General features: G+C 64.7%; 63 protein-coding genes, 1 other RNA gene, 1 pseudogene and 1 riboswitch (2 of these 66 cut by a window edge). Of the genes and pseudogenes, 40 read left to right on the top strand and 25 right to left on the bottom strand.

The features are described from left to right. Positions 1 to 27: the 5' end (the start) of an MBL fold metallo-hydrolase gene (locus J7I84_RS09205; RefSeq protein WP_214943733.1), read on the bottom strand. The gene continues 630 nt to the left of window position 1, outside the view; only the first 27 of its 657 coding nucleotides appear in the window; its start codon is at positions 25 to 27; its stop codon lies beyond the left edge, outside the window. A gap of 104 nt (positions 28 to 131) precedes the next feature. On the opposite strand from J7I84_RS09205, the gene J7I84_RS09200 reads away from it, so the two are divergent. Further along, a complete protein-coding gene (locus J7I84_RS09200; protein ID WP_214943731.1) occupies positions 132 to 593 on the top strand; it encodes a Fur family transcriptional regulator in 462 nt (153 codons plus the stop codon). On the opposite strand, the gene J7I84_RS09195 is transcribed toward J7I84_RS09200, so the two are convergent. The 5 genes from J7I84_RS09195 to J7I84_RS09175 all read right to left on the bottom strand — a co-directional run bounded on the left by J7I84_RS09195 (position 571) and on the right by J7I84_RS09175 (position 5,804). Next, positions 571 to 1,455: a metal ABC transporter permease gene (locus J7I84_RS09195; RefSeq protein ID WP_214943729.1), complete on the bottom strand. Its 885-nt coding sequence runs from the start codon at positions 1,453 to 1,455 to the stop codon at positions 571 to 573. The two genes, J7I84_RS09200 and J7I84_RS09195, sit on opposite strands and share 23 nt — an antisense overlap. Beyond that, positions 1,455 to 2,270 carry a metal ABC transporter ATP-binding protein gene (locus J7I84_RS09190; RefSeq protein ID WP_214943727.1) on the bottom strand — a complete coding sequence of 272 codons (816 nt, stop codon included), beginning with the start codon at positions 2,268 to 2,270 and terminating at the stop codon, positions 1,455 to 1,457. The genes J7I84_RS09195 and J7I84_RS09190 overlap by 1 nt, the downstream gene beginning before the upstream one ends. Beyond that, on the bottom strand, positions 2,267 to 3,253 hold the full coding sequence (locus tag J7I84_RS09185; protein WP_214943887.1) for a metal ABC transporter solute-binding protein, Zn/Mn family: 987 nt from the start codon (positions 3,251 to 3,253) through the stop codon (positions 2,267 to 2,269). Before J7I84_RS09185 ends, J7I84_RS09190 begins: the two co-directional genes overlap by 4 nt. 149 nt (positions 3,254 to 3,402) lie before the next feature. Further along, complete coding sequence (locus tag J7I84_RS09180; protein WP_214943725.1) at positions 3,403 to 4,473, bottom strand: hemolysin family protein; 1,071 nt, start codon at positions 4,471 to 4,473, stop codon at positions 3,403 to 3,405. After that, positions 4,470 to 5,804, bottom strand: coding sequence for a hemolysin family protein (locus J7I84_RS09175; protein ID WP_214943723.1), 1,335 nt, complete (start codon positions 5,802 to 5,804; stop codon positions 4,470 to 4,472). The genes J7I84_RS09180 and J7I84_RS09175 overlap by 4 nt, the downstream gene beginning before the upstream one ends. A gap of 557 nt (positions 5,805 to 6,361) precedes the next feature. On the opposite strand from J7I84_RS09175, the gene J7I84_RS09170 reads away from it, so the two are divergent. The 5 genes from J7I84_RS09170 (at position 6,362) to J7I84_RS22055 (ending at position 12,659) form a co-directional block, all read left to right on the top strand. Beyond that, positions 6,362 to 10,180: a multifunctional oxoglutarate decarboxylase/oxoglutarate dehydrogenase thiamine pyrophosphate-binding subunit/dihydrolipoyllysine-residue succinyltransferase subunit gene (locus tag J7I84_RS09170; RefSeq protein ID WP_214943721.1), complete on the top strand. Its 3,819-nt coding sequence runs from the start codon at positions 6,362 to 6,364 to the stop codon at positions 10,178 to 10,180. A 156-nt stretch (positions 10,181 to 10,336) separates the two neighbouring features. Further along, positions 10,337 to 10,936 (top strand): GDSL-type esterase/lipase family protein, encoded by a 600-nt coding sequence (locus tag J7I84_RS09165; RefSeq protein WP_141160025.1) that lies wholly within the window; start codon positions 10,337 to 10,339, stop codon positions 10,934 to 10,936. Positions 10,937 to 11,018: 82 nt separating this feature from the next. Next, on the top strand, positions 11,019 to 11,852 hold the full coding sequence (locus J7I84_RS09160) for a DUF4097 family beta strand repeat-containing protein (protein WP_214943719.1): 834 nt from the start codon (positions 11,019 to 11,021) through the stop codon (positions 11,850 to 11,852). Beyond that, positions 11,852 to 12,466 carry a PadR family transcriptional regulator gene (locus tag J7I84_RS09155; protein ID WP_214943717.1) on the top strand — a complete coding sequence of 205 codons (615 nt, stop codon included), beginning with the start codon at positions 11,852 to 11,854 and terminating at the stop codon, positions 12,464 to 12,466. The genes J7I84_RS09160 and J7I84_RS09155 overlap by 1 nt, the downstream gene beginning before the upstream one ends. Before the next feature lie 118 nt (positions 12,467 to 12,584). Then, complete coding sequence (locus J7I84_RS22055; protein ID WP_369299106.1) at positions 12,585 to 12,659, top strand: 50S ribosomal protein bL37; 75 nt, start codon at positions 12,585 to 12,587, stop codon at positions 12,657 to 12,659. 104 nt (positions 12,660 to 12,763) lie between these two features. Here the strand turns inward: J7I84_RS22055 and rsrA are convergent, their stop codons facing one another. Both rsrA and J7I84_RS09145 read right to left on the bottom strand, forming a co-directional pair. Then, positions 12,764 to 13,024, bottom strand: a complete 261-nt coding sequence (gene rsrA / locus J7I84_RS09150; protein ID WP_214943714.1) for a mycothiol system anti-sigma-R factor — start codon at positions 13,022 to 13,024, stop codon at positions 12,764 to 12,766. After that, a complete protein-coding gene (locus J7I84_RS09145; protein ID WP_251046385.1) occupies positions 13,021 to 13,821 on the bottom strand; it encodes a sigma-70 family RNA polymerase sigma factor in 801 nt (266 codons plus the stop codon). The genes rsrA and J7I84_RS09145 overlap by 4 nt, the downstream gene beginning before the upstream one ends. A 237-nt stretch (positions 13,822 to 14,058) precedes the next feature. On the opposite strand from J7I84_RS09145, the gene J7I84_RS09140 reads away from it, so the two are divergent. From J7I84_RS09140 to J7I84_RS09105, 8 genes are all read left to right on the top strand, one after another. After that, positions 14,059 to 14,640 (top strand): DoxX family protein, encoded by a 582-nt coding sequence (locus J7I84_RS09140; protein ID WP_214943712.1) that lies wholly within the window; start codon positions 14,059 to 14,061, stop codon positions 14,638 to 14,640. A 6-nt stretch (positions 14,641 to 14,646) separates the two neighbouring features. Then, entirely contained in the window at positions 14,647 to 16,035 is a 1,389-nt protein-coding gene (gene aroA, locus J7I84_RS09135; RefSeq protein ID WP_214943710.1) for a 3-phosphoshikimate 1-carboxyvinyltransferase, read from the top strand. Continuing rightward, a complete protein-coding gene (locus J7I84_RS09130; RefSeq protein ID WP_214943708.1) occupies positions 16,019 to 17,134 on the top strand; it encodes a ribosome small subunit-dependent GTPase A in 1,116 nt (371 codons plus the stop codon). The genes aroA and J7I84_RS09130 overlap by 17 nt, the downstream gene beginning before the upstream one ends. A gap of 44 nt (positions 17,135 to 17,178) precedes the next feature. Next, a complete protein-coding gene (gene hisN / locus J7I84_RS09125) occupies positions 17,179 to 17,991 on the top strand; it encodes a histidinol-phosphatase (RefSeq protein WP_214943706.1) in 813 nt (270 codons plus the stop codon). Between the two features lie 164 nt (positions 17,992 to 18,155). Further along, positions 18,156 to 18,269, top strand: a riboswitch (SAM riboswitch). Positions 18,270 to 18,305: 36 nt separating this feature from the next. Then, on the top strand, positions 18,306 to 19,715 hold the full coding sequence (locus J7I84_RS09120; protein ID WP_214943704.1) for an aminotransferase class V-fold PLP-dependent enzyme: 1,410 nt from the start codon (positions 18,306 to 18,308) through the stop codon (positions 19,713 to 19,715). 122 nt (positions 19,716 to 19,837) lie between these two features. After that, complete coding sequence (locus tag J7I84_RS09115) at positions 19,838 to 20,596, top strand: class I SAM-dependent methyltransferase (protein ID WP_214943702.1); 759 nt, start codon at positions 19,838 to 19,840, stop codon at positions 20,594 to 20,596. 43 nt (positions 20,597 to 20,639) lie between these two features. Beyond that, on the top strand, positions 20,640 to 21,350 hold the full coding sequence (locus J7I84_RS09110) for a metal-dependent transcriptional regulator (RefSeq protein WP_214943699.1): 711 nt from the start codon (positions 20,640 to 20,642) through the stop codon (positions 21,348 to 21,350). 48 nt (positions 21,351 to 21,398) lie between these two features. Beyond that, positions 21,399 to 21,776 (top strand): hypothetical protein, encoded by a 378-nt coding sequence (locus J7I84_RS09105; RefSeq protein ID WP_214943696.1) that lies wholly within the window; start codon positions 21,399 to 21,401, stop codon positions 21,774 to 21,776. Between the two features lie 3 nt (positions 21,777 to 21,779). Here J7I84_RS09105 and J7I84_RS09100 read toward each other — a convergent pair whose 3' ends face one another. Continuing rightward, complete coding sequence (locus J7I84_RS09100; protein ID WP_214943693.1) at positions 21,780 to 22,763, bottom strand: S1C family serine protease; 984 nt, start codon at positions 22,761 to 22,763, stop codon at positions 21,780 to 21,782. A 235-nt stretch (positions 22,764 to 22,998) separates the two neighbouring features. Between J7I84_RS09100 and J7I84_RS09095 the strand changes: the two genes are divergently transcribed. Further along, positions 22,999 to 23,463 carry a pyridoxamine 5'-phosphate oxidase family protein gene (locus J7I84_RS09095; protein WP_214943690.1) on the top strand — a complete coding sequence of 155 codons (465 nt, stop codon included), beginning with the start codon at positions 22,999 to 23,001 and terminating at the stop codon, positions 23,461 to 23,463. Positions 23,464 to 23,497: 34 nt separating this feature from the next. Here the strand turns inward: J7I84_RS09095 and J7I84_RS09090 are convergent, their stop codons facing one another. Continuing rightward, on the bottom strand, positions 23,498 to 24,553 hold the full coding sequence (locus J7I84_RS09090; protein ID WP_214943687.1) for a zinc-dependent alcohol dehydrogenase family protein: 1,056 nt from the start codon (positions 24,551 to 24,553) through the stop codon (positions 23,498 to 23,500). A gap of 188 nt (positions 24,554 to 24,741) precedes the next feature. Between J7I84_RS09090 and J7I84_RS09085 the strand changes: the two genes are divergently transcribed. Both J7I84_RS09085 and J7I84_RS09080 read left to right on the top strand, forming a co-directional pair. Further along, positions 24,742 to 25,212 (top strand): pyridoxamine 5'-phosphate oxidase family protein, encoded by a 471-nt coding sequence (locus J7I84_RS09085; protein ID WP_214943684.1) that lies wholly within the window; start codon positions 24,742 to 24,744, stop codon positions 25,210 to 25,212. A 49-nt stretch (positions 25,213 to 25,261) separates the two neighbouring features. Continuing rightward, complete coding sequence (locus J7I84_RS09080) at positions 25,262 to 26,281, top strand: zinc-dependent alcohol dehydrogenase family protein (protein WP_214943682.1); 1,020 nt, start codon at positions 25,262 to 25,264, stop codon at positions 26,279 to 26,281. A 60-nt stretch (positions 26,282 to 26,341) separates the two neighbouring features. Here J7I84_RS09080 and J7I84_RS09075 read toward each other — a convergent pair whose 3' ends face one another. The 15 genes and pseudogenes from J7I84_RS09075 to J7I84_RS09005 form a co-directional block, all read right to left on the bottom strand. After that, positions 26,342 to 27,367, bottom strand: a complete 1,026-nt coding sequence (locus J7I84_RS09075) for an ATP-dependent 6-phosphofructokinase (protein WP_214943679.1) — start codon at positions 27,365 to 27,367, stop codon at positions 26,342 to 26,344. Further along, entirely contained in the window at positions 27,364 to 30,549 is a 3,186-nt protein-coding gene (locus J7I84_RS09070; RefSeq protein WP_214943677.1) for an HAD-IA family hydrolase, read from the bottom strand. The genes J7I84_RS09075 and J7I84_RS09070 overlap by 4 nt, the downstream gene beginning before the upstream one ends. 57 nt (positions 30,550 to 30,606) lie before the next feature. Then, a pseudogene (locus J7I84_RS09065) lies at positions 30,607 to 31,069 on the bottom strand (pyridoxamine 5'-phosphate oxidase family protein). Positions 31,070 to 31,206: 137 nt separating this feature from the next. After that, positions 31,207 to 31,575, bottom strand: a transfer-messenger RNA (tmRNA) gene (gene ssrA / locus J7I84_RS09060). Positions 31,576 to 31,648: 73 nt separating this feature from the next. Further along, complete coding sequence (gene smpB / locus J7I84_RS09055; RefSeq protein ID WP_214943674.1) at positions 31,649 to 32,122, bottom strand: SsrA-binding protein SmpB; 474 nt, start codon at positions 32,120 to 32,122, stop codon at positions 31,649 to 31,651. 84 nt (positions 32,123 to 32,206) lie between these two features. Continuing rightward, positions 32,207 to 33,637, bottom strand: coding sequence for a M23 family metallopeptidase (locus J7I84_RS09050; protein ID WP_214943671.1), 1,431 nt, complete (start codon positions 33,635 to 33,637; stop codon positions 32,207 to 32,209). A 27-nt stretch (positions 33,638 to 33,664) separates the two neighbouring features. Beyond that, the gene (ftsX, locus tag J7I84_RS09045; protein WP_214943668.1) at positions 33,665 to 34,579 is read right to left on the bottom strand and encodes a permease-like cell division protein FtsX; all 915 of its coding nucleotides are present in this window, start codon (positions 34,577 to 34,579) and stop codon (positions 33,665 to 33,667) included. Continuing rightward, positions 34,576 to 35,364, bottom strand: coding sequence for a cell division ATP-binding protein FtsE (gene ftsE, locus J7I84_RS09040; protein WP_214943665.1), 789 nt, complete (start codon positions 35,362 to 35,364; stop codon positions 34,576 to 34,578). Before ftsE ends, ftsX begins: the two co-directional genes overlap by 4 nt. Before the next feature lie 187 nt (positions 35,365 to 35,551). Then, positions 35,552 to 36,667 (bottom strand): peptide chain release factor 2, encoded by a 1,116-nt coding sequence (gene prfB, locus J7I84_RS09035; RefSeq protein ID WP_214943662.1) that lies wholly within the window; start codon positions 36,665 to 36,667, stop codon positions 35,552 to 35,554. 58 nt (positions 36,668 to 36,725) lie between these two features. Then, positions 36,726 to 37,172: a pilus assembly protein TadG-related protein gene (locus J7I84_RS09030; RefSeq protein WP_251046333.1), complete on the bottom strand. Its 447-nt coding sequence runs from the start codon at positions 37,170 to 37,172 to the stop codon at positions 36,726 to 36,728. Further along, the gene (locus J7I84_RS09025) at positions 37,169 to 37,555 is read right to left on the bottom strand and encodes a hypothetical protein (protein ID WP_214943659.1); all 387 of its coding nucleotides are present in this window, start codon (positions 37,553 to 37,555) and stop codon (positions 37,169 to 37,171) included. Before J7I84_RS09025 ends, J7I84_RS09030 begins: the two co-directional genes overlap by 4 nt. Positions 37,556 to 37,814: 259 nt before the next feature. Beyond that, the gene (locus tag J7I84_RS09020) at positions 37,815 to 38,231 is read right to left on the bottom strand and encodes a TadE family protein (protein WP_214943657.1); all 417 of its coding nucleotides are present in this window, start codon (positions 38,229 to 38,231) and stop codon (positions 37,815 to 37,817) included. A gap of 117 nt (positions 38,232 to 38,348) precedes the next feature. Beyond that, complete coding sequence (locus tag J7I84_RS09015) at positions 38,349 to 39,791, bottom strand: recombinase family protein (RefSeq protein WP_214943654.1); 1,443 nt, start codon at positions 39,789 to 39,791, stop codon at positions 38,349 to 38,351. A 39-nt stretch (positions 39,792 to 39,830) separates the two neighbouring features. After that, positions 39,831 to 40,250: an ImmA/IrrE family metallo-endopeptidase gene (locus J7I84_RS09010; protein ID WP_214943651.1), complete on the bottom strand. Its 420-nt coding sequence runs from the start codon at positions 40,248 to 40,250 to the stop codon at positions 39,831 to 39,833. After that, entirely contained in the window at positions 40,225 to 40,854 is a 630-nt protein-coding gene (locus J7I84_RS09005; RefSeq protein ID WP_214943648.1) for a hypothetical protein, read from the bottom strand. The genes J7I84_RS09010 and J7I84_RS09005 overlap by 26 nt, the downstream gene beginning before the upstream one ends. A 227-nt stretch (positions 40,855 to 41,081) precedes the next feature. On the opposite strand from J7I84_RS09005, the gene J7I84_RS09000 reads away from it, so the two are divergent. The 23 genes from J7I84_RS09000 to J7I84_RS08890 all read left to right on the top strand — a co-directional run. After that, a complete protein-coding gene (locus J7I84_RS09000; RefSeq protein WP_214943645.1) occupies positions 41,082 to 41,363 on the top strand; it encodes a helix-turn-helix transcriptional regulator in 282 nt (93 codons plus the stop codon). 149 nt (positions 41,364 to 41,512) lie between these two features. Continuing rightward, positions 41,513 to 41,737 (top strand): hypothetical protein, encoded by a 225-nt coding sequence (locus J7I84_RS08995; protein WP_214943641.1) that lies wholly within the window; start codon positions 41,513 to 41,515, stop codon positions 41,735 to 41,737. Further along, complete coding sequence (locus tag J7I84_RS08990) at positions 41,734 to 42,498, top strand: hypothetical protein (protein ID WP_214943639.1); 765 nt, start codon at positions 41,734 to 41,736, stop codon at positions 42,496 to 42,498. The genes J7I84_RS08995 and J7I84_RS08990 overlap by 4 nt, the downstream gene beginning before the upstream one ends. Then, a complete protein-coding gene (locus J7I84_RS08985; protein ID WP_214943636.1) occupies positions 42,495 to 42,728 on the top strand; it encodes a hypothetical protein in 234 nt (77 codons plus the stop codon). Before J7I84_RS08990 ends, J7I84_RS08985 begins: the two co-directional genes overlap by 4 nt. A gap of 189 nt (positions 42,729 to 42,917) precedes the next feature. Continuing rightward, positions 42,918 to 43,277, top strand: a complete 360-nt coding sequence (locus J7I84_RS08980; protein ID WP_214943633.1) for a hypothetical protein — start codon at positions 42,918 to 42,920, stop codon at positions 43,275 to 43,277. Further along, positions 43,274 to 44,668: a ParB/RepB/Spo0J family partition protein gene (locus tag J7I84_RS08975; RefSeq protein WP_214943630.1), complete on the top strand. Its 1,395-nt coding sequence runs from the start codon at positions 43,274 to 43,276 to the stop codon at positions 44,666 to 44,668. The genes J7I84_RS08980 and J7I84_RS08975 overlap by 4 nt, the downstream gene beginning before the upstream one ends. After that, positions 44,661 to 45,050: a hypothetical protein gene (locus tag J7I84_RS08970; protein ID WP_214943627.1), complete on the top strand. Its 390-nt coding sequence runs from the start codon at positions 44,661 to 44,663 to the stop codon at positions 45,048 to 45,050. Before J7I84_RS08975 ends, J7I84_RS08970 begins: the two co-directional genes overlap by 8 nt. 132 nt (positions 45,051 to 45,182) lie before the next feature. Next, complete coding sequence (locus J7I84_RS08965) at positions 45,183 to 46,019, top strand: hypothetical protein (protein ID WP_214943624.1); 837 nt, start codon at positions 45,183 to 45,185, stop codon at positions 46,017 to 46,019. A 271-nt stretch (positions 46,020 to 46,290) separates the two neighbouring features. Beyond that, positions 46,291 to 47,160: a hypothetical protein gene (locus tag J7I84_RS08960; protein WP_214943621.1), complete on the top strand. Its 870-nt coding sequence runs from the start codon at positions 46,291 to 46,293 to the stop codon at positions 47,158 to 47,160. Beyond that, entirely contained in the window at positions 47,157 to 47,663 is a 507-nt protein-coding gene (locus tag J7I84_RS08955; RefSeq protein WP_214943618.1) for a hypothetical protein, read from the top strand. Before J7I84_RS08960 ends, J7I84_RS08955 begins: the two co-directional genes overlap by 4 nt. Then, positions 47,660 to 48,097: a hypothetical protein gene (locus J7I84_RS08950; RefSeq protein ID WP_214943615.1), complete on the top strand. Its 438-nt coding sequence runs from the start codon at positions 47,660 to 47,662 to the stop codon at positions 48,095 to 48,097. Before J7I84_RS08955 ends, J7I84_RS08950 begins: the two co-directional genes overlap by 4 nt. A 135-nt stretch (positions 48,098 to 48,232) precedes the next feature. Next, positions 48,233 to 49,219, top strand: coding sequence for an HNH endonuclease (locus J7I84_RS08945; RefSeq protein ID WP_214943612.1), 987 nt, complete (start codon positions 48,233 to 48,235; stop codon positions 49,217 to 49,219). Between the two features lie 35 nt (positions 49,220 to 49,254). Continuing rightward, complete coding sequence (locus J7I84_RS08940) at positions 49,255 to 49,554, top strand: VRR-NUC domain-containing protein (protein WP_214943609.1); 300 nt, start codon at positions 49,255 to 49,257, stop codon at positions 49,552 to 49,554. Continuing rightward, positions 49,551 to 50,363 (top strand): hypothetical protein, encoded by an 813-nt coding sequence (locus tag J7I84_RS08935; RefSeq protein ID WP_214943606.1) that lies wholly within the window; start codon positions 49,551 to 49,553, stop codon positions 50,361 to 50,363. The genes J7I84_RS08940 and J7I84_RS08935 overlap by 4 nt, the downstream gene beginning before the upstream one ends. After that, the gene (locus J7I84_RS08930; protein ID WP_214943603.1) at positions 50,363 to 50,668 is read left to right on the top strand and encodes a hypothetical protein; all 306 of its coding nucleotides are present in this window, start codon (positions 50,363 to 50,365) and stop codon (positions 50,666 to 50,668) included. Before J7I84_RS08935 ends, J7I84_RS08930 begins: the two co-directional genes overlap by 1 nt. 19 nt (positions 50,669 to 50,687) lie before the next feature. Then, on the top strand, positions 50,688 to 50,876 hold the full coding sequence (locus tag J7I84_RS08925; protein WP_214943600.1) for a hypothetical protein: 189 nt from the start codon (positions 50,688 to 50,690) through the stop codon (positions 50,874 to 50,876). Between the two features lie 351 nt (positions 50,877 to 51,227). Further along, on the top strand, positions 51,228 to 51,440 hold the full coding sequence (locus J7I84_RS08920) for an HNH endonuclease (RefSeq protein ID WP_214943598.1): 213 nt from the start codon (positions 51,228 to 51,230) through the stop codon (positions 51,438 to 51,440). A 76-nt stretch (positions 51,441 to 51,516) separates the two neighbouring features. Then, positions 51,517 to 51,807 carry a type II toxin-antitoxin system VapB family antitoxin gene (locus J7I84_RS08915; protein WP_214943595.1) on the top strand — a complete coding sequence of 97 codons (291 nt, stop codon included), beginning with the start codon at positions 51,517 to 51,519 and terminating at the stop codon, positions 51,805 to 51,807. Between the two features lie 65 nt (positions 51,808 to 51,872). Beyond that, positions 51,873 to 52,115, top strand: a complete 243-nt coding sequence (locus J7I84_RS08910) for a hypothetical protein (protein ID WP_214943592.1) — start codon at positions 51,873 to 51,875, stop codon at positions 52,113 to 52,115. Next, a complete protein-coding gene (locus J7I84_RS08905) occupies positions 52,105 to 52,626 on the top strand; it encodes a transposase (protein ID WP_214943589.1) in 522 nt (173 codons plus the stop codon). Before J7I84_RS08910 ends, J7I84_RS08905 begins: the two co-directional genes overlap by 11 nt. A 3-nt stretch (positions 52,627 to 52,629) precedes the next feature. Beyond that, positions 52,630 to 54,228: a hypothetical protein gene (locus J7I84_RS08900; RefSeq protein ID WP_214943586.1), complete on the top strand. Its 1,599-nt coding sequence runs from the start codon at positions 52,630 to 52,632 to the stop codon at positions 54,226 to 54,228. Between the two features lie 15 nt (positions 54,229 to 54,243). Beyond that, complete coding sequence (locus J7I84_RS08895; protein ID WP_214943583.1) at positions 54,244 to 54,480, top strand: hypothetical protein; 237 nt, start codon at positions 54,244 to 54,246, stop codon at positions 54,478 to 54,480. A gap of 10 nt (positions 54,481 to 54,490) precedes the next feature. Next, a protein-coding gene (locus J7I84_RS08890; RefSeq protein WP_214943579.1) for a phage portal protein crosses the window boundary here: on the top strand, positions 54,491 to 54,708 show its 5' end (the start). The gene runs 1,723 nt beyond the window's last position; only the first 218 of its 1,941 coding nucleotides appear in the window; it begins with the start codon at positions 54,491 to 54,493; the stop codon falls past the right edge of the window.

Below are 54,708 nucleotides of genomic sequence, written 5' to 3'. Positions count from 1 at the left end.
GGCGTGGGTGTATTTGGTCAGCTTCATAAGCGCCAGCCTAGGGTCGGTTCCGGAACGCTGTCCACGAAGCCCGTCTACCAAACGCCGGCTGGTAATCTTGATGTCTGCCCCCCACGGAAGTGAGTTCGTCCATGCCGATCGGCGTCAAGGCTGATTCCGCCGCCCCGTCCCCGGCAGGAGGCGGCAAGGAACAGCGGGTTACCAAGCAACGCAAAGCCGTCAGTGCTGCGCTGGACCGCCTGGACGACTTTGTCAGCACGCAGGAGCTCTACCGGATTCTGCTGGACCAGGGCGTCTCCGTTTCGCTTGCCACCGCCTACCGGATCCTGCAGTCGCTCGCCGATGAGGGCCTGGTTGACGTGCTGCGCAATGGCGACGGTGAGGCGGTGTACCGGCGCTGCGCGGTGACCGGCCACCACCACCACCTGCTCTGCAGGAACTGCGGAAGGGCCGTGGAAGTGGAAGCCCCCGCCGTGGAGACGTGGGCCGTTCGCACGGCTGCAGATCATGGGTTCACGGAAGTTGACCATACGGTTGAAATTTTCGGGCTGTGCCCGGACTGCACTGCCCTTAAGGCCGCCGGGAAGCTGTAAGGAGCCGCCCGTTGACGCCCCGGGCCACGCGCACGGACCCAATCGCACGGCACACCACGTAGATCAGGAACGACAACGTGGTGACATAGGGGCTGATGGGAATCCGTCCGCCCAGCGCCAGCAGGATTCCACCCACCGTTGCCGTCATGGCGAAGACAACGCTGAGGACCACTGCCGCTACCGGCGAGGAAGTAACCCGCAGCGCTGCGGCCGCCGGGGTGATGAGCAGGGCGAGGACCAGCAGGGCGCCCACCACCTGGATGGACAAGGCCACACTGACGCCCAGGAGGATCATGAACACGAGGGCCAGGCTGCGGACGGGCACTCCCCGCGCCTCCGCGAGGTCGGGGTCCACACTGGCGAAGTTCAAGGGCCGCCAGATGGCCAGCAGGACGAGCATCACGACGGCGGCAGTCCCGGCGAGTGCCTGGAGTTGGACCGTGTCCACGGAAACAATCTGCCCGGTCAGCAGTCCGAACTTGTTTGCTGCGCGCCCCTGGTACAGGGACAGGAACAGGATGCCAAGTCCCAGCCCGAAGGGCATGATGACCCCGATGATGGAGTTCTTGTCCCTGGCGCGAACCCCCATCAGGCCCAGCAGCAGCGCAGCCGCAACCGATCCAGCCAGCGAGCCAAGGACCACATCCGCCCCTATGAGCAGCGCAAAAGCAGCCCCCGCAAAGGAGAGCTCGGAGATGCCGTGGACAGCGAACGCAAGGTCGCGCTTCATGACAAAGGTGCCCACGAGGCCGCCAAGGAGCCCCAGGATGGCGCCCGCCCAGATGGAGTTCTGGACCAGGACCAGCAGTTCGCCGTAATTGTCGAAATTGAAGATGGCACCCAGGAGACTGTCGGCGTCCACTACGCCACCTCCCCTGCCATCGTGTCCGCCTCCGCGTGGTGGTGGGTGGTGGCGTCCGGCAAGCCGACCACCACCAGCCGGCCATTGGCGCGGATCACTTCCACATGGCTTCCGTACAGGTCCGAAAGCACATCCGTGGTCATGACCTTGTCCGGCGGCCCCACCCGGAATCGGCCACCGGCCAGGTAGAGGACACGGTCCACGTATTCGATGATCGGATTGATTTCGTGGGTCACGAAGACGACGGCACTGTTTTGCTCACGGCTGCGCTTGCTGATGAGGGCGCTCACTGCCTGTTGGTGGTGCAGGTCCAGGGAGAGCAACGGCTCGTCACAAAGCAGGACCTGGGGATCGGCCGCCAGGGCCTGTGCCACCCGGAGCCGCTGTTGCTCGCCGCCGGAGAGCTGGCCTACCGGGACGTTGGCGTAGTCGGAGGCTCCCACGAGCTCCAGGAGCTGGTCCACCCTCCGGTTTGTCCTGGCCGACCGGAGCCGGACTCCCCAGCGATGGCCGTCCACTCCCAGTCCCACCAGGTCCCGGGCCCGCATTGGCGTATCCGGTGCAAAGGATTTCTGCTGGGGAATGTACCCGATCAGGCTGCTCCCGCGTTCCACGGGCCGTCCGCCCAGGGATGCCTCGCCTGCGTGCAGTTTCTGCAGGCCCAGCAGGACTTTCAGGAAGCTGGTCTTGCCGCTGCCGTTTGGGCCCAGCACAGCGAAGAACTCGCCGGGCCTGATGTCCAGGTCCAGGTCCTCCCAGAGCGTGCGCTGGCCGAACTTGAGGGATGCCCCTTTGAGGCTGATCACGGATTTCACCGGCTTGCCTCCAGAACCTTGCCGATGTTGCTCACATTGTCCGTCATCCACTGGAGGTAGTTCTTGCCTTCGGGCAGGGTCTCGGTGAAGTCCACTACCGGCACTCCTGCGGACTCGGCCGCCTTCTTCAGCGCTTCGGTCTGGGGTCCTTCCGTCTGGGCGTTATAGGCCAGCAGGCGCACCGTCCTGGAACGCACCAGGTCGGTGGCTTCCTTCAGGACAGCAGGGGGAACGTCAGCGCCCTCCTCGATGGCTGCGGTGTACTGCCCGGGCGTCGCGTTCACCAGCCCGGCATCCTCCAGCAGGTACAGCGGCACCGGTTCCGTGACCGCCACCCGGCCCCCGCCCCCGGCGGCCTTCATGCTGTCCAGCCGACCGTGCAGGGACGACAAGGCGGACTTGAAGGATTCGGCGTTCGCGGAGAACGTGGCTGCAGAGCCCGGGTCCAGGGCGCCAAGCTTGCCTGCTATGCCGTCAGCCATGCGCTCCATCGCCGGCAGGCTGTACCAGACGTGCTCATTGAGGTCCCCATGGTCGTGCCCATCCTGCACGCCCGCCGTGTCCGGGGCGGTTGACGGCGCAGCAGGGCCGGTTCCTTCCCGATGGGCAAGGCCGGACACTTCGACGGCGTTCAACACCGAAGCGCTGTCAAGGTTACTGCTTTCCACCAGGGTGTGGACGAAGCCGTCGTACCCGCCACCGTTTTCGATGACGAGCTGCGCCTTGGAGACAGCCAGCCGGTCCTGGGCCGTCGCCTCGTAGGAGTGCGGATCCTGGCCTGCGTTATTGATGATGGCGGTGACTTTGACCTTGTCCCCGCCGATGGTCCTGGCGATGTCACCATAGACGTTCGTTGATGCCACCACCTTGATTCCCTGTGCCAGGTCCGCGGTTTGGGACGGCTGGGAGCTGCAGGCACTAAGCAGGAGGCCAAAGCCCGCGAGGGCGGCAAGGAAAGAGCTGGCAGCGGCTGGACGGCGCACGAAAAACCTCAGTTCACGCATGATGGAGGGCAACATGGCCAGCCTATACCTAAATGCGAATCATTCCTATTTAGGCAAGGAGATGTGGCCTCCGGGAACCTGCTGCGGGAGGCGCCCGCCATCGGCCAGGGGCGCCTCCTCCGCGGTTGTCAGCTCCCGTTCGGCTGGCCCAGCCGGCGGATGCCGGTGGCCTGCGTTGCGTCCCGGATCTCGCCGACGAGTTGTTCGATCACGTCCTCGAGGAAAAGGACCCCACGCGTGTTGCCGTCCGGGCCGATCACGCGCGCAAGGTGGGATCCCGTGCGCTGCATGACGGACATGGCCTTTTCGATCTCGTCGCCCAGCGCCAGGTTGGCCAGTGACCGGATCCGGCTCTCGGCGATGGGCAGCTCATAGGCGGACTCCGGAATGGACAGCACGTCCTTCACATGGAGGTAGCCGTAGAGCATGTCCTCGTCATCGAGCATGGGGAACCTGGAAAAACCCGTACGGCTGACAGCCTTCTCGAACTCCACCGGGGTGGTGGATGCTCCCAGCATGACCAGGTTTCCGAGCGGCACCATGATGTCCTCCGCCGTGTACTCGGAGAACTCCAGCGCACCGGTGATGAGCCCGGCGTCGTCGTCCACCAGCCCGTGGCGGGTGGACTCCTGGACGATCGACTGCACTTCCTCCAGGGTGAAGGAAGAGGTCACCTCGTCCTTGGGCTCGACCCGCATCAGTTTGAGGATGTGGTTGGCCGACCAGTTAAGCACCGAAATCACGGGATGGACCAGCCGCGAGATGAACAGCAGCGGAGGGGCCAGGAACATTGCTGCCTTATCCGCCACGGACACCGAAATGTTCTTGGGGACCATCTCGCCGAACGTGACGTGCAGGAAGGTCACCACCAGCAGCGCCACCGCGAAGGCGGCCACGCCGGCCGCTTCCGCGGGCAGTCCCACCATTTCGAGGGGGACGGCCAGCAGGTGGTGGATCGCCGGTTCGGCCACCAGCAGGATCAGCAGGGAACAGACAGTGATGCCCAACTGTGCACAGGCCAGCATCAGGGAAACGTTCTCCATGGCGCGCAAGGTGGTCTGGGCGCGCTTCGAGCCGGCGTCCGCCAGGGGTTCAATCTGGCTGCGGCGGGCGGACATGATGGCGAATTCCGCCGCCACAAAAAAGGCGTTGCCCAGCAGGAGGAAGCCCAGCCAGAGAATTCCGGCCCAGTCACTCATGGCTTACTCCTGTTATTGGCGTCCTGCGCAGCCGGTTCCGACGCCGGGTGGAAACAGATGCGGTCGATCCTGCGGCCGTCCATCCGGGTAACGCTGAGTGTTCCGCCGTTCACCGGAACGGTGTCACCGACGGCCGCGATCCTGCCGAGCTTGCTCATGACGTAGCCGCCCACGGTCTCATAGGCTGCTTCGTCCGGAACGCCCAGGCCGGGAATGTGCTCGGACAACTCATCGGGCCGGAGGAGGCCAGGGAAGTACCAATCGCCGGAGGCACTTTGCAGGAGGCCCGGGCGGACCCTGTCGTGCTCGTCCGCCACCTCGCCCACAATCTCCTCCACCAGGTCCTCCAGGGTGGCAATGCCTGCGGTTCCGCCGTATTCATCAAGCACAACGGCCAGCTGAAGGTTTCCCTCCCGGAGCTCGGCCAGCAGGGCATCCAGGTGGATGGTTTCGGGCACGCGCAGCACCTCGGTCATGATGGCGCCGGCTTCGAGGTTCTGCCGGCGGTCCCACGGGACGGCAACGGCCTTCTTGACGTGCACAAGGCCGCGGATGTCATCGGCCGATTCACCAATGACCGGGAACCGGGAGTACCCGGTCCTGCGCGCGGCATCCAGGACGTCGGAAACCGGCTGGTCGGCGTCGATGGTCTCCAGCCGGATGCGGGGCGTCATGACGTCCGCCGCTGTCCGGGTGGAGAAGTTCAGGGTGCGGGCAACGAAGTTGGCCGTCCCGGCGTCAAGCGTTCCCATCGCAGCGGACCTGCGGACCAGCGAGGCAAGCTCTGCCGGCGTCCGCGCACCGGAAATCTCCTCTTTGGCCTCCAGGCCAAAGACGTGCAGGACCTTGTTGGAGAATCCGTTGAGGACCAGGATGGCGGGCTTGAAGATCGTGGTGAAAACCAGCTGTGGGCCGGCCAGCGTCCGGCCCACGGGAAACGCCAGCGCGATGGCCATGTTTTTCGGCACCAGCTCGCCCAGGAGCATGGACAGCAGCGTTGCAACCACCATCGCCAGGATGAGGGAGACGGATTCCACCGCCACGTCGGGAAGCCCGACGGCGCCCAGCGGCGCCTTGAGGAGGCGGCCCACCGAGGGCTCCATGACATAACCAGTAAGCAAGGTGGTCAACGTGATGCCGAGCTGGCAGCTGGACAGCTGGGTGGACAGTGACTTCAGGCAGGTGAGCAAGGGCACCGCGCCGGTGTCGCCGTCGTCGATTGCGCGCTGGACGGTGGACTGGTCCAGGGCGATGAGGGAGAATTCGACGGCCACGAAGAATCCCGTGCCGGCGATCAGCAGCAGGCCTGCTGCAAGGAGGAGCCACTCCATTCAGCAGCCCGCCCGGAGTTCTGAAAATTCCCGAAGCAAGGTCAGCCGCGGAGTGGGAAAACTGTTTCGTCCCGGCGGAGGATGGTCGGCGGATGCCGATGCCTGGTCCGTGCGGGTTGCGGCAAGCTGGGCCGTTGGCTGGTGATGGGCGCGTTGTCGGGGTTTGCCGGCTCTGGGGGCGGACTGCGCGGCGCTGCTCTTCGAGCTCCGCTGACAGCGCCCAGGCCGGCACCTAGATTTACTGTCCATAAGAATTTCAGTCTACAGGAGCCGCCCCTGCCGGACGCCCGGCAGGGAGGCCGGGAGCCCCTCTTTTGCCTGCCCCGGCGCCCCTGCACTTTCCGCCCGGCTGCCCCCGGCGGACGAGCGACGGCCGCCGTATTTGGCCCCCCGTTCGTCACTTCATGATTTGAGTCACCCTTATTGGCAGTTAACGCAGGATGCTCACTAGACTTGCAAAGGTCTGGGTTCAGAGGACGCAGAGACTGGTTCGAACGTAGTGCTGAAGCACCGGGGGGCCAAAGAGAAATCAAACTCATGGAAGAGGCGTATTTCAAGTGCCAGAGCAGCCAAGCCACCGTCTACCAGAGGAATTTGGCGGAAACGAGTGGCTCGTTGATGAACTGTACGAGCAGTACCAGCAGGACAAAAACGCCGTGGATGCCAAGTGGTGGCCGCTGTTTGAATCCTTCGACTCGGGTAACAGTTCTTCTTCCAACTCTTCTTCCAATGGAAATTCGGCACACGCTGCCCACCCGCCTACCCGGGAACTTCCTGTTGTGAAGGCGGCTCCCGCCGCTCCGGCACCGTCGCCGGCAGCAGCTCCGGCCGCCCCCGCGGCACCAGCTCCGGCCGCCCAGGCGCCGGCACCGGCGCCCGTCAAGAAAGCCCCGGCCACGGAGGCGCGCGACGGCGGCAAGAAAACCGAAGCCGGCACCGGCTCGCAGCCCATCCCGGCGCAGCTGCCCAAGAACGTGAAGGCGCCCACCGCACCCGAGGAAGACGTAGTCTCCGTCCTCCGCGGGCCGGCAAAAGCCATCGCCACCAACATGGTCACCAGCCTGCAGGTGCCCACCGCCACCAGCGTGCGTGCCATTCCGGCCAAGCTGCTCATCGACAACCGCGTGGTCATCAACTCAAACCTGGCCCGCGCACGCGGCGGCAAGGTTTCCTTTACGCACCTCATCGGCTACGCCGTGATCCGCGCGCTGTCCCAGTTCCCGTCCATGAACGTGTACTACGACGAGGTGGACGGCAAGCCTGTCGCCGTCCAGCCGGCCCACGTCAACTTCGGCATCGCCATCGACATGCCCAAGCCCGACGGCACCCGCCTGCTGATGGTCCCGAACATCAAGAAGGCCGAGACCCTCAACTTCGCCGAGTTCTGGCACACCTACGAGGACCTGATCAAGCGGGCCCGCAACGGCAAGCTCACCGCCGAGGACCACCAGGGCACCACCGTGTCCCTGACCAACCCCGGCGGCATCGGCACCGTGCACTCGGTACCGCGCCTCTCCAAGGGCCAGGCAGCCATCATCGGCGTCGGCGCCCTTGACTACCCCGCAGAGTTCCAGGGCGCGAGCGAAAAGATCATCGCCCAGAACGCCATCAGCAAGGTTCTCACCCTGACCTCGACGTACGACCACCGCGTCATCCAGGGCGCAGGCAGCGGCGAGTTCCTCAAGCTGGTACACCAACTGCTGCTGGGTGCCCAGAACTTCTACGACGAGATCTTCGAAGCCCTGCGCATCCCGTATGAGCCCGTCCGCTGGAGCCCGGACCTCCAGGTGGATCCGGCCGACGAGATCAACAAGGTGGCCCGGATCCAGCAGCTGATCCACTCCTTCCGCGTGCGGGGCCATCTCATGGCCGACACCGACCCGCTTGAGTACGTCCAGCGCAAGCACCCTGACCTTGATGTCCTCACCTACGGCCTGACCCTCTGGGACCTGGACCGTGAATGGCCCACGGGCGGCTTCGGCGGCAAGCCGATGTTGAAGTTCCGCGACATCCTTGGCGTCCTGCGCGACGCATACTGCCGCACCACCGGCATTGAGTACATGCACATCCAGGAGCCCGCCGAGCGCAAGTGGTTCCAGGACCAGCTGGAGCATGCCTACTCCAAGCCCAGCCGTGAGGAACAACTCCGGATCGTCTCCAAGCTGAACGCGGCCGAGGCCTTCGAGACGTTCCTGCAGACGAAGTTCGTGGGCCAGAAGCGCTTCTCCCTGGAAGGCGGCGAGTCGCTGATCCCGCTGCTGGACGCCATCATGTCCGACGCAGCCGACGACGGCCTGGACGAGGTTGCCATCGGCATGGCCCACCGCGGCCGTCTCAACGTCCTGACGAACATCGCCGGCAAGACCTACGCCCAGGTGTTCCGCGAATTCGAGGGCACGCAGGATCCGCGCTCCGTACAGGGCTCCGGAGACGTCAAGTACCACCTGGGCACCGAAGGCACCTTCACCTCGGACAACGGCAAGGAGACCAAGGTCTACCTCGCCGCCAACCCGTCCCACCTGGAAGCCGTGGACTCCGTCCTTGAAGGCATTGTCCGGGCCAAGCAGGACCGCCTGGACCAGGGCGAATCGTTCCCTGTGCTGCCCATCATGGTTCATGGTGACGCTGCCTTCGCCGGCCAGGGCGTTGTGGCGGAAACGCTCAACCTGTCCCAGCTCCGGGGCTACCGCACCGGTGGAACCATCCACATCGTGGTCAACAACCAGGTGGGCTTCACCACCGCCCCGTCATCGTCGCGGTCATCCACGTACTCCACGGACGTTGCCAAGATGATCCAGGCGCCGGTGTTCCATGTGAACGGCGACGACCCCGAGGCTGTTGTCCGCATCGGCCAGCTCGCCTACGAGTTCCGCCAGCGCTTCCACAAGGACGTTGTCATCGACATGGTGTGCTACCGCCGCCGGGGCCACAACGAGGGCGACGACCCCTCGATGACCCAGCCGCTCATGTACAACCTGATCGAAGCCAAGCGCTCCGTCCGCAAGCTGTACACCGAGTCGCTCATCGGCCGCGGCGACATCACCGAGGAAGAAGCCGAGCAGCTGCTCCGCGACTACCAGGAACGGCTGGAGCGGGTTTTTGCCGAGACCCATGCCGCCCAGACCTCCCCTATTCCGATCGTCACCGCCGACTCCGCTGCCGTATCCGACATCGAACGGCCCAAGGCCCAGCAATCCGATTCCAGCGTCAGCGCACCGGCCTCCACGGCCATCAGCGCCGAGACCCTGGCGCGGATCGGCAAGGCCCACGTCGAGATCCCCGACGGCTTCACGGTCCACCCCAAGCTGAAGCAGCTGCTGGAGAAGCGCGAACAGATGTCCCGCGAGGGCGGCATCGACTGGGGCTTCGGCGAGATCGCTGCCTTTGGTTCGCTCATCATGGAAGGCGTCCCTGTACGCCTCGCCGGCCAGGACTCGCGCCGCGGCACCTTCGTGCAGCGCCACGCCGTCTTCCACGACCGCGCCAACGGCAAGGAATGGCTGCCCCTGGGCAACCTTTCGGACAACCAGGCCAAGCTGTGGATCTACGACTCCCTGCTGTCGGAATACGCCGCCATGGGCTTCGAGTACGGCTACTCGGTGGAACGCCCGGATGCCTTGGTCCTTTGGGAGGCCCAGTTCGGTGACTTCGTCAACGGCGCGCAGACCATCATCGATGAGTTCATTTCGTCAGCCGAGCAGAAATGGGGCCAGCGCTCCTCGCTGGTCCTGATGCTCCCGCACGGCTACGAGGGGCAGGGCCCGGACCATTCCTCGGCAAGGATCGAGCGCTTCCTGCAGCTCTGCGCGGAAGACAACATGATCGTGGCCAACCCCACCACGGCTGCCTCGCACTTCCACCTGCTGCGCCGCCAGGCTTACAGCCGCCCGCGCAAGCCACTGATCATCTTCACGCCCAAGCAGCTCCTGCGCCTGAAGGCTGCCGCTTCGTCCGTCGAAGACTTCACCAACGGCACGTTCCGCCCCGTCATCGGTGACCATGAACAGCTGCCGGCCACCGGCGTCGAACGCGTGCTCCTGGTCTCCGGCCGCCTGTACTACGATCTCCTGTCCACCCGCCAGAAGACCGGCGACAAGACCACTGCCATCGTCCGGGTGGAGCAGCTCTACCCGCTGCCGAATGCAGAGATCCAGGCAGAGCTCGCCAAGTACCCCAACGCCGAAGTGGTCTGGGCGCAGGACGAGCCTGCCAACCAGGGACCGTGGCCGTTCGTCGGCCTGCACCTGCCGGAGGCCCTTGACCGCCGCGTCCGCCTGGTGTCACGGCCGGCATCCGCCTCCACGGCGGCCGGTTCCATGAAGCGGCACGCTGCGGAGCAGGATGTTCTCCTAAAGCAGGCATTTGCACGGAAGTAAGCAGTAAGGCTGCCCGGCCGGAGTCGAAATACCAGACTCCGGCCGGGCAGTTCTGTTTAATGGATTGAGAGCGCCTCCCCGAGCTTCCGCAGCCGCGGCGGCGACGATGGCAGCGGCCGTATCGAAGTAAACCCGTACCGAAGTAAAGAGGAACGCGTGGAAGACAGGAAGCTGCGGATCGCAGCTGTAGGAGACGAACTGCTGGCCGGACTCGGCGACCCCCGGGCGCTCGGCTGGCTGGGCCGCGTTCTGGCCCGCACTCCCCAGGACGGCATGCTGCTGGAAAGCTACGCCCTCCCCTGCCCGCAGGAAGGTACCGAAGGCCTTGCTGCACGCTGGCTGGATGAAGCCGGGCGGCGGTTCAGTCCGCAGGCTGAGAACCGGTTGGTCATCGGCCTTTCGGGTCGTGACATCGAGTTTGGCCTCTCCACGGCACGGAGCCGGTTGAATCTGGCCAACATCCTGGACTCGGCATCCCAGAACCGGATCGAGGTATTCGTTGTGGGGCCGCCCCCCACACTCGACCCGGCCCAGAACCGCCGGCTGGACGAATTGAATACGGCCTTCGCGGATGTGACCACGCGCCGCAAGCACCTTTACGTCGACACGTTCTCGCCCCTGTTGAACCACGAACAGTGGCGCCAGGACCTCGCGGCAAACGGCGGCACTCCCGGCCAGGCCGGGTATGGACTCATGGCATGGCTGGTGCTGCACCGCGGCTGGTTCCAGTGGCTGGGCATGGACGCACCGCAATAATCTCTTCGAGATATATCTTGACCTTGCCTTCCACCGTCGATAGATTGGGACTCTAACGCGATATATCGCCTTTGGAGGAAACATGGCAGGGGAAAACTGGACTGTTGCCGGGCCGCAGACCATCGAGGTGGACGGCGTAACGTCCCTTAAGCTGGGCATGGTCCGGGGCAGGTTTGACGTCGTCACGCATGCCGAACCAGTGGTTCGCCTGGAGTTCTCCGAGGTGCACGGCGACCCCGTGGCAGTGTCCCTGAACGGCGGCAGGCTTGAGGTCCGGCACCAACTGCACGGCGCCCAGGGGTGGTTCAAAAACCTCATGGAAACCGTCAACCACAACAGCGATAACTCCGCCGTCATCACCGTCGCCGTTCCCCAAGGAGTGGAGGTGGAGGCCGGGACCGTGAGCGGCGACGGACTTGTTTCCGGTACCTCCGCCCACATTCGGCTCAACACCGTGTCCGGCTCCGTCATGGCGGACAGTACCTCCGGCCAGCTTCAGGTCAACACTGTCAGCGGCAGCGTGGCCGTCAGGAACCACCGGGGCGTCCTCACTGCCAAAAGCATCTCCGGTGAGGTGACCGCGTCCGGCAGCTTCACCAACGTGCGGACCAATACCGTCAGCGGCCACCTAAGCTTCGACCTGCTCGATTTCACCCTGGATTTCGGCTCCAATTCCGTTTCCGGAGACCTGACCATCAGGGTGCCGGCTGATGTGGGCGTCGACATCGTGGCCAAGTCCGCCGGCGGAGCGGTGATTCTGTATGGCCATCAGTGCCTCCTCACCAACGGCAAGGTGGAGACTATTGCAGGGCCCGATGGGCAACTGATGCTCGTCCGCACCAACTCGGTGTCCGGCAAGACCTCTATCTTCCACGCTCCGGCGCCCGGCGACTCCCGTGGAGAAGCGGAACGCTGATGCCTCCCGTCTTCGCACACGGTGCGCTGCGCCTTTACCTCCTCTCCCTGCTCGAAAGCGGCCCCAAGCACGGCTACGAGCTCATCAAGGCGCTTAAGGACCGGTTCGGCGGGACCTACTCACCCAGCGCCGGAACCATCTATCCCCGGCTGGGCAAACTCGAAGAGGACGGCCTGGTGGCTACTGAGCCGGCGGGCAGGCGTACCAATTACCGCATCACCGCCGCCGGCCTTGCAGAACTGAACCGCCGGCGGGAGGATCTGGCGGGCGTCGAGAATGACATCGCTGCCTCCGTGCAACGGCTCACCGGAACCCTCAGGGAGGACATCCGCAGCAGTATGCGGGGCCTCCGCGGCGACCTTGCTGCAGCGGCCGAAGCGGCGCGGGCCGCGGCTGCGGCGGCAACCGCCTTGCCGGCAAACAGCCAGCCGCATTCGCCCAAGGGGCAGCCGCTCAAGGAAGCGGAACTGCTGCTGCAAGATTTCCGCGATGGTCTCCGCGCGGATCTGCGGCGCCAGGCCCTGCACCAGCCCATCAGCCCGGTGACACTGGAAACCGTCAGGACAGTGCTGGAAGAGGCCCGTGCGGCCATCCGGGGCACCCTGCAGCCTTAGTGCCCCGCCCCTGCAGCGCTGCCGCAGGTCATCCGCCGTTTCCCGGTTCGCGGGGCGCCAGATCATGTGGGAGACTGGAGGGCAGCTCTTTTGAGTACCAACAGTAAGGAGGCCAGCTATGAGCAAGCGTGCACGCAAGCGTCGTGACCGTAAGCGTGGCGGCGCGAACCACGGGAAGCGCCCCAACACCTAGGCAAATGCCAGGGACTACGGTTCAAGCAAAGGACCCCGCAAGCCAGTCGGCTTCCGGGGTCCTTTGCTGTCTGCGGTCTTGATGGGCGCAGGGGCGGCCCGTACCTAAGCCTCTACCGGACGGATGGCGTGGATCCGGTCCAGGATGGCGTTCTTCAGGTTGTCCGGCGCGGCCTCCGTGCAGGAGCGCTTGACCATGTTGCGGATGACGCACTCGAGGTCGTACTGCTCCGTGCATTCAGGGCAGTCATCAAGGTGGTCCTTGATTTCGGTGATGTCCTCGCGGGTCAGTGCCCCGTCAAGGTACTCGTAGATGCGTTGCATCCGTGTATCGTCGCAGTCGCCCAATCCCTGGCAGTCGCTCATTTCCTGTTCTCCTGTGCTTTGCTTCCTGCCGCATCCGACGCGTCGGCGGCTGTTTTGAATCCCCGCTCGGCGGCGTATTCCGCGAGCATGTCCCGCAACATCCGCCGGCCGCGGTGGAGCCGGGACATCACGGTGCCGATGGGCGTGTTCATGATGTCTGAAATTTCCTTGTAGGCGAAGCCCTCCACGTCAGCGAAGTAGACCGCCAGGCGGAACTCCTCCGGAATGTCCTGAAGAGCCCGCTTGACGTCGGAATCCGGAAGGTGGTCCAGGGCTTCTGCCTCTGCCGAACGCAATCCGCTCGACGTGTGCGACTCAGCCCGGGCCAGCTGCCAGTCCTCAATGCTGTCGGAGTTGGACTGCAGCGGCTCACGCTGCCGCTTGCGGTACAGGTTGATGTACGTGTTGGTCAGGATCCGGTAGAGCCACGCCTTGAGGTTTGTGCCTGGCTTGTACTGGTGAAAAGCCGAAAAAGCCTTGGTATAGGCCTCCTGCACCAGGTCCTCCGCGTCCGAGGGGTTCCGTGCCATACGCATCGCCGCGGAATAGAGCTGATCCACGTACTGCATGGCGTCCCGCTCAAAGCGAAGGCGGCGTTGCTCCACGCTCTCCGTGGCAACGTCCAGGGTGCTGTCCTCGGCGGCCGGCGAACCGGCAGCTGCCTGTCCGGCAGGCAAGGGCACAGTGCCTGGCCTGCCGTTCACTTCGCCGGGGGACGCCTCATACATGGCCGCAACGGCCGGATCCAGGGTGCTCATTGCCTTCAAGTCTACTGTCAGGCTCCCCGCCGCGGGCATGCCGTACTCCGGCGGCTCGGTGGCCAGCGCGTCCACTGCCACCGGTCCCGCCTTTCTGGTTTCGTCCAACACCTTCCGCAAGGCCCAACTCCGCTCCGTATCGGGTGAATGATCGTCAGGGCCCATGCTGCGGACCCGACAGCCATAACCGTCTCCCGCGGGCAAATATTCCCCAAAAGTGCAAGACTAGGACCGACTCTGCCGCTCGCCGCGGCCCGTCCATCCAGGAGGAAATCCATGTCCTTTGTCCGCACGCTCGCCAGGCCCATGCTTGCTTCCAGTTTCATTCTTGCCGGATTGGATAAGCTCAAGAACTCCGACGACACCGCACAGCAGCTCTCCCCGCTGCTGCGCAAGGCCGCGGCCTCGCTCCCCTTCCAGGCGAACGAGAAGGCCCTGGCCCGCGTCATGGGTGGAGCCCAGGTGGGGGCGGGCGTCCTGTTCGGCCTGGGCAAGTTCTCCAGGCTCTCGGCCGGCCTGCTCACGGTGGTCTCCCTCCTGAACACCTTCGTCGAGTGGCGCAGCGCGGACATCAGCAGCAAGGAAGGGCGGCAAAGCCGCAGAAGCCAGCTGCTCAAGAACCTCTCCCTGAGTGGTGGCGTCCTGCTCGCGTCCGTGGACACCGCGGGCAAGCCCGGCCTTGCCTGGCGGGCCGGTCACCTCGCCGCCGACGCCCGCCGAAACGCTTCGCACCTGGCCGCCGACGCCCGCCGAAACGCTTCGCACCTGGCCGCCGACGCCCGCAGGACCACCACCACGAAGCTGAACAAGGCGGACAAAGCCGTACGCCGCGCCGTCGAGCACGCCTCGGGAGCCTAAGCACGCATGACCGCAGCAGCTGCCACCCGGGACGCATCCGGAACACCCGTCCAGCACTGGGCCGCACCTTTTGCGTCCCGGCCAGTCAATGCCACCGTGACGGTGCCCGGGTCAAAGTCCCTGACCAACAGGTACCTGGTCCTCGCGGCCCTCGCGGACGGCCCGTCCCGGCTGCGGGCGCCCCTGCACTCCAGGGACTCCGCCCTGATGATCGATGCGCTCAGGCAGCTCGGCGCCACCATCACCGAGGTGCCGGGTGACGGCACCTTTGGGCCCGACCTGGAGGTTGTTCCGCTCCCGGCGGCAGCGGCAGCGTCCGGCACCACCATCGACTGCGGACTTGCCGGTACCGTCATGCGCTTCGTTCCGCCCGTCGCGGCACTCCGCAGCGGAGCGTCCGTCTTCGACGGTGACCCGCACGCCCGGAAGCGCCCCATGGGGACCATCATCGAAGCCCTCAAGGCCCTGGGTGTGACCGTTTCCGCTGAAGACGGCACCGCGCCGTCGTCGCTCCCGTTCGTGGTGGAAGGCACTGGCGCAGTCCGGGGCGGCCACCTGGTGATCGACGCCAGCGCCTCTTCCCAGTTCGTCTCCGCCCTCCTCCTGGTGGGGGCAAGGTTCGACGAGGGCCTGCACCTGGAGCACGTGGGAAAGCCGGTGCCAAGCCTGGACCACATCAACATGACCGTGGCTGCCCTGCGCGGCGCCGGCGTCTCAGTGGACGACTCGGTCCCCAACCACTGGGTGGTGGCGCCGGGACCCATCCGCGCCTTCGACCAAAGGATTGAACAGGATCTCTCCAACGCAGGACCCTTCCTGGCGGCCGCCTTGGCCTCGCAAGGTACCGTCCGAATCCCCAACTGGCCGGCGGAAACCCAGCAGGTAGGGGATCTCTGGCGCGGGATCCTCACCCAAATGGGCGCCACGGTCACCCTGGCCGACGGTGTCCTGACCGTTACCGGGGGCCCGGAGATCAAGGGCGGTGACTTTGCTGACACCAGTGAACTGGCTCCTACAGTCGCGGCGCTTTGCGCCCTTGCAGCGGAGCCTTCCCGACTCAGCGGGATCGCCCACCTCAGGGGGCACGAGACTGACCGGCTCGCGGCCCTGGTCGCGGAAATCAACCGGCTCGGCGGCGACGCCGAGGAAACCGCCGACGGCCTGGTGATCCGGCCCGCCCGGCTGCATGCCGGCGTCGTCCGCAGCTACGCCGACCACCGCATGGCCACTGCCGGGGCAATCCTGGGCCTTGCTGTGGACGGCGTCCAGGTGGAGGACATCGCCACCACCGCCAAGACCATGCCTGATTTTCCGCAGCTCTGGGAAAAGATGCTGGCCCAGGGTGCCGCGAGTGCCCCCGGGCCGGAAGGGCGCGGCAGTGGCGCGGAGCACTGACTCCTGGGACGAGTCGGACGTCCGGATCCGCCCCAGCAAGAAAGGCTCCCGGCCCCGTACCAAGGACCGCCCCAGCCATGACGATGCCGTGACCGGACGGATCATCACGGTGGACCGCGGCCGGTATACGGCCGTCGTGGATGAAGACTCGGACAACGAGCGCATTGTCATCGCAGCGCGCGCCCGCGAGCTTCGCCGTTCGCCGGTGGTGGCGGGCGACTTCGTATCGCTCGTCGGGGATGTGTCCGGCGCATCGGACACGCTTGCCCGCCTGGTCAAGATCCAGGACCGAAAAACCCTCCTGCGCCGGAGCGCCGACGATACGGATCCGATCGAACGGGCAGTGGTGGCCAACGCCGACCAACTGGTGATCGTGGTGGCGGCCGCCAATCCGGAACCGCGCACGGGGTTCATCGACCGCACCCTGGTGGCAGCCTACGACGCCGGGATCGAGCCGATCCTCCTGGTCACCAAGGCCGACGTCAAAGACCCTTCGGAGCTGCTGTCCAACTACACCCACCTGGACTTCCCGATGATCATCAGCCGCACCGCGGACGCGCAGGCCTCCGGCATCGACGCCAGGTCCGACGACGGCCTGTCGGCGCGGCTGGACCGCGCGGCGGTGGCCGCCCTCCGGGCCCACCTCGACGGAAATGTCACCGTGATGCTGGGGCACTCCGGCGTGGGCAAGTCCACTATGGTCAACGCGCTGACCGGGGCCGAGCGGGCCACGGGCGGTGTAAATGCCGTCACCGGGCGGGGCCGCCACACGTCGTCGTCCGCCCTGGCCCTGCGCCTGGCAGACGCACCGCCGGGCAGCTGGATCATCGATACCCCCGGCATCCGGTCCTTCGGGCTGGCGCACGTGGATCCGGACCGGATCCTGCGCTCCTTCCCGGACCTCTCCCCCGGGATCGAAAACTGTGAGCGGGGCTGCAAGCACACCTCAACGGCAGTGAACTGCGGCCTCGATGACTGGGTGGCAGGCGGACACGCAGGTCCCACCGGCCCTGCCCGGCTGGCGTCCCTGCGGCGGCTGCTTGGCGCAGACCCGCGCATGGAAGCACAGGAATCCAAGGAGCTCGGCAGCGTCAACTGACGCGTTCTCCCGGCAGAAGCGTCCGCAGACGGTAGTTTGGAACCATGATCCAACCCGCTTCGAGCTACAACGATGACCTGCGCCTGGCCCATGTCCTGGCCGACTCCGTGGATGACCAGACAATGAGCCGCTTCAAGGCCCTGGACCTCCACGTTGAGACCAAGCCGGACCTGACGCCCGTCACCGACGCCGACAAGGCAGCCGAGGAAGCCATCCGCGGCCAGCTCTCCCGTTCCAGGCCCCGCGACGCTGTCCTGGGCGAGGAATTCGGCAGCACCGGCCACGGTTCGCGGCGCTGGATCATCGATCCCATCGATGGGACGAAGAACTTTGTCCGCGGCGTTCCGGTGTGGGCCACGCTGATCGCCCTGGTGGATGAAGGCGAGCCCGTGGTGGGCGTGGTCAGCGCGCCGGCCCTTGGCAAGCGCTGGTGGGCGGCTAAGGGCATGGGCGCGTACATGGGCAGGTCCCTCGCGGCCGCCACCCGGCTCCGGGTCTCCAACGTCTCCAGCCTCTCCGACGCTTCCCTCTCTTACTCCAGCCTGGGCGGCTGGAAGGAACGCGGAAACCTTGACGATTTCCTTGGCCTCACCGAGGACGTCTGGCGGACCCGGGCCTACGGCGACTTTTGGTCGTATTGCATGGTGGCAGAGGGATCGGTGGACATCGCCTGCGAACCGGAGCTCAACCTCTACGACATGGCTGCCCTGGTGCCGATCGTGGTGGAAGCAGGCGGCCGTTTCACATCCCTTGAGGGCGAGGACGGACCGTTCGGCGGGAACGCCCTGGCCACGAATTCGATCCTGCACTCAGAGGTGCTGCACCGCCTCAACCCGTATTTGGACGACCTGCTCTAGACCGGCTCCAACTGTTGGTGTTTTCCCGCCAGAACCGAATATTGCGATGCCGGATACAGCCAGAAGGCAGTGTCCGGCGTCGTTTGTTCGATACTGCGTAACAAAGCCCTTAACAATAGCCGTGGCTTCGGTCCTGGCCGCGCCATGTCCTACGCTTTTAGACAGGTCACGAGTGCCAGCGCAAAACCCCGGTTTGCTGGCCGGCAACCCTCCATTCGCGGCGGGGTGCCCCGGGTGACGACCAGGCCGGTCCGGAGTGGATGCGGCAAGCGCGGATTCCCTATGCCGGAGTCCTGTATTCAAGTGAGGTCTCTGTGACTACTGCCACCGTCTCCCCCCAGCCCGCCATTGCGGGAGCTGCTGAACGCCATGCCGTTGCCGGCCAACCCCTTGCTGCCGTCACCGGCGCCGAGATCCAGGCACCGCTGATTTCCGGGGGCCACGTCCGGTACGCCAATCTCGATTATGGCGCCTCCGCCCCCGCGCTGTCAGTGGTGTCCGCCTACCTGAACGAGATCCTGCCCTACTACGCAAGCGTCCACCGCGGGGCCGGGTACGCCTCCCAGATCAGCACCTCGGTATATGAGAATGCGCGCACCATTGTCCGGGACTTCGTGGGCGGACGGCCGGATGATTCGGTCATCTTCACCCGCAACACCACCGATTCCCTGAACCTCCTGGCGGGCTGCCTGCCGCAGACGGGCGGCCGTCCCGACGGTGACGTCCTCTACCTGGACATCGAGCACCACGCCAACCTCCTGCCGTGGCAGGGCGTTCCGCACCGCAGCATCGTTGCCGCCGACACCATCACCGGCACCCTCGACGCCGTCCGCGCCGAACTGGAGCAGGGCGGGGTCAGCCTGCTGGCGGTCACAGGTGCTTCCAACGTGACCGGCGAAATCCTTCCCATCCGGGCCCTGGCCGCGCTGGTCCACCGGTACGGTGCCCGGATCGTGGTGGACGCAGCCCAGCTGGCACCGCACCGCCGCATCAACATCGCTGCGGACGGCGTCGACTACCTCGCCTTTTCCGGCCACAAGTTGTACGCGCCCTTCGGTGCGGGCGTGCTGGTAGGCCGGCCGGACTGGCTCGACCGCGGCGTCCCGCACCTCGCCGGCGGCGGTGCGGTGAAGGAAGCAAGGCTCGACGGCGTCAGTTGGGCCACCGGGCCGGCCCGCCATGAGGGGGGCTCGCCGAACGTCCTGGGGGCCGCCACCCTGGCCCGCGCCACACAGGTCATCGCCCAGCTCGACCAGGGCCGGTGGCATGCCCACGAATCTGCCATCCGTTCCTTCCTGGTGGAGGGCCTTCAGACCATCGACGGCGTCACCGTCCACCAGATCTTCAAGGACAGCAACCCTGAAACGGACACCATCGGAGTGGTCAACTTCTCGGTTGAGGGCTACGACGCGGGGCTGGTGGCGGCCTACCTGTCCGCAGAGCATGGGGTGGGCCTGCGCGACGGACGCTTCTGCGCCCATCCCCTCCTGAAGCGCCTGGGCCTGCCGTCCGGTTCCCTGCGCGCAAGCTTCGGCGTGGGCTCGCGGCTGGAGGACGCCGAACGCCTCCTCGCCGGCATCCGCGCGCTGCGCAGTAACGGACTCGGATGGGACTACGTGGTGGACGCGGGCCGCTGGGTGCCCGCCAACGACTTCCGCACCTACCCGCACTGGGCGCCCAACACCCCCGGGACGGCCGGCGCAGCGCCCTGCACCGACGACTGAAGCAGGGACCTTTCCAAGGCCCGGCCGCGGCGCTGAAGGCCGCATGTGCTGCCACCTGCCGGTGGCCGCACATGCGGTATCTTCGAGGGGAGATCACCGGCAGCACAAGAAGGAGGCCACACGTGGTTCGGGGTGGCCCCAGGCTGGATCAGGACCGGCGCAGGGAGCTTGGGGAGAGCTTCCAGGACGGCGGCAGGCACTACCAGCGCGTCCGCCCCGGCTATCCCGCGGAATCGGCAAGATGGCTGGTGCCCGCTGGAGCCCATGACGCCCTGGACGTCGGGGCCGGTACCGGAAAGTTCACCGCTTTGCTGCTTGCCATGGGACTGGACGTCACCGCCGTCGACCCCTCTCCGGACATGCTCGCCCAGCTGACTGCCCATTGCCCCGCCGCCACGGCTGCGCCGGGGACTGCCGAGGCGACCGGCCTTCCGGATGCGGGCTTCGACGTCGTTACCGTTGCCCAGGCCTGGCATTGGTGCGACCCCCTGGCGGCAAGCACCGAGCTGGCGCGCGTCCTGCGCCCACACGGAACGCTCGGCCTGGTCTGGAACCAGCTGGACACCTCCGTTCCCTGGGTGCACCGGCTTTCCCGGATCATGCACGCCGGCGATGTCTACCGGCCTGGCCACAAGCCCGTCGTCGGACCCGAATTCCACGGGCTCGAAGGGCATGTCAGCCACTGGGAGGATACGGTGACCACCATCGACCTGATGGAACTGACCAAGTCGCGCAGCTACTACCTGCGGGCGGGCCAGGCGACGCGGGCCAAGGTCATGGCCAACCTGGACTGGTACCTGCATGAACACCTTGCCTACAGCGATGGCCAGGAACTCGGCCTTCCGTACCTCACCCTGGCCTGGCGGGCAGTTAAGGCATGACCGCTGCCCTTGCCGCGGCCGCTAAACCGGTAGGCTTGGACGCGTGAAGACCGGCGCGCCCTCCTCCTCGATCGAGGACTACGTCAAGGTCATCTATTCCTTCACGGAATGGCAGGACAAGCCCATCACGTCATCCCAGCTGGCACAGCGGCTGGGGGTGGCCAATTCCTCGGTGTCCGAGATGGTCCGCAAGCTGAAGGACCAGGGCCTGGTGGACCACAAGCCGTACAGCGCCGTCACGCTGACCGAGGCCGGCCTGCGCCTGGCCCTGTCAATGGTCCGCCGCCACCGGCTCATCGAAACCTACCTGGTCCAGCGGCTCGGCTACAGCTGGGACGAGGTCCACGATGAGGCGGAGCAGCTGGAGCACGCAGTCTCGGACACGTTCATCGAACGCGTGGCCGCCAAACTGGGAGACCCGAAACGGGACCCGCACGGCGACCCGATCCCGACGGCGGACGGCCAGGTGCTGCTGCCGCGGGCGCACCTGCTCGCCGGGCTGGACCAGGGGCACAGCGGCAGGATCACCCGGATCAGCGATGACAATCCAGAGCTCCTGCGGTACCTCGCCGCCCAGGACATCGATCTCGACGCAGAGGTTGAGGTGACGGGCCGGAGGCCCTTTGGTGGCGCACTGATGGTGCGGATTGCCGGTCCCGGCGGCACCCGCGATTACGACCTCGCCGATGAAATCGCCTCAGCGTTGTGGGTCTCCAGCGACACCCCGCATCCAGGCTGCATCCTGGACGGCTAGGTCGGGTTCCGGCCGCTGATTTGGCCGCCTCCCGTATCGTGGAGGGTGATGATCAGCAGACGTGACGCAGCAATAACCCTTGATGTTCCCCTTGAGATGGCACAGCGGCACGGCCTGCCGAAATGGATGTCGGAGGCCGAGCTCCGCAGCATCCTGGACAATCCCCCGCCCTGGCTGGTGCAGTCACGGGCCAACCGGACCGGCAAGCGGCCTGTCTGGGTACATCTGGAATGCGCCGTCTGCGGGTATGAGGAAGCGGCGCGGCCCAAGAAGTGGTGGCCGGACTTCACCTACGTGGTGTGCGGGCATCACCCTCCCTCCGACGTCCCTGCCGTGCGTCCCGGCTGCATCCGCAGCGAGTACGACGGCGTGGGGACACGTTTCGTGGGCATCGCGGACGTGGAAGCCCCTCAAGTCAGCCCGTAGCCCTTACGGGGTCCCGTTACCCGTCATTTCCTCCGGAACAGCCGTCAGATGAAGTTCGGCGCCTTCGCGCAGGACGGCCAGGTCGAGCGGCTGGCCAATGGCGTCTGCAAACAGCAGGCGCTGCAGGCTCTCGGCATTGCTGACGGGGCGGCCACCGGCGGTAGCGATGATGTCCCCGGCTGACAGGCCTGCTTTGTCAGCGGGCGATCCAGGCAGCACCTCAACCACACGGAGCCCTTCGCGCAGCCCGGTGCGTATCACGGCGCTGGGGCCGAGCTGCATTGGCGTGCTCACCAGCCCCAGGTAGGCGCGGCGCACCCTCCCGTCTGACAACAGGGCCGAAATGATCCTGCGCGTGGTGGCGTTGATCGGGATGGCCAACCCCAGGCCGGCACCGGCCACCGCGGTGTTGATGCCTACGATCCTGGAGTGGGTGTCCGCCAGGGCACCACCGGAGTTGCCGGGGTTCAGCGCCGCGTCGGTCTGGATGACATCCTCGATGACCCGCCTGTTACCGCCGGACCAGACCGGAATGGCCCTGCCCAGTCCGCTGACCACCCCCGCCGTCACGGAGCCGGCCAGTCCCAGCGGATTTCCCACAGCGACCACCAATTGGCCCACCCGGAGGGACTCCGCCGCGCCGAATTCTGCAGGCCGGATTCCTGGCCGCGAACCATGCACCACCGCAAGGTCGGACAGTGGGTCCGCGCCCACCAGTTCCAGCTCCATCCTGCTGCCATCGCCAAAGACGGCGAATCCTTGCCGGGTGCCGCCCACCACATGGGAATTTGTGAGCAGGTAACCGTCCTCCGTGAAGAGCACCGCGGAGCCTGCGCCCACCCTGATACGTCCGTTGCGGCGCTGCGCCGTCATCTCAATTGCTGCCACGTGCGGCGTAACCGCTGCCGCGACCCGCATTACTGTCTGCGAATACGAGTCCAGGACGTCGTCATTGTCCGCTGGCATGCCTTCCTGCGCCTGTTCCATGGCGCACCTCCGGATTCAGTACCGCTCTTGGCTGTCGGGTGCCCTCAGGGGCCTTACGGGAATCAACGATGGACGGCCCAAATCCAGTCCCGGTCCAGCTACGCCTTGGGTGAACGCTGCTGCACACCTGCTCGAAGTCAAATGCGGCTGACATTCCTGTTTCAACGTCCAGGCGCCGCCCCGGGCGCGGCCCCCACCCGTGCGCGCCTGCTGTCCAGGCCCTAGGATCGGTAGCATGACTGATTCCCCTGCTGGGTCTCGAACCGAACTGCTGAATCCGGACGAATGCTGGCGGTATCTTCGCGCTTCCTATATCGGCCGGCTGGCAGTCATTAATGGTGATATTCCGGAGATCTTTCCCGTGAATTTCTCCGTAGCCGGGGAAACGCTGGTGTTCCGTACGGCACCGGGCACCAAGCTTCGCGCCCTGCTCAGCGGTGCGGTGGCCGCGCTCGAGGTGGACGGGCTCAACCCGTATGCCACGGAGGTCTGGAGCGTGGTGGCCAAGGGCAGGCCGGAACCTTTCGATGAAACCCGGATGGCCCTTCCGGACGCTGATGCCGACCGGGAGCCGTGGGAGCCGGGTATCAAGGACCATCTGGTGGCCCTCACCCCCACAGACATCTCCGGACGCCGTTTCGCAGTCAGGTCACGGACGCGGTGGTGGCCGCCGGTCGACTTCTCCGCGGACTGGCTGTAGGTCCAGCCACCCCTCCACAGCTCCAGGCCAGGACTCACGCCGTAAGGATTACTTTCAGGGCCTTGGTCTCGGCAGCCCGCGAGAAGGTTTCGTAGGCGTCGAGGAACTGATCGAAGCCGAAGTGGTGCGTGGCGAATTTCTCCGCCCTGATTTTTCCCTGGGCCACCAGCTTGAGCAGCATCGGCGTCGTGTTGGTATTGACCAGCCCCATGCTGATGTTGATGTTCTGGATCCAAAGATTTTCCAGGTGCAGTTCCACTGGTTTTCCGTGCACGCCCACGTTGGCCACGGATCCGCCGGCCCGCACTATCTGCGTGCACATCTCGAAGGTTGCGGGGACGCCCACGGCCTCGATGGCCACGTCGACGCCGTGGCCTCCTGTCAGGGCCAGGACCTGTTCCTTCCAGTCGCCGCTGCCCGAGAGGACAGTGTGCGTGGCGCCGAAGTCCCTTGCCTTTTGAAGCCGGTTGGCATCGAGGTCGATTGCCACGACCGTGGCGGCACCGTAGAGCCCTGCCGTGGTGATCGCCGCAAGTCCCACCGGCCCGGCGCCAACCACCGCTACGGTGTCGCCGGGCTTAACCCGGCCGTACTGGACGCCGATTTCGAATCCGGTGGGAAGGATATCGGACAGCATCACTGCTTGTTCGTCACTGACGCCCCCGGGTAACAAGTACAGCGAGTTTTCGGCATACGGGACGCGGACATACTCCGCCTGGGTCCCGTCGATCAGGTGGCCGAAGATCCATCCGGTCCCTTCCTGGCCCTCGCCTCCCAGGCAGTGTGAATAGAGACCGGTCCTGCAATTCGCACAGTGGCCGCAGGATTTGATGCACGAGATGATGACACGGTCGTTCACCTTCAGTCCGCTGACGGACGGTCCGGTTTCCACGACGGTTCCCACGCCTTCATGCCCCAGGATGCGGCCCTTCTCGACGGCGGGAACGTCGCCTTTGAGGATGTGCAGGTCGGTGCCGCAGATGGTGGTGGTATCGACTTTGACAATAGCGTCGCCTGGTTGCTGTATTCGCGGGTCCGGGACATCGGTCCAGGACTTGTCCCCGGGTCCGCCGTAGACGAGGGCTTTCATGGGATTCTCCTTAGGGTGAAGGCATGCTTTACCTGGCCTGCCGGGCAGCCAGCGCGGATTATGCAGTCCCAGCAGGCATCCCACAGCCTGCCACCGGGCCACGCGCCTCCTCAGTGCCATAGGTCCTTCATTTCCCGCGGGCCTTTATGCCCTTTCCGGACGCTGGAGAGTTGCCTACGCTGTGGCCTATGACTGACAACACGAACATACCTCTGCCGGAAATCCTCGATGCCGAAGAGTGCTGGACGCTCCTCGGCCAAACCGGGGTGGGACGGCTGGCCGTCATCGCCGAGGGGCATCCCGACGTCTTTCCCGTCAACTACAAGGTGGACGGCCAAACGCTGGTTTTCCGCACCGGCGCCGGCACCAAGCAGCAGGCAATCCAATCGGACGCCACCGTGGCGCTGGAAGCAGATGCCGTCAGCTCGCAATTCGGGCTTGCGTGGAGCGTCGTGGTCAAGGGCAAGGCGGCCCGGACAGTGCCGACAGGGCCTGACCTGGATGACATCCGGCGTGCCCTGTTTCCCTGGCAGGGCGTGGGGCAGGAACACTTCATCCGTATCACGCCGGAGTCTGTAACGGGGAGGCGCTTCACCGTGAGCGCTCCACTTTTGTGGCAGTCCCCGCTGGACGACGCAACCCGCGCGGGCTTCGAGTAGGCAACCCCGGGCAGGGGCAGGTTCCAGCAGGCTCTGGGCAGGAGATGCGGTGCGCGCTTGGTGGGTGAACCAGCCAGGTCCCCTGTCCACGCACCCGCTGGTCCAGGGGCGCCGGGCCGCTCCCAGGCCGGGGGCCCGCGAACTCCTGGTCGATGTAACGGTCTGCGGCGTGTGCCGCACGGACCTCCACCTGGCTGAAGGAGACCTGCCACCGCGGCACCCGCAGGTGGTACCCGGGCACGAGGCCGTCGGCGTCGTGCCCGGGACCGGTGCGGGCTGCTCCCGCTTCAGGGCCGGTGACAGGGTTGGGGTGGCGTGGCTGGGCGGCGCCTGCGGCAGTTGCGACTACTGCCGCCGCGGGGACGAGAACCTGTGCGTGTCCCCTGTGTTCACGGGTTGGGACAGGGATGGAGGCTATGCCGAGCAGGTGACCGTCGCGGAGGATTTTGCTTATCCAGTGCCGTCCGTCTTCACTGACGAACAGGCCGCGCCGCTGCTGTGTTCGGGGATCATCGGGTACCGGGCCCTGAAGCGGTCCGCCGTGCCCGTTGGTGGGCGCCTGGGCATCTACGGCTTTGGCAGTTCTGCGCACATCACGGCCCAGCTTGCGCATAAGCAGGGCGCGTCCGTGTATGTCATGACCCGTTCTGCCGGCGCGCGGGCGCTCGCCTTGGAACTGGGAGCAGAGTACGCGGGAGACGCTTACGAGGATCCGCCGGTGCCGCTGGACTCCGCCATCCTTTTTGCACCGGTGGGCAACCTGGTCCCCGTGGCACTGCGGGCCCTGGACCGCGGCGGGACACTGGCGATCGCCGGGATCCACCTGAGCCGCATCCCTGCCCTGGATTACGGCAGGGAGCTCTTCTTCGAACGCCAGGTGCGAAGCGTGACAGCCAATACCCGGGTTGACGGGCGTGAGTTCCTGGCCCTGGCAGCCAGGCTTTCCCTGGCCCTCACCACCACCGCCTACCCGTTCGAGGCTGCGGACAACGCCTTGGAAGACGTGGCAGCGGACAGGATTACGGGATCCGCAGTCCTGCGGATCCGGCCGGAACAGTCCGTCCTGTAAGTCCCGTCCCGCAGTCACCGTCCTGCAGTCAGTTGCGTGGCCAGTTGCCGGAGCGCACCGTCAGCCGAACAGGACGGCGGCCTCCTGGTAGCGCGCCTCCGGCACCACCTTCAGTTCCCCCAGCGCCTCCTCCAGGCCAACGTTCACGATGTCAGTGCCACGGAGGGACACCATGGTGCCCCACCTGCCTGCCGCCGCCGACTCGACGGCGGCCATGCCCAGCCTGGTAGCAAGGACGCGGTCGAAGGCTGTGGGTTCGCCACCGCGCTGGATGTGGCCCAGGACTGTGGCGCGGGTTTCGATGCCGGTCCTTATCTGCAGTTCTCCTTCAAGCATCAGCCCGATGCCTCCCAGGCGCGGCCGTCCAAAAGTATCCAGGCCCCGGGGAGCGTAGGGGGCCGGGTGGCCCTCGGGCGCGAAGGCTTCGGCCACGACCACAAGGGGCGCCCTCCCACGGTCACGGGCAGAGACCACCCATGAGCAGATTTGGTCCAGGGAGACGGGATGCTCAGGCACCAGGATGGCGTGCGCGCCGGCGGCCATCCCTGCATGCAGTGCTATCCAGCCCGCGTTGCGGCCCATGACTTCGGCGACCATGCAGCGGTGGTGCGATTCACCCGTGGTCCGCAGGCGGTCGATAGCCTCGGTGGCCGTCTGGACAGCGGAATCAAAGCCGAAGGTGTAGTCGGTGGCACCGAGGTCATTGTCGATGGTCTTGGGCACCCCCACCACGTTGATGCCCTGTCCGGACAGTTCGCGGGCTGCTGCCAAGGTCCCCTCTCCCCCGATGGCAATCAGGCCTTCGAGGCCGTTGCGCCGAAAGCCGGCACGTACGCCGTCGATCCCCTTGCCCAGCAGCGGATTGGTCCTGGAGGTGCCCAGGATGGTTCCGCCCAGCCGCGAGATGCCGCGGACACTCGTCCGGGGCAACGGAACCACGTCCTGTTCCAGGACACCGCGCCACCCGTCCCGGAAGCCGAGGAATTCATACCCGTGCGCAACGTCACCGCCCAGCACGGCCCCCCGGATGACCGCGTTTACCCCCGGGCAGTCACCCCCGCTGGTGAGGATTCCCAGCCGCCTCACGAGGCAGCCACCCCCGAAGCCCGGGCAGGCAGCGGGAATTGCCGGGTCCGGCCGGGCGGCAGGACCACGTCATTGCCGGACACGCGCACCGTGATGGGACCGGCATCACCGGGTGCGGAAGCGATGCTCATGTGCCCGTCCTTGAGCTTAACCCGGAGGCGGTGGCCCCGGTACAGAACCTCGAAGGCGACTGCACGCAGCCCCGTGGGCAGGTTGGGGGCGAACAGGATCGTATCCCCGCTGAACCGCAGTCCCGCAAAGCTGCGCTGCACCACATCGATGGTTCCGCCCATGGCGCCCAAATGGATACCCGTGCGTGTGGTGCCGTGCTGGGTATCGTCGAGGTCGGCGTCGAGCGCTTCCCTGAAGCTGTCCCACGCCCGGTCCGCATCCAGCCCTGCCAGGACCGATGCGTGCGCCACCCGGCTCAGCGTGGACCCGTGGGCTGTCCTGGCGAGGTAGTACTCGATGGTCTGGTTGAGCTGGTCCTGGGTAAACCCGTAATGCAGCCGCTGAAGGATGGTGACCAGTCCTTCATGCCCCAGCAGGTACGGGAGCATAAGGACGTCCGCCTGCTTTGCGAGTTTGTAGCAGTTGGTTCCGTCGTCCTCCGCTTCGAGGATCAGGTCCAGCCGTTCGATGTCGCCGTACCTGTCCCGGTAAAGCTCCCAGTCGAGTTCCTTCAAGTCTCCGTAGCCTTCGAACTGGCTGATGATGCCGTCGCTGTGGAAGGGGACGTACATTGCGGTCCCCATGTGCGTCCACCCGGCGGTTTCCTCCTCGGTGACGCCAAAGCGTTCCATGAGTCCGGCGCGCTCGCTGCCGTGCAGGAGGGACATGATGCCTGCTGCCTGCGAGCAGACCCATGCCGCCATGACGTTGGTGTAGGCGTTGTCGTCCAGCCCCGGTTCGTCGCGGCCGGGATACCCGGTGTGGTACTCATCCGGTCCCACCACGCCGCGCAGGTGGTACCTGCCGCCCTGCTGGTCGTAGTCCGCAAGGGAGTGGAAGAACCGGGCAACCTCGATCACCAGCTCAGCACCCTTCTGAAGGAGCCAAATCTTGTTTCCGGTGGCCTGGAAGTACTGCCACGCGTTGAAGGCGACGGCCAGGCCGGAGTGGATCTGCAAATGCGAGTGGTCCTTCACCCACCTGCCGGATCTGTCGTTGTACAGCCATTTTGGCGTTTCTTCGGTTCCGTCACTGCCGCTCTGCCACGGGAACTTCGCGCCCGCCAGTCCTTGCGCCGCTGCGGCGTGCCGGGCCGCGGGCAGCCGCCGCCACCTGTATTCGATCACTGAGCGGGCAATATCGGGAGTCCTTGAAGTGAGTACCGGGAGGACGAACAGTTCATCCCAAAAGACATGGCCGCGGTAGCCCTCGCCGTGCAGTCCGCGGGCAGTGACGCCGGCATCCAGCTCGGCCGTATGGTGCGTCAACGTCTGCAGGAGATGGAAGATGTGCAGGTTGAGGACCAGGCGCACCGGAACCGGGGCGTCAATCTCCACCAGGAACGGACGGAGCTCGCGGCGCCATGCCTCCTCGTGGGCCGCCAGCAGCGCATCGAAGTCTTCGCCGGCACGCTCAAGCACCGCTCGGGCGCCCGTTTCCGGGGAGGAGATGGCGCGGTCGCGTGACGTCACCACTGCCACCGTCTTGGTGATCCGCACCGCCGTGCCGGCCTCAAGGGAAAGGTGCAGGGTCCGGAAATGGAAGGCCCCTTTCCTGCCGTCCTCTATTTCTGCTGCGGCAGGAGATTCCTGTGTCCGGTATGCTGCGGCGATGCGGATGAGGCTTTGGGTGGTTTCCACTTCGACGACGGAGACCGCCTCCGGGCGCAGGCCCTCGCCTTGGCGCTGCGGGGCTGTCCTGTCAGCGAGGTGGACATCAGAGCCCTGGGCACGTTCGGGCAGGTTCGCATTGCGGACGCCGGCATTGATACCGCTTCGGACCTCCACTGCGCCGGCCCAGCCCAGTGCGGTGACAACCGTCTGAAGGACCAGCAGGTGGGGCTCGGCCATGGACGCAAAGCGGGTCTGCAGCACTTCCAGGCGCCGCCGGTCCGCACCCTCCAAAAGCAACCTGCGCTCCAGCACCGCCCGTTTGAGGTCCAGGACCCGCCGCTCACGCACTACGGCCAATCCGCCTGCGGACCACCACGGCTGGTCGGCCAGGCGCAGGTCAAGGGGAAGGCAGTCGGGCGCGTTGACCATGTGTTCTTCCAAGAGCATTTCGTCGCCGGACTTTGCCCTGACCCGGTTGTAGACGCCGGCGAGGTACATGCCTGCGTAGCTGAACGGTCCACCCTCGGGCGCCGCTCCTCGGACGCCCAGGTAGCCGTTGCCAAGGGTGGTCAGGGCTTCCCGGTGTCCCTCGTGCCCGGCGTCGAAGCCTTCAAATACCAGGTGCCAGGCATTGCCGATGACCTGGCCCAGATCCAGCTCCCCCACGTCGTTGAGGACTGTCCCGGCGCCCGCGGCTTCGAGGTGCCTGCGGTTGCCGGAGCGGTCGATTCCGACGACGAGGCCAAAGCCGCCCCGTCGGCCAGCCTCCACGCCTGCGGCCGAATCCTCAATTACCACGGCATGCGACGGAGCTACTCCCAACCTCGCGGCGGCCGCCAGGAAGACATCAGGTGCCGGCTTTCCCTGCAGCCCAAGGCCTGCCGCCGTCGCGCCGTCCATAACCACGGTGAAGAGACCCTGAACGCCGGCTGCTTCCAGGACCGCTGCAGCGTTCCGGCTTGACGTGACGACAGCCGTTGGCACTCCCGCCTCTGCGAGGCTCTGCAGCAACTGCAGTGTGCCGGGGTAGCTCTGGACACCGTCCTGCCGGAGATGTTCCAGGAACAGTGTGTTCTTCCACCGGCCCAGGCCGAATCCGGTCCAGGTTCCGGCTTCATCCGTCTCCTGCCCCTTCTCGAGATGCACGCCCCTGGCCGCGAGGAAACGCACCACCCCTTCCTCGCGCGGCATGCCGTCGATGTACGTGAGGTAGTCTTCCCTGCTGACCGGGGCGCGGTTGGTGCCCGGCGGAATTCTCGGGTCCTGCAGGATCCGGTCGAACGCGTCCTTCCACGCAGCCTGGTGGACCAGCGCCGTGTTGGTGACCACCCCGTCCAGGTCGAAGATGACGGCGTCGAACGGTGGCTTGGCAGCGGCGGCGGTGGGGGACGCGATCATAGGTCAGTGCTACCAGCATGTGGGGGCTCAGCAAAGAGCCGTTGGGCCCGCGGCCGACTAGGCAGTGTCCTCGCCTGCTGGGTGCCCCACATGGTTCCACCAGGTCAACGGCGACGTTATGGTGAAGCGCCTTCCGCTGACCGAGGAGGGGACGATCCGGACGAAGTGGTCCTTTTCACCGGACTGCCAGGGAAACAGGGTGAGCGCGGCCCCCGTCAGGAGCTCCTCTGAGGGCTCCAGGATGAGGGCCTTGCCTTTCACCAGGACGCTCCACGCTTTGGCGTCGTCGTGGCCGTCGGCTTCCAGCGCCACGGCGAGCGGGCCCCCTGCCGCGCGAAGTTTTGTTCCTTCGCCGGTGCGGAATACAACTGACTGCTGATCCACTTTGTAATTGACGGGGAAGACTTCCGGATACATTCACGAGCACAGCGAGGTGGCCGACGGACACGCCGCGAAGGAGGTCCCAGCACGCTGCGGCGTCCAGGACTTCCGTGGGTGTCTGCGGCGGGTCGTTGTGCATGCCACTGAAAGTAGCGGGGTGCCGGGCAGCCTTGGTAGGGCATTTGGACCCGGCCTTGCGGGTAAAGAAAAACACCCCGGTCCGAAGACCGGGGTGTTAATCTGCGGGCCGGACATCCTTGGATGTCCGGCCCACCAGGGTGGAGATGGGGGGAATTGAACCCCCGTCCGATGTCGTGTTGTCAGGGCTTCTCCGGGCGCAGTTTGCGTCGGATTTTCTCGGCCCCAGCCATGCTGCAAACAGCTGGCTGATCCGGGCCCAGTCACCTAAAAGTCCCGTTTGCTCCGGTGACGGGAGCAAACAGCAGTGGCTATCTAAATGACGCCAGGTTCCGGGGCAATAGCAACCTCGGGCTGACGGACTGTCTTACTGGTTAAGCAGCAAGAGCGAAGTCAGTGCGCTTAGAATTGGCACTTATTGGTTTGCAGACAGCGTTTACGAGATAATTCTGCATCCTCGGCCCGCTTCACCTGTCGCGACTAACATCGTCGAAACCGATCATCCCCGTATTTTGTTATCAAACCGGCTGGCAAGCCCGCCGGACTACCAATACTAACGCATGCCCCGGCGAAATAATTCCTACCGCCGCCGGTTGCGCTCACGCATCTCGCGCTGGGCTTCACGGTTGTCCTGCTGCTCCCGCAGCGTCTGCCGCTTGTCGTACTCGCGTTTACCGCGGGCAACGGCAATTTCCACCTTGGCGCGGCCGTCCACAAAGTAGAGCTGGAGGGGCACAACGGTGTAGCCGGCCTCCTGGACCTTGCGGGAAATCTTGATGAGCTCCTCGCGGTGAAGCAGCAGCTTCCGGCGTCGGCGCGCAGCATGGTTGGTCCAGCTGCCCTGGTTGTACTCAGGGATGTGGATGGCTTCCATCCACAGCTCGTCGTTATAGAACGTGCAGAATCCGTCCACCATGGAGGCGTGGCCCTCGCGCAGGGACTTCACTTCGGTGCCCATCAGTGCGATGCCCGCCTCGTAAGTGTCCAGCACGAGATAGTCGTGCCGGGCCTTGCGGTTGGTGGCCACCACCTTACGGCCACTTTCTTTAGGCACGGGGAAACTCCTCAGGTTCAGGTCAGGTGTCTCCGTGCCTGCGGGCCCGGAGCTATACAAGTCTACGCCAGCGGCGCTTCGCCCCTACAGCAGTCCCATAGGGTCCACGGCCCTGCCGTTGAGCCAGGTCTCGAAGTGGGCGTGGCAGCCTGTGGAGTTGCCGGTGCTGCCGGAGTAGGCGATCAACTGGCCCTGCGAGACCCTTTGCCCGTTGGAGACGACGATGCTGGAGTTGTGGTAGTAGATGGTGGTCAGGGTGTTGCCCTGCATCATGCCATGATCGATCTTGACACGCCAGCCGCCGCCGTCGGCGGAGTTCCAGCCGGAGCTGAAGACCTCGCCGGCAGCCGCAGCGTACACGGGGGTACCGCAGGCGGCACCAAAGTCGATGCCGGTGTGCATGTAGCCGCCGGTACCGTAGAAATCGATCGTTCCCGGCGGAGTGCTGCGGTAACCAAAGCCGGAGGTGATGGGGATGCTTCCGTCGAAGGGATGGCGGAGGCCAAAAGCCGACGGCGAACCGGCCGCGGGGGGTACGTACGGCTGAGCGGGCGGGGCGGGGCGGTTCGCTGCCGCGGCGGCGGCAGCAGCTGCAGCAGCCGCCGCCTCAGCCTGCCGGCGCTGCTCCGCTTCCCACGCCTCGCGCGCCTTGCGGTCGCGTTCAGCAATTTCATTGGCGACCTGGTTCTGGTTGGCCTGGACGCCGGCGAGTTGCGCCTGGATGCCAGGCTTGGCGGCCTGGAGCTCAGCGTCGAGACGGGTGGTGTCCGCAATCAGCTGGTCAACCTGGGCCTTCTTGGCGGCGGCTTCGTCGCGGGCCGCCTTCTCACGCTCCAGTGCAGCATCGGCCTTGGCCTTGAGGTCCTTGATCTCCCCTTCCACAGCCTGAAGGCGTGCTTCGGAGTTGACGTTGGTGGCATTTTGCTGGCTGAGCTTGTCCATGGCCGCGTTTTGGCTGCGCATCGCCTGGTCCGCGAGGTCCATGGTGTCCGTCAGGCTGCTGCCGCTGTTGGAACCGAAGAAGAGCGACAGGTTTGAGGGAACGCCGCCGGATTTATAAGCCTGGGTTGCGATCTGCCCGATCAGTTTCTTGGTGTCCGCAATCTTCTGTTTGTCCGTTTCCAGCTGCTGGGTGATCTTGGCTTTGTTTTGCTGGGCCATGTCCACGCGGGCAGCCAGGGCTTCCGATTCCTTCACCGCGCTTGCCACGCGGCCTTGCGCGTCAAGGAGGGCCTGCTGCGCACCCGGCAGTTGGCCCTGGTAGATCACCAGGTCACCGGCGGCCTTGGCGATCTTGGAGTCTACAAATTCAAGGGAGGCTTGTACGCGGGCAGCTTCAGCCTCGAGCGCAGCCTTGCGGTCTTCGAGGTCGTCGGCGAAGGCCACGGGAGTTGCCACCGCCATCCCGGCGGAAAGAATGATGGTGAGCACGCCGCTGACAATCCCCAAACGGCGGGCAGCGGAGCGCACTCGGCCGCGCCGGGGGCGGGGCAAGGTTTGATCAGTTACGTTCATGGGCAGTCCTTGGTCGGTGTGCACAGCCTAAACGCGCAAATATCTACGTAAGGTCAAGAGGGACGAAATTCCTGCCAAGGATCCGCCAAGGACCAGCAGCGCCGGAGCAAGGATCAAGGTCTGACCGGACGAAATAAAGGCAGTATCCGGGTACTGGCGGGACATGTAGTCGCCCAGGAAGAACTGCGCCACAGCCCAGAGGGTGCCCGAGGCCAGGGCTGCGCCGATGACCGCCGCTATGACGCCTTCGAGGATGAACGGCAGCTGGATGACGGTTTTGGATGCACCGACAAGACGCATGATTCCGGTCTCCCGGCGCCTGCTGAACGCGGAGAGCCTGATGGTGGTGGCGATCAGCAGGATCGCGCAGACGATCATGACACCTGCGATGCCCACCGCCACCAGGGAGGCTCCGTTCATCACCGAGAAGAGGCGTTCGAGCAGCTGGCGCTGGTCAATCACGGTTTCCACTCCCGGCTGGGAGGAGAACGTCTCGCTGATGATCTGGTATTTTTCCGGGTCCTTCATGTTGATCCGGAACGATGCCGGCAGTTGGTCCGGCGTCACGGAGTCGACAATCGGCGAGTTGGAGAACTGGTCCTTGAAGTGCTTGTAGGCCTCATCCTTGGACTCGAACTGGAAGTCGTTGATGTACTGCGCCACGGCCGGGGATTCCAGGAGCGCGTTCAGGCCCTGCTGCTGCTCGGGAGTGACCGGCCCCGACGCGCAACCCGGCGCCGTCGAACCTTCACCGCACAGGAAGATGGCTACCTGGACCTTGTCGTACCAGTAGCCCTTCATCTGGTTGATCTGCATCTGCAGCATCCCGGCCGCGCCCACGAAGGTGAGGGACACGAACGTCACCAGGATGACCGAGACAACCATGGACAGATTGCGGCGCAGGCCGCTGCCGATTTCAGAAAGGATGAATGCGAGTCTCACCGCTGGGCCTCACCTTCGGCGCCCTTGCCCGGCAGGCCGCCGTCGGGCGCTTCCCTGCCGCTGGCGTCCTTCAGGCGCCGGGACTGGCCGACGACGGGGATCATCGAGGTGTACAGGGCCCTGGCTTCGTCGCGGATCACCACGCCGTTCTTGAGCTCCACCACCCGCTTGCGCATCTCGTTGACGATGTCGTCATCGTGGGTGGCCATCACCACGGTGGTTCCGTTCTGGTTGATCTTGTCCAGCACGCCCATGATTCCCATGGAGGTGGTGGGGTCCAGGTTCCCTGTCGGTTCGTCTGCGAGGAGGATCCCGGGCCGGTTGACCACGGCGCGCGCGATGGCAACACGCTGCTGCTCGCCGCCGGACAGCTCGTGCGGCATACGGTGTTCCTTGCCTTCGAGGCCTACCGTTTTGAGGACCTCGGGGACGGTGTCGCGGATCACGCTGCGGCTCTTGCCGATGACCTGCATGGCGAACGCGACGTTGGCGAACACGTTCTTCTGCGGCAGGAGGCGGAAGTCCTGGAAGACGACGCCGATGCCGCGGCGGAGGCGCGGGACCCGCCAGCTGGAAATTTTGGCAACGTTCTGGCCGGCAACATACACGGCACCGGAGGTGGCGCGGTCTTCCTTCAGCACCAGCCGGAGGAAAGTGGACTTGCCGGAACCGGAGGCGCCCACGAGGAAGGCGAATTCGCCGCGGTCGATCTCAAGGGTGACAGAATCCAGCGCCGGTCGGGCTTTCTGGTCGTACACCTTGGTGACATTTTCGAATCGGATCATGGCCCTAAGTACCCTGCAGGGCATGGCTGATCCGTCTGATGCAGCCCAGTTCTGCAGCCGGTGCACGGGTTTTTCGTTTGGGGAAAGTAGGGCCCCGGCTCCTCGACTATACGCAGGAACGCCGGTGGTTGGGCGGGCTTTCGGTGGCGTGTCGCCGGATCACCCGACGGGCCGCCGGGACGCCTGCCTACTTTTCAGCGTTGCGGTTGTCCGTACGCCAGCGGATGCCCGCGTCGATAAAATCGTCGATCTCGCCGTCGAACACCGCAGATGTGTTGCCCACTTCGTGTTCGGTGCGCAGGTCCTTCACCATCTGGTACGGGTTCAGGACATAGGAGCGCATCTGGTCACCCCAGGAGGCCTTGACGTCGCCGGCCAGCGCCTTCTTTTCCGCGTCCTCCTGTTCCTTCTTCAGCAGCAGGAGCCGCGACTGCAGCACGCGCATGGCAGCCGCGCGGTTCTGCAGCTGGGATTTCTCATTCTGCATCGAAACCACAGTGCCCGTTGGGATATGGGTGAGGCGGACCGCGGAATCGGTTGTATTAACCGACTGGCCGCCCGGGCCCGACGAACGGAATACGTCCACCCTGATTTCGTTGTCCGGGATGTCGATGGAGTCGGTCTGCTCGATCAGCGGGATGACTTCAACGGCAGCGAACGACGTCTGCCGGCGGCCCTGGTTGTCGAACGGGCTGATCCTGACAAGGCGGTGGGTGCCGGCTTCCACACTGAGCGTGCCGAACGCATACGGTGCCTTGACCTCGAACGTGGCCGATTTCAGTCCTGCCTCTTCCGCATAGGACGTGTCCATGACGGTGGTGGGATAGCCGTGCCGCTCAGCCCAGCGCAGGTACATGCGCATCAGCATTTCGGCGAAGTCCGCCGCGTCCACGCCGCCCGCGCCGGCCCTGATGGAAACCACAGCTTCGCGTTCGTCGTACTCGCCGGACAGCAGGGTGACCACTTCCAGGTCCTTGAGGGCTTTCTTGATGGACTCGAGTTCGGCGGCGGCCTCCCCCATTGAGTCGGCGTCGTCCTCGTCCTGCCCGAGTTCCACCAGGACCTCAAGGTCGTCGATCCGGGCCGCCAGGTTGGTGAGGCGTTCCAGTTCGGACTGGCGGTGGGAGAGCCGGGAGGTGACTTTTTGCGCGGCCGCGGGGTCGTCCCAAAGGTTCGGTTCCCCCGCCCGCTCGCTGAGTTCGGCGATGTCTTCCTTGAGCGCCTCCACGTCGCTGACGCGCTCGATGGACTCGTAGGTGGCGCGCAGCGCGCGGATTTCAGCGGAAAAATCAATATTGGCCATGGTGGTTTAAGCCTACGCTATCGGGTAATACGCGGGCTTGGCCCTCAATGCGATGGGTTTACCGGGTCAACCTCGAGCGCGCGGTGGACGTCGCCTCAATGCGGATCCCGTCGGGAATGAGGAAGTTCACCACAGGCGGGTGGACGGCGGCTGTGAGGACCACGACGGCGGTGGAACCGTCCGGCGTACCCGTTGCCCCGGCGACGGCAAGGCTGGAAAAACGTTGCGAGGCGGGGCTTCTGGCAACGAAGTCGGCTGCCACGTTTCGGACGCGGGCAGGGTTGAGGACCGCCGAGGGGCTCCCGCCCTGTGCTGAGACTTCGCCAAGGGTGTAGCTGTCGGCCGCAGCAAGCGACGCCCCGTCCGCCAGGGACAGCAGGCGCTTGTGCTCCAAGTAGACAGCGGATATTCCGATGACCACGGTTGCCACCAAGAGCGCCAGGGTCACGTAGCCGAGGATCATGACCATCAACTGGCCGTTCTCGTCCGTTTCCCTGTGGTTCAACGGTACCGACCTACCAATTGGGTGGAGGACGCTTCAACCTCTGTGGCGGAGAGCCCTTCAGCAAACTGTATGAACGGCAGGGGCACGCTCAGGTGGACGGTCACCGTTACCGTACTGCCCGCGGCCTGGCAATCAGCGGGACTGCAGGTAGTGCTCATGCTGGCCCGGTCTGCCTGGTGCCCGAAGTCGGAGAGGGCAAGCGCCACCGCCTGCTCCGCGGCAGCGTCGGCGGTGGAAGCATCAGGTTGGGCCACGTAAACCTTCGCTGCCTGGTCCGCGGCACCCACCACGGCGAAGGAGCCGCCTTGGATTTGGCCGACGGTGATGACGAAGTACACCAGCGGCACCATCAGCAGGAGTGCAAGGAACGTAAACTCAACCACCGCGCTTCCCTGTTCCTGGTTCGGGTCCGGCTGCAGCGCCCGGTAACCGCGGTTACCGGAGCTGGAGCCGGCACCCTGCCGAGTACCTCGGGAGGCGCCATTCGGCTCACGGCCCCCGGCCTTCTGCCGGCACAGCGCTTCTGCCAGGCGCGCTCGAAAACGCAATTGTGCCGTGGAGTGTATCACCGGATTGGAGCCGGACGTTGTTGTGAAGCTGGGCATTTCTGTGGAGCTGGGCATTGTCACGAAGCTGGTCGAATCAGGGCTGAACGGCCGCATGCCCTTTCACCTCCAGCATGCCGCGCGGTCCGATAAGGCCGATGACGGGCATCGGGGACCGGACGGTGACTTCCAGGGTCCGCATGCCGTGGACGTTAACTTCCTGCGTACTGACTTGTTCGGCGAAGCCCTGGTTGAGGGCCAGGCTTATGAGGTTGCGGGTCCGTTCTTCGGCGTCGGAGGCGGTGCGGTCAGCGAGCGTTCCGTATCGCGCCCCGGACGCGGCAGCATCGATGAGTGTGTTCCTGACATGAAGGACCAAGGTCAATTGGATTATCGCCAGGAAGAACATCGTCAGCAGCGCACCAACCAGGACGAAATCCACAACAGCCGACCCCCGCTCGGCCGCCCGGGACAGCCCCGGCTGCTCCACCGGCCGGCGAGCGGACCCCGCCATGGTTCAGTTCCCCACCTTGTCCATTGCCTGGTTGAACATTGCCTCCAGTGCAGGGCCTGCGAGCGCCAGCAGGGCTGCGACCAGGACCGCGGACATCAGTGTGACTCGGTCCTGTTCTCACCACAGGGGGCGAACGGTTACCTTCGCACGAGGACGGCCCGGGGCGACCTCCACGTATTCAATGAGTCGGGAGAGGATATCCCGCCGCATGTCCACGGGCAGGAGATGCCAGTCCTCCACCAGCCCGGGCAGGAGGTCGACGGGTGGCTTAGCGACTGCGACCTGGACAGCTGCAAGCGCGTTCTCCGCGTCTTGCTTCTGCTTCGTGAGGTCGTCACGCAGTCGGGTGTAGGTCTCCTGGGGTACTGTGCCGTCGAGCATCTTGAGGGTGAGCTGGTCCAGGCGCCCGTCGAGTTTCTCGATCTGCTTGGAGAGGCTGATGGTTTTGTCTGCGTCGGCGGTGGTCTTCTTGACCATCTTTGCGGCGGCCGCGCCCTCGGCGTTCAGGTCGTCGGCCCACTCGGCGAGCTGCTCGAGGAGGACTCGTTCGACGTAGTCCACCATCACGTAGCCGCCGGTGTGGGTGCGCTTCTCGGATGCTGCTTTGCAACGGTACTTGGGGGTTTGCGCGGCCCCGAAAAGGCCCGCGTTCATCCTTGCCCCGCAGGAGCATCGGATGAGGCCGGACAGGAGGTAGACGGAGCGCTCGCTGCGTCGGTTGACCCTTCGGGTTTCGCGGCGTGCGAGGTACTCGGCCCATTGCTCGGGCGTGATGACTGGTTCGTGGATTCCAGGTAGGCGCTCGCCGTGTCGGGTAATGAAGCCGGCGCCGAAGCCCTGGTCCATGATTCGGCGGATTGTCCGTGCCGACCACAGGCCGTCCTTGGATACGCCGTAGCCGGTTGAGGGGCGTGTTGGCCCGTCGTTGAGGAACTGGACGAGGCTGTAGACGGACTGGCCGGAGAGGTAGCGGGTGTAGAGCTCGGCGAGGATCGGCCCTTGTACCGGGTCGGGCGTGAAGCCTTTCTCTTTGTCGTACTGGTACCCATAGCGCGGCTTTCCGTTCGCTGGCTTGCCTTGCTTCACCCGCCGTTCGTGAGCGTCTTTCCAGGACTCCCCCATGCGTTCTGATTCGAAGGCCGCCAGTTCGGCGAGCATGCCTCGGGCGAACCGTCCGGAGGAGGTGGTGGTATCCATCGGTTCGGTGGCCGACTCCAGCCGGCCACCGACGCCTTCCACGCGGTCCACGGCGATGACCCAGTCTTTGCGGTTCCTGGCCACGCGGCTGAGCTTCCAGACAACCAGGACGTCCGCGGTACCGGCTTCGATCATGGCCACGGCCTGTTCGACTTGGCGCCGCTTCCAGAACTGCCCGGACAGGTCCAGGTCCGTGAGGGTTTCCACGATCTCGTAGCCGCTCTGCTGGCAGTGCCGCTCGATGGCGGCGAGCTGCAGCTCTGGGCTGATCATTCCGTCGCGCTCTTTGGATACCCGGACATAGGCAACGGCGCGGACGGCTTTATCTGGGACAGCGCGCAGCTGCCCTCGGGAAGCACTCATCAAAGATCCCTTAGGGGTAGAACAGAAGAAGGTGTGCTGCTAAGCAGCGGCGGATGCCCGCACCAGCTCTTCAATAGCCTGGCGCTCGCTGTCGCTTAGTGCGTCGATATAGTGCTCAACAACGTCTGGAAGAACACCTAGGCGGTGGGCCATGGCGACGGCGTTGTTATCCACGAGGATAGCGTCAACGAAGTCTTGTTTCGAGATCAGCCGGACGGCTGCCCAGTGGTTGGCTTCGCGCTCGGATCGGGGAGTTGTCCCCTCGTGGCGGTAGGCGGCGTGGCCCAGCTCGTGCATGAGGGTGCAGAGTAGTTGGGTCGGGGCCAGGCCTCGTTTGAGGGTGATGACATGCAGGTCCGCGTCATAGGTGCCCCAAAGGCCATCGGGCACCCAGCCGTACCGAACATGGACGCCGAGGGCTCGGACGTACGCCTCAGGCGTCTTCGGCATCCTGATCATGTGCAATTCCCCCGTGCGCCGGCTTCGCGGCTAAATCGTAGTGCTCAGCCTGGTGAAGCCGATCAATCGCATCATCATCGAGGGGTGTGACATTCTCTGTCGAAGCGTCCTCATGTGTCTTCTGTCCAGGGACAGCGTTACGGCGCTTGCCACGCTCACGGCTGGTCCGCATGGCATCGGCGTAGTCGTGCACGATCCGGTTTCGTTCTTCCAAGTTCCGGATTCCATCATGTTCTTGTTGGAGAGCATCGTTGTCCCTGTTCATATCAACGAGGACCCTCAGCATGTCGATGGCAGCCTTGCGGGCTTTGGCCGGCAAGTTGTCAACGCCAGGCGGAAGTTCGTCGGCGAATGGCGGACCGGGGACGGGTTGTCCCGCGGCCGTGAACGCTGCCTCATCTGAAACGCCGGCCAACCAGGCAATGGCTTTGATCGTCTCGTCCGTCGGCGTGGACTTGTAGGTACCCTGCCGGATGGCGTTGACCGTCGTAGTTGCCAGGGTGAATCCCTCGCGCTGGGCGAGGAATGCCAGCTGGCGTCCAGATGTGTCGTGTCGGGTGATGGCGACTTCCACCAGCTCCCGAAGACTCTTGGGCTTATTCACGACGGTGACTCTTCCTTCTGGATCGACACTTGGGGAAGTGGCGACAGAACTTTTATGACAAGTGACAAGTACATCTTGGCAGACAACACGCGGATTACTTCGCCTATCGTCTTGACAAGTACGTTGCATATGAACCATGCTCTACTTGTCAAACCGATTACGAGGAAGGCATACTGATCATGCGACGCACCAGCCGCACACTATCGATCGTTCGTAAGGAGACCTGGATGAAGGTCAAGGACCCCGCCGCACTGCGGAGAAAGCGGCTCAACCGCAAGTTCTCCCAGCGCGACCTGGCGTTCCTCGTACGGCGCTCGCAGAACACGATCCACCTGCTGGAGACCGGTGGGATGAAGACCCTCAGCGAGGATCTCGCCCTACTCATCGCAGCGCGTCTGGACGTCGAATGGGAGGAGTACTTCGAGTTGGAAGAGCATGAAGTCATGCCCATCGTTACCGACAAACGACGCTCCACTGGTAACTGCGAACCGCGAAAGCTGACTGCATGAGCGGAAGCCGAAGGAAGCAAGCCAAAGCAAAAGGCGGCCCAGTGCCATTCCGCCAAGAAAGTTCACTGGACCGCCCCTAGAAAATCCAAGAGCCAGGCCCACCGCTGGAGGGGGTAGCCCGGCTCTCGAATCAGAAAAGAGCATATCAAATGCCTGTTCGTGGTCTCCGAACACTGCCCCCTGAAGCACAACCACATATCGCCGCTGCCGGCCGAGTACTCGCCCAGGCAACAGCACTGCTCAACTCAATGACTCCTGAGGAGATCGCCGAGGCGGCGTACACGCCCGGCGGTCCGTCCAAGGAGCAACTGGTCCTGCTCGCCAAGGCCCGCCAACTGCGGGCCTCACACCCTTCGCTGGAGGTGGCGTCTTGAGCACGCGATACGACACCGGCGGCCGCGACATCGACGGCGACGTCTACGACGCCTCCTTTGAGTGCGACGACTGTGGCCTGTCGCTCTCCTGGCCGGTCACGGAAGGACTGCCCGCAGCCCAGGACCCTGTCGCCGCGCCCATGCTCGCGCTGATCGCGGAACATGAGGACGGCGGATGCACCGCCAGCCAGCTGCAGGACGAAAGACTCCGCCAGTACCCCAAGGATCTCTACTTCAACGCGGAGGACCTCAACGTCGGACCGAATGCCCTGGAGGGCAGCGAGATAGATGTCATCCGTTCCCGCCGCCTCGGGGACTACCGCCGCGCCTGTACTCTGCTGGAGGATCTACAGTACGCAGCGAAGCCCCTGAAGGCGTTCGACCGGAACGGCAACATTGGTATGGCCGCCGCGAACCTCATGGATACCGCGCTCGCAGCGCACAAAGCGCTGCGGAATCTCGTGCAGGACATAGCCCAGGCGGAGCAGCGCTTCCGCGAGCAGTCCGCCGTCAGGGAGTCGCCCACTCCCCCACCTGCCCCGGCAGTCATCGAGCCTTCGCCCGAGGCTTCGGTGGCGGCCGGTCCCCCGCCGGCGGCCGTCAAACCAACCCCCCAGGTTTCGACGGCCGCCGGGCCCAAGCCCGGCCCTCACCTTGCCCAAGTGACCGTGTTCAACCCCGCAGTCTCCGTCAGGGAGCAGCTGTCGGCGTTCGACCGTGTCCTGGACGCCAGGCAGCATCGCCTGGCAAGCGGGCAGTGAAGGCGCGGATAAAGCGCTTCGCCATTGTTCACCCTGTAGGGCACCGTCCGTTCAAGGACCGTGCCGAGCTCCAGTATCGGGACAACAGGGAACTGGCCGAGCAGCTTGCCACGTACTGCCGCACGAAGTGGCCTATGCCCCAGCGGATCCAGATCGATGTCCATGCCGGACACGTCCTGGTCAACGGCGAGCACCGGGCTAACTTCTCCATCCACGAGCATCGGGCGTGAGGGCTCCATCAGTGCGGGTCGGCCGGAATCGCCGCCGCACTTTCCTCTACACGCCTGCTTTCGTTCTCGGCGCGCTGCTCTTTCTGGCGGCCGTCGCATCGTTCCCCGTTATCAATTCCGGCTATATCGCCGGTGTCACCTTGCTCATCGCTGGTGCCGCCGGTTTCATCCTCGAGACAGGACAAAGCAATGACCGAACAGCCCGTCGAGACTGAACAGCAGTTCCTCGGCAACGAAAGCCCCGCCGTCGTAATCCAGCTCGGAACCGTCCCGGTTTCCTCAGCGATCCCGAAGGCGATCCGACAGCACTACGTGCCGAACGCCCACCTCCGCCGCACTTCGTGGACCAGCGTGGACGACGTCGAGCTGGCGGCACTGGCCCGTAAGAGCGCACACGCCAACAAGATCGCCGCGATCGCTAAGGCCGAGGCAGTCAGGGCCGAAGACGCCCTGAAGCTGGCCCTCGAAGTGGAAGAAAAGGCAGTGCTGGAAGCCCACACCGCCGAGCAGGCCATGCTGGCGCTGGTCAGAAAGGACGCCAGAAAGTGAACGCGACCTTCCAGGAACTCCACATCGACCAGCTGGTCATCCACGCCAAGAACGTCCGCAAGGACGTCGGGATCGTCACCGACCTGGCCAACAGCATCACCGAGCAGGGCATCCTCCAGCCTCTGGTAGTCGCCCCTGCGCTCAGTGATAAGCCCTTCGGGTACCAGACGCCGGAGCTTGACGGCCAGCGATACACCATCATCGCCGGTCATCGACGGCACGCCGCCGCAAAGCTCGCCAACGTCGATTCCCTACCCTGCGTCATCCGGGAGGACCTGGACACGGAGCCCAAGCAGCTCGTGGCCATGCTCGTGGAGAACACGCAGCGCGCGGACCTTACCCCGGTAGAAGAGGCAACGGCATACCAGACCATCATCGACTTCGGGGACGGCTTCAACGTCAAGACCGTTGCCAAAGCCACCGGGCGCTCTCAGAGCCACGTACGGAAGCGGTTGCTGCTGAGCAAGCTCAACGACGACGCGAAGGGCAAGTTGGAGGCACAGACCCTCAACGTAGACCAGGCACTGGTCCTGGTTGACTTCGCCGCAGATCAGGACGCTACCGAGCGTCTGCTCGCTGCGGCGGCCAGCAGCCCCCGCGAGTTCGCTTTCCGTGTCGAGGCCGAGACCCGCAAGCGTGACCTGCCCGGCAAACTCGCGGCACTGGAGGCAGAGCTGAAGGAAGCTGGCGCCAAGTACGTCCCCGATTCGGAGCTGTACAGCGGCAAGTACACGAAGATCTACGAGAACGAAGACAGCGAACTGACGACTGCTCAGCACGTCGCTGCGGGCGACCTTGCGTCCATCGATCGCAACTGGGGCAGGCTCTCCTGGTACTTGAAGCCGAACAAAGCTGCCAAGGCCAAGGTCGAGCTGACCGACGAGGAAAAGGAAGCGAAGCGACGAGACGCTGAGCTGACCGCGGCCTTGGACATCGCACACGCCGTCCACGCCGAGCACTTCAAGCAGGTCATCGCCTCACCGCCCGAAGGCGCGGCAGACGAAGCCCTCTACCGCATCCTCTTGGACCACCTGCATCGCCGCATCGAACTCTTCGCGGAGATCACCGGCCGACATCCAGACACCGAAAGCGACCATCAAGGCATCAAAGCCGCGCTCGCCGCAATGACCGTCGAGCAGATGGCACTCCTGCTGCACCTCGCCAGCAAGTCCCAGGAAGACGAACTCCTGAAGCTCAGGGCATGGGACGCCGGCGACTTCACCTACAAGTGGCACACCAAGGGCTGGATAGAAGACCTCGGCAGCGTATGGCACTACGAGCTGTCAGCCGTCGAGCAGGAAGTACTGGACCACTTCCAGCAGGCCCATGACGCCCGCCTTGCCGAGAGCGCAGCCGAAGACCAGGAAGACAAGGACAACGACGATGAGTAACCACGGGCTGACCACCAACGAAGCGAACGAGCCTGTCTGCCTTTGCGGGCTGCGGCCGGACATCCTGGACGAAATCGCCCCGGTCGGTCGTCTGTGGAGGGCTAGGAAGATCATCTTGGAGCACGCAGATGCCCTGAATGATCCCGAGGCGCCGTCGCCGTCCGACCCGTTCCTTGTCGATGACGCGAAGTTCCCCAGAGCTGGCGTCCGCCGCACCGAGGCAGGCAAGTGGCTGCTCACCCTCTGGGATGGCATGGGCATCCAGCACCACATTCCCGAGCCGGAGTTCACGTACCGCACGGACGCCTTTGATTACGGGTGGATGACCATCGGCGCCTGCCGCCAGGCCGGAACCAACTTGAACGGCTGGGAAGCCGCATGAGCGATCAGAAGAATCCGGCACCGGGCCGCCAGCTTGTCACTGTCCTGCCACAGGTCGTCAAGTGTGACAGCTGCAAGAAGCCGCTCGACCCGCACAACGGCAACTGCCGCTGCTAGAAGGAAGGAAAGATCGATGACCGACACAATGTCGAAGCAAAGGCCTTCCGACTCCCGCGCCTGGCAGAAGAAGTGGCGCGTCGAACGAGCCCGCGGTATCAAGCGCATGGTGAGCGCAGACCGAGCACAGACCCACGTGCAGGAGCTCGTTGCCACCAAGGATCTGAGCATCCGCGGGATCGCGGAAGCAGCCGGCATCAGCGCCTTCATCATCAGCGACCTGAATCGCGGACTGAAAAAGCTGCTGTACCGCGAGACGGAAGCCGCCATCCTCGCGGTCACCATCGAGAGCGTGCTTGCAAGGTCGAACCCCGACGGATTCGTTCCGAACATCGGCGGCCGGCGCCGGATCCAAGCGCTGATGGCCATGGGCTGGAGACATCAGGACCTGACACCACTGCTTGGCATCAATACCGCCAACATCGTGCACCAAGAGGGCCAGTGGTTCACCAAGCAGAAGCACGACGCCATCAAAGAGTTGTACGACCGGATCTGGAACCAGCGCGGCCCCGCCTCCAAGATCAGTATCAGCCGGATTGCCAAGGCCGGGTATGCCCCACCCCTTGCCTGGGATGACGAAACCATAGATGACCCCAACGCCACACCCGATCTCGGTGCATCCGTAGCAGAGGGTCGGGGCAGGCCGACAGAAGGCACAATCCGGCGGTCAGATGCCCTGACAGAGGACGTGGAGTTCCTCATTGGAGAAGGGTGTAGCTGGGAAGCCATCACTGAACGACTGGGTGTAAACCCCGTAACGCTGGACAGGATGCTGCACCGGGCCGATCGCGCTGACCTGATCAACCGAGCCAAGACGATGGCCGAACGCCTCGCATACTCCAGGGCCTCCTGACCCTGTGAGCAGCGACCAGCGCCCAGAGTTGTGCGCGATGGGCTCCGGCACCCGCCGGCAACCCACCCCCGGATGCAACTGCCCAGCATGGCGGTACCACCCGGCCTACCCCAGACCAACCAACCCCGATTGCGCGAAACACGGAGAGGCCAAGCATGAACCCTGACTGCCGAGACGGGAAACACGCATCATGCAGCGGCGACGGCTGGGAAGCAGACGCCGACCAGCCCGCCCCCTGCCCCTGTGAATGCAACCAAGAAGCGAGAGCCGCATGATCCTCACCGTCAACACACTGGACCTCCGACAAGCCCTCATGGCCGTCACACCCCACACCGGCGACCCGAAGCTAAGCCAGGCGCTCGCCGTCGTGCACTTCACGGCCACGGACGGCATGCTTCACGTCACCGCGTGCAACACCGTAACCCTGGGGCACGCTGTGGCCTCGGTCTGGGAAGCGGAAGGCCTGACCGGCGATGTGAACGACGACGCCTTCAACCTCCCGGCCGACGTCGCGAAAGAGCTGCTCACCATCTTCAAAGCCAAGGGCAAGCAGCCCGAGGACGAGATCGGGGACACGCTCCGCATCACCGTCCGCGATTCCAGCATCACGTTCGTGGACGTCTCTGGGCTGTTCCCTGGCAAGGAGTTCAAGATCCCGCGGGAGGACGACAACGGCGAGTTCCCCCTTGCCTTCGGGCGCCTCCTGATCCAGGCCGTCCTGTCCGACCGGGTGATGCCGGAGCGCCTGGTGGCGGCCGGCCGACTCGTGCGCCTCTTCGCCACAGCCTCGCAGGCCTACGGGGAACCGCTGGTCATCGAACCCACCGAGGACGCCAAGCGCATCCTGATCAGCTGCGGTGAATCCTTCCTCGGCCTCCTGATGCCCATCCGCTCAGAAGACGGATCCACCGTAGCCAACGAACTGAATGCCTTCCGGGAGGGATGGATGAACCGGCTCCCCGAACTGGCTCACGCCGGCGGCGGCAAGCATCCCGAATCGCCCAAACCAGGGGACGCCAACTTCCTCCGCGACGGCCATGGCTTCCACGGGTCCGTAACCGTCAGCTCCGGCAGCAAAGTCCAGGACATCACCGACGCCGTCTTCAACCGAGTAGTAGAGATAGTGGAGCCCCACCTATGAGCACAGAAGCAAAGTCCCTTACCGGCATTCTCGAAGACCTCTGGGACGGCGGCAACGCTACCGGCCTTGATGGCTGGATCGGCCCAGGGCGTGGAGCCGGTGAAGTCGATGACCAAGCCATCTGGAACCGCGACCGAGACGTAGAGAAGGCACTGGCCGCAGTGACGCTGGCTGGGAGCCAAGTACTCGTTGAAGTGGCCGACGAACGTGGGCGCCAGACAGCCAAGTGGGGCCAACAGGACCACCCGAATGGTACGGGCCCCGCCAAACTGCCAATGCCGTATGGCAGCGGTTCTTGGAGCGCCGCCGTAGCAGCCGAAAGACTGAAGCTCATCACTGAGTGTTCCGCTCAAGTCGGCCTATGTACCTGGCTGCACATTCTCAGGGAAGAAGTCTTCGAAGCTTTCGCTGAGGATGACCCCGCCAAGCTTCGCGCCGAGCTGATCCAGGTAGCTGCCGTAGCCGTCCAGTGGGTGGAAGCCATCGACAGGGGCAAGCAGTGAACGAGCTGGAGGGAATCAAAGCCCGCCTCCAAGAAGCCACACCCGGACCATGGGAGTGGGACGGGCCCGAACACATCCGCCAGTCACTTCGAGGCGCTGAAGCGCAGGAAATCCTGCAGTGCGGTGCGCTGCTGTACCCGGAGTACCGGAACGCTGAGTTGATCGCTAACGCTCCCCGAGACCTGGCCCGCCTCGTGGCCGCCGTCGAAGCCGTGGAGAAGGTGCACGAGCCCGTGGCCATCTATGAGACGGACGACGCGGGACAAGTGCAGGACGACAAACACGTCAGAGACATCTGCGGAACGTGCTCAGACTCCTCCGTAACGGAGAGCCTGGATGACGGCAACTATGACCTCGCTGGCGAATACGGCGAGGTCGGCTGGCCATGCCCCACCCTCAAGGCCGCCACCGCAGCGCTTGAGGAGGAGCGTTGACCATCGTGCCGACAACGACCAGGGACATCTACCTCCCGGACGAACTAGATCACCCAGCGCTCGCCGATCCAGAAGGTATCGAGCTGGTGCAGGCAATCCACGACCGCAAGAACGCAAAGGAAGTAGGTCCATCCAGTGCCATGGCTGAAAGAGGGCGATGCGGCGGCGAATCACCCTATCGTCCTGTCGGCGCTGGAGATGGAGGACGCGGACGACCGGATCCTGAATGAGTGCTTCGGATGGGTGAACCGGTGCGCAACGCAGTCGGCCGCGTACGAGAAGGACTACATAATCACGATTGGCACTGCCCGACAGATGGCCGGATCGATCACCCGGTATCACGCGCTGGTCAAGGCCGCGAAGTTCTGCGGCTACCTGACTGACACGGAGATCATTGTGGACGGCGAGGTGCGCCAGGCGTTCAAGCTCGTGGAGGACAACGACCTCTTCCACATGATCCTGAAGGACGAACGAGCTTGGACGAACCAAAGGAAGAAAGACCAACGGAACCCTGAGCTCACGGTGCCGGTCCGGCACCGTGACGGGGACGCATGCAGATACTGCGGGAAGACCGTCAACTGGTCAGATCGGGTATCAGGACGCGCCGGGTCCTACGACCACACCAACCCAGGCCGAAAGGCCACCGTGGAGACTTACGTCGTCTGCTGCAAGGCCTGCAACGGCCAGCGCGCTGACGACCCGGACAGCACGTGGGAAACCCTGCCTGCTCCAACGGAACCGCTCTATGGCCCACAAACCGTCGAGTTCCTTGCGAACCACGACGTAATTGTGACCCCCACCTACACCAGGCCAGAACCACAAGTTAAAGCAGAGGACACGCCTCCTGTTGAGCAGCCCACGTCGGCCGCTCCGGGAAAGGGCGAGGCAACGGCACCTACCGGCCCGTCCAGCGACTCAGCCGACCCGGGGGCAACGGCATCACCGGCCCACGACCTAGGCAGATCATCTGGCACCGGGCTTGGTCACAGGTCTCCCAGACCAAGCCATGTCGGGACGGGACGGGACGGGACGGGTCAGGTAGGGAAGGGAGCCCAGCTCCCCACCCAACCTCCGAAGAACAAATCAAAGCGAAGACGCCCCCGATCCAGAGGACGGAACTGAACATGCCTGCCCAACGACTTTCATCGCCTAACCCCATGTCTGAAGATCAGTTCCAAACAGCTGTCATCGAGCTTGCCAAGCTCAACGGATACCGCCTGATCTACCACACACATGATTCGCGCCGCTCAGTTGCTGGCTTCCCGGATCTCGTCCTGGTTAGTGAGCACCGGCAGCGCGCCCTGTTCCGTGAACTGAAGACCAGCAAAGGCCGCCTGTCCCCTGCCCAGTTCGACTGGATCTCCAGCATGCAGCTCGCCAAGCTCAACGCCGGCGTCTGGCGCCCCGAGGATCTGACCAACGGGCACATCCTCAACGACCTGAGAGGCAAGGCATGACCACTCCCCTGGAGCTTGAGGAGAAGTACCGGGTGACTGTGGGCGGCGCGGTCGTCCTGCTGCCCTACACCCTCGCGAAGAAGCAGACCGTCTACGCCGAACTGTGCATTTTCCACGACGAAGAGCCAGCGAAAGCAGCACCTGGATCACACTTGTGCCCGGCCTGCATCGAATGGCTCCGGTCAGCCCTCACCGACGTTGCCAAGTACTGGCCCGATCTGGAGGATGCGCTTGCACCAGCTGGTGGCCGCGCTGCTTCAGCGGAGCGTGTGGGCGGGACAGGCGACCTATATCCGCCGTTGCCGATCAATGGTGAAGTCTCGGACATCATGCGCGCTGCACGCCGTGCGATCTGGTTGACCGTGGGCAAGCTGATCCAGGACCGTCCGGAGCAGCGCCTGCCGCTCGACCACGGTACTGGTGTACTCGCTGACTGGCTGGCTCGCTGGCATGTGGAGTACCTTGCCACTCACCCATCGGTCGAGCATGTGGAAGCTGTCGGTTGGGATCTCGCCAAGATAGCCCGGCAGATGAGGGAAGCTGCCTACCAGTCCCCGCCCATCGAGGTGGACATCGACGGCAACTGCCACCAGCTGATGATCAACTCCCGGGGTGAACGAGTCCCCTGCACGGGCAAGGTCTCGGCATGGACCCAGGGTGATGGCCGCGTGGTGATCCGGTGCAGCCTGGACATCACCCACCGTGTGCCGGCAGACCAGTGGTTCGCCACCGCCGGCCGCCGCACACCCCGCCCAAACCGGGCAATGGAGACACTCAAGAAGAAGTACCTGACCGGAAGGAAAGCGTAATGACTGACCAGCAGGGCAACAACGTGGACGGCGAGGTCTATGTCCCGTACCAAGGCACCGTACAGAAGACAGCGAAGGAGTTCCTGATGGAGCAAGTGGAACCGGCCGTCCAGAAGACGGCGTCTCTGCCGCTGTTCGCCCTTGTCCGAAATCCGGAACGGCCCAGCCGTGCATGGATCTGCAAGCTGGGCGAGGGATCGGAACACACCACCTACTCAATGATCGCCGAGGGTGAGTGGTCGAAGCTCAGCGAAGACATCGACTACCTACACGCAGGAGAGGACGCGCTTCATGGCCCACGATAGCGGGACGTCGCATGAACCAATGAGTAACGAACGACTCCAACAGATCAAGGCTCACTTCCAACTGGTCGCTATGGAAGGAGAGGACCGCCACCACCGCGGCGAACCGTGGCCGGACGTCGTCGGCAGGCAGCATACAGCGATCTTTGAACTACTTCGGGAAGTGGAGCGGCTTACCAAGGACCGGAAACGGGGAAGACATGCAGCCTGACGCATCAGATGAATGGATCGTGGCGTTCGGAATCGGGGGCTACGTCTGTTCCGAATGCGGCACACCCACCGAGAGCGAGCCCTGCGAAGAGCACCAGCCGGAAGCATACGCAGCCATGGAGTAAGGAAAGAACGCCACGCCGACACGCGCAGCTTCCCGAACATCCTTGACTTAGTCCTCTAAATTATGGGGTGAGCTGGTGTTTCGCACCCAGCCACAAACCAGAGCCTCGACCGGTTAGCCGGCGGGGCTCTTCCCATGTCTGGTAGGAGGTCCGGTTCAGTGAGTAAGCGGGCCGGTCGGGCTGGTGGAAAGTGGCGAACCCTGGTCGCTAACCAGAGGGCAAAGCGCTTGGACTGTGCAATCTGCCAGCAGCCGATCGATTACAGGCTGAGGTACCCGGATGAGGACAGCTTCAGCGTGGACCACATCAAGCCACGATCGACGCACCCGCACCTCGCCGAGGAACCAACCAACCTGAGCAGCACGCACCTTCGCTGCAACAAAGCGCGCGGTGACCGTGAGGTGAAGCCCGGCCTCGGGCACGCTGTCCAGTCCTGGTGAATGAGCGGGAGGTTGGCTGGCGTTGTTCCGTGGCATCATCTCCCGCGACGACGGCGAACCTTGGGGACAGACCGGGATGACATCCGCCAAGTGGCTGCACGTTCCGACCATGACGGTGTGCATCGCTGACCTGGTCGCTACCCAGCCCGGCATCCTGCTCCATGCCCTGGTCAATGGCAGCCACCCGGTTGGTGGTGACGCACATCCCCACGTCATCGAGTGGGGCGGCACGCTCTACCTCGAAGACGGACACCATCGTGCTTTACGCGCTTTGATCGACGGCGAACAGACGCTGACGGCCCGGGTCCTGAGGGTAGGGGCCGGAAAATCTCTGGGGCTGGACGACCGGGGAGGCTTCGCCGGGTAGTGTCCTCCCCCTCCCCGTACCCCCCACCCCCCTTAGCGAAAACCCGACCCCGAGGAGCATCAAACGTGACCGTCGTAATCCGCGCCATCCCGGCCAACGTCATGCACCAGCACCAGTTCGGCGAACGGTTCTTCAGCACGGCGGGCATGACGTGGCAACAGCAGAGGGATCTGAAAGCAGAACTGGTGGAACAAGGCTGCCTAGTCCAAGAGATCTACCTGTTGGACCCGACGCAAGTGCTGATCGAGCGACGCGTCCGCGAGGAGCTCCAAGCAGAATCGGAAAAGGACTCGACGGATGGCCCGTAAGCGCCGCAGCTACACCGCCGAGTACAAGGCACAGGCAGCCCAGCTGGTTCTGAACTCTGGCCGGGCGATCGCCGACGTAGGCCGGGAGCTGGACATCCCGGAGCAGACGCTTGGCCGGTGGGTGTTCGACGCCCGCGAGGCGGCCGGCGAAGATCCCCGGGCCCCACGCCAGGTGAACTTCCAGACGCCGCTGCCTCCGGATCCAGTCGCGTTCACAGTGTTCCCCGGACCGTCGCTGCTTGAGGAGGTCCGGGAGGCCATCGCCAAGATGACCACCGAGGACAAGGACCGCGGTCTGGTCGCGCTCGCCGAACGGTACGCCCACATGATCGAGGAAGTGGCGAAGGCCGGCGGCAAGGAAGCGGTCTCGGTGATGTACCTCGGGCCTCACCTGTTCAACATGCTCAAGGAACTGGGCGGCACGCCGATGCAGCGCGCCGGCATGGGCAAGCCCGGCGAGAAGAAAAAGAGCCGCCTGGAGCTGCTGCGCGGAGGTCGGGAGGCGGTGTAATCCATGGCTAACGCGGCCGGCAAGCCCAAGCTGTACGGCTGCGAGACACCACGGATCTACACCCCGGAGCGCCGGGAACTGACCCGGGAGACGTCCAAGGGCTTTGAGTGCATCGACTTCGCTGAGCAGGTCCTGGACATACCGCTTTTCCCCTGGCAGAAGTGGCTGCTGATCCATGCCCTTGAACTAAACGAGGATGGGTCCTTCCGCTTCCGGACCGTCGTCCTGCTGGTCGCCCGGCAGAACGGCAAGTCCACCCTGATGCAGGTCCTCACGCTGTGGCGGATGTACATGGACGCCGCGAAGCTGACTATCGGCACGGCCCAGAACCTGGACATCGCTGAGGAAGTCTGGCGGGGCGCCGTAGAACTCGCTGAGGGTGTCCCGGAACTCAAGGACGAAATCGAGCGGATCGACAAGACCAACGGCAAGAAGGCGCTGGAGCTGTCCAGCGGCGAACGGTACAAGGTGCAGGCGGCGAACCGCCGTGGTGGCCGTGGCCTCTCCGCTGACCTGGTCGTCTTGGACGAGTTGCGCGAGCATTCCAGCTGGGATGCCTGGGCGGCGATCTCCAAGACGACGATGGCCCGGTTCTTCGCTCAGGTCTGGGCTGTCTCCAATGCCGGCGATGCTTCATCGATCGTGCTGCGGTTCCTGCGGAACATGGCGCACATGTCCCTTGGGAACCCGGACGGCCTGGAAGACGTCGTCATGCCCGACTTGGATGAGGGCGACGAGGCCGACGCCGACTCAACAGGACTGTTTGAGTGGTCGATGGCTCCGGGGATGTCGATGTGGGACCGTCACGGCTGGGCACAGTCAAACCCGTCCATGGGCCACGTGCCGAGCCTTGAGAAGGCGATCGCGGCCGCGGTGAAGGGCGAACCTGAAGGGCTTGTCCGGACCGAGGTCTTCTGCCAGTGGCTGGACACGACAGCTGATGGGCCGTTCCCTCCGGGCCGGTGGGAAAAGGGCGCGGACCGGGAAGACATGATCGTCGGGAAGTTCGCTTTCTGCGTGGACGTCTCCTGGGACCGCACAACCGCCCATATCGGGGTTGCGGGCTTCAACGCAGACGGCGTTCTCCGCGTCCAGGTGGTCGCCTCCCGCTCCGGCACGGCGTGGGTGGGCCCGTGGTTCGATTCACCCCCTGAGGGCCAGACAGTGGCCCGTAAGAGCAACCCGGATCTGGTCGGGGTGACGCTGCAGAAGAACGGCGCCCCGGTGTCGTCACTCCTGCCCGAGCTGGAAGCGATCGATGGGCTGAACGTCATCCCCTGGGAAGGGTCTGACCTGTCCCGCTGGACCGGCATGTTCTATGACCGCGTCCGGGGCAACGAGATGGACGACGACGGCGAGCCGATCAAGCCCGAAGACGTTGAGCCGGACATCAGCCACCCCGGGCAGCCGCTGCTGAACGTGGCGGCTGCCACCGCCTTGGCCAAGCCCTCCGGGGACGCGTTCTTCTGGGACCGCGGGAAGTCCCCGAACGATGTCGCCCCGCTGGTCGCTGTGACTGGCGCGGCCGGCTGCTTCCTGGTCCATGGCACGGTCCCCGAGAAGGTCAGCAAGTACGAAACGCAGGACCTGCTGGTCCTCTGACGAAAGGGGTCCGGTATGGCTCGCAAAGACAGGCTGCTCCGGGACGCGGAGCGCGGCAAGTTCCTGATCACCATCTCATCGGAAGGCGGCGCTGAGGAGTCCTTCGAGGGCGTCCTCGTGGAGTGGGACGACGAACACGTTGTCCTGGCCGCCGCTTTCTCGGTGGCCGAGACCGGGGACCGGCTGAAGCTGGACGGTTACATGTGGCTCCCCCGGCCACGGATCAAGTACATGCAGGCAATCACAACCTAGAGGAGGTCAGGTGTTCCTTTCTGATGGAGCCGTGGTCCCCAACCAGGTTGACACGATCGGTGACCGCACCCCGATGTTCGCGGACGCCTCCTACTACGCCTCCGGCTCAATGCAGCTCTCCGGGCTGTGGGCAGCCTACGGGGCGCTGTACAAATCCCAAATGTGGGTCGGCACCCTGGTCCGGAAGCTGGCAATGGCCACCGCGCGCATGCCGTTCGACGTCAAGCG

Source organism: Arthrobacter sp. ISL-85, assembly GCF_018613675.1.
Classification (GTDB): Bacteria; Actinomycetota; Actinomycetes; order Actinomycetales; family Micrococcaceae; genus Arthrobacter.
This window is presented reverse-complemented; position numbering and strand designations above follow the sequence as displayed.

Bases quoted from the DNA above. Each gene is read 5' to 3' on its own strand.
- J7I84_RS09200 (WP_214943731.1), top strand. From the start codon at position 132: ATGCCGATCGGCGTCAAGGCTGATTCCGCCGCCCCGTCCCCGGCAGGA.
- J7I84_RS09180 (WP_214943725.1), bottom strand. From the start codon at position 4,473: ATGAGTGACTGGGCCGGAATTCTCTGGCTGGGCTTCCTCCTGCTGGGC.
- J7I84_RS09175 (WP_214943723.1), bottom strand. From the start codon at position 5,804: ATGGAGTGGCTCCTCCTTGCAGCAGGCCTGCTGCTGATCGCCGGCACG.
- J7I84_RS09160 (WP_214943719.1), top strand. From the start codon at position 11,019: ATGGCAGGGGAAAACTGGACTGTTGCCGGGCCGCAGACCATCGAGGTG.
- J7I84_RS09155 (WP_214943717.1), top strand. From the start codon at position 11,852: ATGCCTCCCGTCTTCGCACACGGTGCGCTGCGCCTTTACCTCCTCTCC.
- rsrA (WP_214943714.1), bottom strand. From the start codon at position 13,024: ATGAGCGACTGCCAGGGATTGGGCGACTGCGACGATACACGGATGCAA.
- J7I84_RS09145 (WP_251046385.1), bottom strand. From the start codon at position 13,821: ATGCCCGCGGCGGGGAGCCTGACAGTAGACTTGAAGGCAATGAGCACC.
- J7I84_RS09140 (WP_214943712.1), top strand. From the start codon at position 14,059: ATGTCCTTTGTCCGCACGCTCGCCAGGCCCATGCTTGCTTCCAGTTTC.
- aroA (WP_214943710.1), top strand. From the start codon at position 14,647: ATGACCGCAGCAGCTGCCACCCGGGACGCATCCGGAACACCCGTCCAG.
- hisN (WP_214943706.1), top strand. From the start codon at position 17,179: ATGATCCAACCCGCTTCGAGCTACAACGATGACCTGCGCCTGGCCCAT.
- J7I84_RS09105 (WP_214943696.1), top strand. From the start codon at position 21,399: ATGATCAGCAGACGTGACGCAGCAATAACCCTTGATGTTCCCCTTGAG.
- J7I84_RS09100 (WP_214943693.1), bottom strand. From the start codon at position 22,763: ATGGAACAGGCGCAGGAAGGCATGCCAGCGGACAATGACGACGTCCTG.
- J7I84_RS09095 (WP_214943690.1), top strand. From the start codon at position 22,999: ATGACTGATTCCCCTGCTGGGTCTCGAACCGAACTGCTGAATCCGGAC.
- J7I84_RS09090 (WP_214943687.1), bottom strand. From the start codon at position 24,553: ATGAAAGCCCTCGTCTACGGCGGACCCGGGGACAAGTCCTGGACCGAT.
- J7I84_RS09085 (WP_214943684.1), top strand. From the start codon at position 24,742: ATGACTGACAACACGAACATACCTCTGCCGGAAATCCTCGATGCCGAA.
- J7I84_RS09070 (WP_214943677.1), bottom strand. From the start codon at position 30,549: ATGATCGCGTCCCCCACCGCCGCCGCTGCCAAGCCACCGTTCGACGCC.
- J7I84_RS09050 (WP_214943671.1), bottom strand. From the start codon at position 33,637: ATGAACGTAACTGATCAAACCTTGCCCCGCCCCCGGCGCGGCCGAGTG.
- ftsE (WP_214943665.1), bottom strand. From the start codon at position 35,364: ATGATCCGATTCGAAAATGTCACCAAGGTGTACGACCAGAAAGCCCGA.
- prfB (WP_214943662.1), bottom strand. From the start codon at position 36,667: ATGGCCAATATTGATTTTTCCGCTGAAATCCGCGCGCTGCGCGCCACC.
- J7I84_RS09020 (WP_214943657.1), bottom strand. From the start codon at position 38,231: ATGGCGGGGTCCGCTCGCCGGCCGGTGGAGCAGCCGGGGCTGTCCCGG.
- J7I84_RS09015 (WP_214943654.1), bottom strand. From the start codon at position 39,791: ATGAGTGCTTCCCGAGGGCAGCTGCGCGCTGTCCCAGATAAAGCCGTC.
- J7I84_RS09010 (WP_214943651.1), bottom strand. From the start codon at position 40,250: ATGATCAGGATGCCGAAGACGCCTGAGGCGTACGTCCGAGCCCTCGGC.
- J7I84_RS09000 (WP_214943645.1), top strand. From the start codon at position 41,082: ATGAAGGTCAAGGACCCCGCCGCACTGCGGAGAAAGCGGCTCAACCGC.
- J7I84_RS08995 (WP_214943641.1), top strand. From the start codon at position 41,513: ATGCCTGTTCGTGGTCTCCGAACACTGCCCCCTGAAGCACAACCACAT.
- J7I84_RS08980 (WP_214943633.1), top strand. From the start codon at position 42,918: ATGACCGAACAGCCCGTCGAGACTGAACAGCAGTTCCTCGGCAACGAA.
- J7I84_RS08970 (WP_214943627.1), top strand. From the start codon at position 44,661: ATGAGTAACCACGGGCTGACCACCAACGAAGCGAACGAGCCTGTCTGC.
- J7I84_RS08965 (WP_214943624.1), top strand. From the start codon at position 45,183: ATGACCGACACAATGTCGAAGCAAAGGCCTTCCGACTCCCGCGCCTGG.
- J7I84_RS08960 (WP_214943621.1), top strand. From the start codon at position 46,291: ATGATCCTCACCGTCAACACACTGGACCTCCGACAAGCCCTCATGGCC.
- J7I84_RS08955 (WP_214943618.1), top strand. From the start codon at position 47,157: ATGAGCACAGAAGCAAAGTCCCTTACCGGCATTCTCGAAGACCTCTGG.
- J7I84_RS08940 (WP_214943609.1), top strand. From the start codon at position 49,255: ATGTCTGAAGATCAGTTCCAAACAGCTGTCATCGAGCTTGCCAAGCTC.
- J7I84_RS08935 (WP_214943606.1), top strand. From the start codon at position 49,551: ATGACCACTCCCCTGGAGCTTGAGGAGAAGTACCGGGTGACTGTGGGC.
- J7I84_RS08930 (WP_214943603.1), top strand. From the start codon at position 50,363: ATGACTGACCAGCAGGGCAACAACGTGGACGGCGAGGTCTATGTCCCG.
- J7I84_RS08925 (WP_214943600.1), top strand. From the start codon at position 50,688: ATGAGTAACGAACGACTCCAACAGATCAAGGCTCACTTCCAACTGGTC.
- J7I84_RS08915 (WP_214943595.1), top strand. From the start codon at position 51,517: ATGACATCCGCCAAGTGGCTGCACGTTCCGACCATGACGGTGTGCATC.
- J7I84_RS08905 (WP_214943589.1), top strand. From the start codon at position 52,105: ATGGCCCGTAAGCGCCGCAGCTACACCGCCGAGTACAAGGCACAGGCA.
- J7I84_RS08900 (WP_214943586.1), top strand. From the start codon at position 52,630: ATGGCTAACGCGGCCGGCAAGCCCAAGCTGTACGGCTGCGAGACACCA.
- J7I84_RS08895 (WP_214943583.1), top strand. From the start codon at position 54,244: ATGGCTCGCAAAGACAGGCTGCTCCGGGACGCGGAGCGCGGCAAGTTC.